Origin of the sequence: Microlunatus kandeliicorticis, assembly GCF_014137855.1 — a bacterium.
Taxonomy (GTDB): Bacteria; Actinomycetota; Actinomycetes; order Propionibacteriales; family Propionibacteriaceae; genus Microlunatus; species Microlunatus kandeliicorticis.
This window is the reverse complement of sequence record NZ_JACGWT010000008.1, coordinates 1-48,272: the sequence shown is the minus strand read 5'-3', so window position 1 is coordinate 48,272 and position 48,272 is coordinate 1. Positions and strand designations below refer to the sequence as shown.

At 73.8% G+C, this 48,272-nt stretch carries 43 protein-coding genes; 8 read left to right on the top strand and 35 right to left on the bottom strand.

The features are described from left to right. The 12 genes from FHX74_RS19645 to FHX74_RS19590 all read right to left on the bottom strand — a co-directional run. Nucleotides 1-996, bottom strand: a 996-nt coding sequence (locus FHX74_RS19645; RefSeq protein ID WP_328823944.1) for a signal recognition particle receptor subunit alpha, incomplete at its 3' end; no start/stop codon positions are given. Between the two features lie 68 nt (nucleotides 997-1,064). Beyond that, nucleotides 1,065-1,328, bottom strand: a complete 264-nt coding sequence (locus FHX74_RS19640; protein ID WP_182561317.1) for a hypothetical protein — start codon at nucleotides 1,326-1,328, stop codon at nucleotides 1,065-1,067. 169 nt (nucleotides 1,329-1,497) lie between these two features. Then, on the bottom strand, nucleotides 1,498-5,076 hold the full coding sequence (gene smc, locus FHX74_RS19635; RefSeq protein ID WP_182561929.1) for a chromosome segregation protein SMC: 3,579 nt from the start codon (nucleotides 5,074-5,076) through the stop codon (nucleotides 1,498-1,500). 99 nt (nucleotides 5,077-5,175) lie between these two features. Next, nucleotides 5,176-5,802, bottom strand: coding sequence for a GtrA family protein (locus FHX74_RS19630; protein ID WP_182561928.1), 627 nt, complete (start codon nucleotides 5,800-5,802; stop codon nucleotides 5,176-5,178). 105 nt (nucleotides 5,803-5,907) lie between these two features. Beyond that, nucleotides 5,908-6,768 (bottom strand): bifunctional DNA-formamidopyrimidine glycosylase/DNA-(apurinic or apyrimidinic site) lyase, encoded by an 861-nt coding sequence (gene mutM / locus FHX74_RS19625; RefSeq protein WP_182561927.1) that lies wholly within the window; start codon nucleotides 6,766-6,768, stop codon nucleotides 5,908-5,910. Between the two features lie 22 nt (nucleotides 6,769-6,790). Beyond that, nucleotides 6,791-7,870, bottom strand: a complete 1,080-nt coding sequence (gene rnc, locus FHX74_RS21330) for a ribonuclease III (RefSeq protein ID WP_182561926.1) — start codon at nucleotides 7,868-7,870, stop codon at nucleotides 6,791-6,793. 14 nt (nucleotides 7,871-7,884) lie between these two features. Beyond that, the gene (rpmF, locus tag FHX74_RS19615) at nucleotides 7,885-8,076 is read right to left on the bottom strand and encodes a 50S ribosomal protein L32 (RefSeq protein WP_182561925.1); all 192 of its coding nucleotides are present in this window, start codon (nucleotides 8,074-8,076) and stop codon (nucleotides 7,885-7,887) included. Between the two features lie 50 nt (nucleotides 8,077-8,126). Continuing rightward, entirely contained in the window at nucleotides 8,127-8,693 is a 567-nt protein-coding gene (locus FHX74_RS19610) for a YceD family protein (protein WP_182561924.1), read from the bottom strand. Between the two features lie 113 nt (nucleotides 8,694-8,806). Then, entirely contained in the window at nucleotides 8,807-9,340 is a 534-nt protein-coding gene (locus tag FHX74_RS19605; protein WP_182561923.1) for a hypothetical protein, read from the bottom strand. Nucleotides 9,341-9,450: 110 nt separating this feature from the next. Then, entirely contained in the window at nucleotides 9,451-9,960 is a 510-nt protein-coding gene (gene coaD / locus FHX74_RS19600; RefSeq protein ID WP_182561922.1) for a pantetheine-phosphate adenylyltransferase, read from the bottom strand. A gap of 284 nt (nucleotides 9,961-10,244) precedes the next feature. Beyond that, the gene (gene rsmD / locus FHX74_RS19595) at nucleotides 10,245-10,823 is read right to left on the bottom strand and encodes a 16S rRNA (guanine(966)-N(2))-methyltransferase RsmD (protein WP_182561921.1); all 579 of its coding nucleotides are present in this window, start codon (nucleotides 10,821-10,823) and stop codon (nucleotides 10,245-10,247) included. Between the two features lie 73 nt (nucleotides 10,824-10,896). Then, entirely contained in the window at nucleotides 10,897-13,203 is a 2,307-nt protein-coding gene (locus FHX74_RS19590) for an ATP-dependent DNA helicase RecG (RefSeq protein WP_328823943.1), read from the bottom strand. Between the two features lie 219 nt (nucleotides 13,204-13,422). On the opposite strand from FHX74_RS19590, the gene rpmB reads away from it, so the two are divergent. After that, nucleotides 13,423-13,608, top strand: a complete 186-nt coding sequence (rpmB, locus tag FHX74_RS19585) for a 50S ribosomal protein L28 (RefSeq protein WP_182561919.1) — start codon at nucleotides 13,423-13,425, stop codon at nucleotides 13,606-13,608. A 27-nt stretch (nucleotides 13,609-13,635) separates the two neighbouring features. On the opposite strand, the gene FHX74_RS19580 is transcribed toward rpmB, so the two are convergent. Further along, a complete protein-coding gene (locus FHX74_RS19580) occupies nucleotides 13,636-14,343 on the bottom strand; it encodes an ArsR/SmtB family transcription factor (RefSeq protein WP_182561918.1) in 708 nt (235 codons plus the stop codon). 106 nt (nucleotides 14,344-14,449) lie between these two features. Here FHX74_RS19580 and FHX74_RS19575 point away from each other — a divergent pair, with 106 nt between their 5' ends. Next, nucleotides 14,450-14,668, top strand: a complete 219-nt coding sequence (locus FHX74_RS19575; protein WP_182561917.1) for a hypothetical protein — start codon at nucleotides 14,450-14,452, stop codon at nucleotides 14,666-14,668. 59 nt (nucleotides 14,669-14,727) lie between these two features. On the opposite strand, the gene FHX74_RS19570 is transcribed toward FHX74_RS19575, so the two are convergent. Then, the gene (locus FHX74_RS19570) at nucleotides 14,728-16,413 is read right to left on the bottom strand and encodes a ribonuclease J (protein WP_182561916.1); all 1,686 of its coding nucleotides are present in this window, start codon (nucleotides 16,411-16,413) and stop codon (nucleotides 14,728-14,730) included. 206 nt (nucleotides 16,414-16,619) lie between these two features. Here FHX74_RS19570 and FHX74_RS19565 point away from each other — a divergent pair, with 206 nt between their 5' ends. Beyond that, on the top strand, nucleotides 16,620-17,171 hold the full coding sequence (locus FHX74_RS19565; protein ID WP_328823942.1) for a GNAT family N-acetyltransferase: 552 nt from the start codon (nucleotides 16,620-16,622) through the stop codon (nucleotides 17,169-17,171). Between the two features lie 40 nt (nucleotides 17,172-17,211). Here the strand turns inward: FHX74_RS19565 and FHX74_RS19560 are convergent, their stop codons facing one another. After that, nucleotides 17,212-18,120 carry an LmeA family phospholipid-binding protein gene (locus FHX74_RS19560; protein ID WP_182561915.1) on the bottom strand — a complete coding sequence of 303 codons (909 nt, stop codon included), beginning with the start codon at nucleotides 18,118-18,120 and terminating at the stop codon, nucleotides 17,212-17,214. A gap of 28 nt (nucleotides 18,121-18,148) precedes the next feature. Next, nucleotides 18,149-18,901, bottom strand: coding sequence for a 4-hydroxy-tetrahydrodipicolinate reductase (gene dapB / locus FHX74_RS19555; protein WP_182561914.1), 753 nt, complete (start codon nucleotides 18,899-18,901; stop codon nucleotides 18,149-18,151). A gap of 36 nt (nucleotides 18,902-18,937) precedes the next feature. Between dapB and FHX74_RS19550 the strand changes: the two genes are divergently transcribed. Continuing rightward, nucleotides 18,938-19,633, top strand: a complete 696-nt coding sequence (locus FHX74_RS19550) for a hypothetical protein (RefSeq protein WP_182561913.1) — start codon at nucleotides 18,938-18,940, stop codon at nucleotides 19,631-19,633. Nucleotides 19,634-19,739: 106 nt separating this feature from the next. On the opposite strand, the gene FHX74_RS19545 is transcribed toward FHX74_RS19550, so the two are convergent. From FHX74_RS19545 to rpsO, 3 genes are all read right to left on the bottom strand, one after another. Beyond that, entirely contained in the window at nucleotides 19,740-20,966 is a 1,227-nt protein-coding gene (locus tag FHX74_RS19545) for a M16 family metallopeptidase (RefSeq protein WP_182561912.1), read from the bottom strand. Between the two features lie 89 nt (nucleotides 20,967-21,055). Next, the gene (locus FHX74_RS19540; protein WP_182561911.1) at nucleotides 21,056-23,257 is read right to left on the bottom strand and encodes a polyribonucleotide nucleotidyltransferase; all 2,202 of its coding nucleotides are present in this window, start codon (nucleotides 23,255-23,257) and stop codon (nucleotides 21,056-21,058) included. 509 nt (nucleotides 23,258-23,766) lie between these two features. Continuing rightward, nucleotides 23,767-24,030 (bottom strand): 30S ribosomal protein S15, encoded by a 264-nt coding sequence (gene rpsO / locus FHX74_RS19535; protein WP_407941506.1) that lies wholly within the window; start codon nucleotides 24,028-24,030, stop codon nucleotides 23,767-23,769. Between the two features lie 207 nt (nucleotides 24,031-24,237). Here rpsO and FHX74_RS19530 point away from each other — a divergent pair, with 207 nt between their 5' ends. Both FHX74_RS19530 and FHX74_RS19525 read left to right on the top strand, forming a co-directional pair. After that, nucleotides 24,238-25,674, top strand: a complete 1,437-nt coding sequence (locus FHX74_RS19530) for an AMP-binding protein (protein ID WP_220484252.1) — start codon at nucleotides 24,238-24,240, stop codon at nucleotides 25,672-25,674. Nucleotides 25,675-25,759: 85 nt separating this feature from the next. After that, entirely contained in the window at nucleotides 25,760-26,704 is a 945-nt protein-coding gene (locus tag FHX74_RS19525) for a 1-phosphofructokinase family hexose kinase (RefSeq protein ID WP_182561909.1), read from the top strand. Nucleotides 26,705-27,083: 379 nt separating this feature from the next. On the opposite strand, the gene FHX74_RS19520 is transcribed toward FHX74_RS19525, so the two are convergent. From FHX74_RS19520 to FHX74_RS19495, 6 genes are all read right to left on the bottom strand, one after another. Further along, a complete protein-coding gene (locus tag FHX74_RS19520) occupies nucleotides 27,084-27,977 on the bottom strand; it encodes a bifunctional riboflavin kinase/FAD synthetase (protein WP_182561908.1) in 894 nt (297 codons plus the stop codon). Between the two features lie 34 nt (nucleotides 27,978-28,011). Next, nucleotides 28,012-28,899 carry a tRNA pseudouridine(55) synthase TruB gene (gene truB, locus FHX74_RS19515; RefSeq protein ID WP_328823941.1) on the bottom strand — a complete coding sequence of 296 codons (888 nt, stop codon included), beginning with the start codon at nucleotides 28,897-28,899 and terminating at the stop codon, nucleotides 28,012-28,014. A 25-nt stretch (nucleotides 28,900-28,924) separates the two neighbouring features. After that, nucleotides 28,925-29,419, bottom strand: a complete 495-nt coding sequence (gene rbfA, locus FHX74_RS19510; protein ID WP_182561907.1) for a 30S ribosome-binding factor RbfA — start codon at nucleotides 29,417-29,419, stop codon at nucleotides 28,925-28,927. Between the two features lie 99 nt (nucleotides 29,420-29,518). Then, complete coding sequence (gene infB, locus FHX74_RS19505; protein ID WP_182561906.1) at nucleotides 29,519-32,578, bottom strand: translation initiation factor IF-2; 3,060 nt, start codon at nucleotides 32,576-32,578, stop codon at nucleotides 29,519-29,521. Between the two features lie 221 nt (nucleotides 32,579-32,799). Beyond that, complete coding sequence (locus tag FHX74_RS20840; protein ID WP_328823940.1) at nucleotides 32,800-33,129, bottom strand: YlxR family protein; 330 nt, start codon at nucleotides 33,127-33,129, stop codon at nucleotides 32,800-32,802. A 59-nt stretch (nucleotides 33,130-33,188) separates the two neighbouring features. Then, nucleotides 33,189-34,892, bottom strand: a complete 1,704-nt coding sequence (locus FHX74_RS19495; protein ID WP_182561905.1) for a glycoside hydrolase family 13 protein — start codon at nucleotides 34,890-34,892, stop codon at nucleotides 33,189-33,191. 257 nt (nucleotides 34,893-35,149) lie between these two features. Here FHX74_RS19495 and FHX74_RS19490 point away from each other — a divergent pair, with 257 nt between their 5' ends. Continuing rightward, nucleotides 35,150-36,142 carry a LacI family DNA-binding transcriptional regulator gene (locus tag FHX74_RS19490; RefSeq protein ID WP_220484251.1) on the top strand — a complete coding sequence of 331 codons (993 nt, stop codon included), beginning with the start codon at nucleotides 35,150-35,152 and terminating at the stop codon, nucleotides 36,140-36,142. A 24-nt stretch (nucleotides 36,143-36,166) separates the two neighbouring features. Here the strand turns inward: FHX74_RS19490 and nusA are convergent, their stop codons facing one another. Both nusA and rimP read right to left on the bottom strand, forming a co-directional pair. Continuing rightward, on the bottom strand, nucleotides 36,167-37,138 hold the full coding sequence (gene nusA / locus FHX74_RS19485; protein WP_182561904.1) for a transcription termination factor NusA: 972 nt from the start codon (nucleotides 37,136-37,138) through the stop codon (nucleotides 36,167-36,169). Between the two features lie 12 nt (nucleotides 37,139-37,150). Next, nucleotides 37,151-37,627 carry a ribosome maturation factor RimP gene (gene rimP, locus FHX74_RS19480; RefSeq protein WP_182561903.1) on the bottom strand — a complete coding sequence of 159 codons (477 nt, stop codon included), beginning with the start codon at nucleotides 37,625-37,627 and terminating at the stop codon, nucleotides 37,151-37,153. Nucleotides 37,628-37,800: 173 nt separating this feature from the next. Between rimP and FHX74_RS19475 the strand changes: the two genes are divergently transcribed. Next, nucleotides 37,801-38,886 carry a DUF4439 domain-containing protein gene (locus tag FHX74_RS19475; RefSeq protein ID WP_182561902.1) on the top strand — a complete coding sequence of 362 codons (1,086 nt, stop codon included), beginning with the start codon at nucleotides 37,801-37,803 and terminating at the stop codon, nucleotides 38,884-38,886. Nucleotides 38,887-38,892: 6 nt separating this feature from the next. Here FHX74_RS19475 and FHX74_RS19470 read toward each other — a convergent pair whose 3' ends face one another. The 8 genes from FHX74_RS19470 to dxr all read right to left on the bottom strand — a co-directional run bounded on the left by FHX74_RS19470 (nucleotide 38,893) and on the right by dxr (nucleotide 48,093). Then, complete coding sequence (locus FHX74_RS19470) at nucleotides 38,893-40,647, bottom strand: proline--tRNA ligase (protein ID WP_182561931.1); 1,755 nt, start codon at nucleotides 40,645-40,647, stop codon at nucleotides 38,893-38,895. Between the two features lie 47 nt (nucleotides 40,648-40,694). Further along, entirely contained in the window at nucleotides 40,695-41,513 is an 819-nt protein-coding gene (locus FHX74_RS19465; protein WP_182561901.1) for a VOC family protein, read from the bottom strand. Further along, nucleotides 41,510-41,665: a ribbon-helix-helix protein, CopG family gene (locus FHX74_RS19460; RefSeq protein ID WP_182561900.1), complete on the bottom strand. Its 156-nt coding sequence runs from the start codon at nucleotides 41,663-41,665 to the stop codon at nucleotides 41,510-41,512. The genes FHX74_RS19465 and FHX74_RS19460 overlap by 4 nt, the downstream gene beginning before the upstream one ends. Nucleotides 41,666-41,744: 79 nt before the next feature. After that, nucleotides 41,745-42,599, bottom strand: coding sequence for a GNAT family N-acetyltransferase (locus FHX74_RS19455; protein ID WP_182561899.1), 855 nt, complete (start codon nucleotides 42,597-42,599; stop codon nucleotides 41,745-41,747). A 25-nt stretch (nucleotides 42,600-42,624) separates the two neighbouring features. After that, nucleotides 42,625-43,776 carry a flavodoxin-dependent (E)-4-hydroxy-3-methylbut-2-enyl-diphosphate synthase gene (ispG, locus tag FHX74_RS19450; protein WP_328823939.1) on the bottom strand — a complete coding sequence of 384 codons (1,152 nt, stop codon included), beginning with the start codon at nucleotides 43,774-43,776 and terminating at the stop codon, nucleotides 42,625-42,627. Between the two features lie 42 nt (nucleotides 43,777-43,818). Continuing rightward, nucleotides 43,819-45,294, bottom strand: coding sequence for an HNH endonuclease signature motif containing protein (locus FHX74_RS19445; protein ID WP_182561898.1), 1,476 nt, complete (start codon nucleotides 45,292-45,294; stop codon nucleotides 43,819-43,821). 126 nt (nucleotides 45,295-45,420) lie between these two features. Further along, nucleotides 45,421-46,737: a M50 family metallopeptidase gene (locus FHX74_RS19440; RefSeq protein WP_182561897.1), complete on the bottom strand. Its 1,317-nt coding sequence runs from the start codon at nucleotides 46,735-46,737 to the stop codon at nucleotides 45,421-45,423. Between the two features lie 96 nt (nucleotides 46,738-46,833). Next, nucleotides 46,834-48,093, bottom strand: a complete 1,260-nt coding sequence (dxr, locus tag FHX74_RS19435; protein ID WP_182561896.1) for a 1-deoxy-D-xylulose-5-phosphate reductoisomerase — start codon at nucleotides 48,091-48,093, stop codon at nucleotides 46,834-46,836. Nucleotides 48,094-48,272 lie beyond the last annotated feature (179 nt).

Sequence of the window (48,272 nt, the reverse complement as noted above, 5' to 3'; positions counted from 1 at the left end):
GATCCGGGCCTGGATCAGCCCGTTCTGGCCGGTCGTCGCGTCGAGCACCAGCAGCACCTCGGTCACCGGGGCCTGCCGTTCGACCACCCGCTTGACCTTGCCGAGCTCGTCCATCAATCCGGTCTTGGTGTGCAGCCGGCCGGCGGTGTCGATCAGCACCACGTCGACCTCGGCCTCGATCCCGGCGCGGACCGACTCGAAGGCCACGCTGGCCGGGTCGGCGCCCTCGTCGCCGCGGACCACCGGGACGCCGACCCGGCCGCCCCAGGTCTCGAGTTGGTCGGCGGCCGCGGCGCGGAAGGTGTCGGCGGCGCCGAGCAGCACGTCCTTGTCCTCGGCCACCAGCACCCGGGCCAGCTTGCCGACCGTGGTGGTCTTGCCGGTGCCGTTGACCCCGACGACCATCACCACCGCCGGCTGCTCGCCGCGCTCGACGGCCAGCGTGCGGTCCATGGTCGGGTCCACCAGCGCCAGCAGCTCCTCGCGGAGCACGGCGCGGGCCCGGGTGCCGTCGGCCACCCCCTCGACGCGCAGCCGGTCGCGGAGCCGCTCGACCAGTTCCATGGTCGGCTTGACTCCGAGGTCGGAGCTGAGCAGGACGTTCTCGAACTCCTCCCAGGTGTCCTCGTCGAGCCGGTCGCGCGACAGCAGCGTCAGCAGCCCGCGACCGAACGCGTTCTGCGAGCCCGCGAGCCGGCGACGGAGCCGGACCAGACGGCTCTCGGGGGTCTCCGGACGTTCGAGGGTGGCGGTCGGTTCGACCAGCTCGGCCTCGACGACCTCGTCCTCGGCCGGACGCTCCGGGGCCAGCGTGCCGGTCGGCCCGCCCGAGCCGTCGCCGGCCTCGGTGTCGGCACGACCACCCCGGTCGAGCTCGCGCTGCCGACGGCCGCGGCCGAGGGCGCCACGGCGGGTGCCGACCACCAGCCCGACGACCACGGCGGCCACCACGACGACCGCGCCGCCGATGATCAGGTACAGGGTTGTCAGGTCCACCGCGTCATCCTAGGGACGCACGCACGAACGCCCGGTCACGCGGTGACCGGGCGGACGACGGGTTCGGCTCAGACGCGCTCGCGGACCGGGACCTCGACCGGGCGCGCCTCGAGCGCCCCGGTGGTGCTGCGGGCGGAGGCCGGACCGCGGGTCTCGGCGGCCTCGCCGCTCAGGTGCGCGGCGGCCCGGGTGAGGAAGTGGGCGAGCTGCGGGTAGCGCTCGAGCTTGCGGCCCTCGATGCCGACGAGGACCATCCCGACGACGCCGGCGGCGACGGCGAGGACGACGAGCATCGCGATCAGGTAGACGATCACCTCGGTGACCTTTCGCACTGCAGTGAATCGGACGAAACGGGGAAGGACTGCGCTGCCATCCTGACAGCCGGATCTGAGAGGCCCGTGTGAATACGGCCCGCGGACACTGTGTGTCGCGGTCACAGTTGGGTCTCGTCCGCCCCCGCCCCGGTGGTCCGGTGAGGCCCCGTCGCCGAAGCGACCGGGCTCAGGCGACCGACTCGGCGTCGGTCATCCGCTGGCTGATCACCGCCGAGACGCCGTCGCCTCGCATGGTCACCCCGTAGAGCGCGTCGGCGATCTCCATCGTCCGCTTCTGGTGGGTGATCACCAGCAGCTGGCTGTTGGCCCGGAGCTCCTCGTAGATGCCGAGCAGCCGGCCCAGGTTGGTGTCGTCGAGCGCGGCCTCGACCTCGTCGAGGATGTAGAACGGGCTCGGCCGGGCGATGAACAGCGCGACCAGGAAGGCCACCGCGACCAGCGAGCGCTCGCCGCCCGAGAGCAGCGACAGCCGCTTGACCTTCTTGCCCGCCGGGCGGGCCTCGACGTCGACGCCGGTGGTGAGCCACGAGCCGGGCTCGGTCAGCACCAGCCGGCCCTCGCCACCGGGGAACAGCCGGCTGAACACCCGGTTGAACGCCTGCTCGACGTCGGCGTAGGCCTCGGCGAAGACCTGCTCGACCCGGGCGTCGACGTCGGTGATGATCTCCATCAGGTCGGCCCGGGTCCTGCGCAGGTCGTCGAGCTGCTCGGCCAGGAAGGCGTGCCGCTCCTCCATCGCCGCGAACTCCTCGAGCGCCAGCGGGTTGACCTTGCCCAGCACGCCGAGGTTGCGCTCGGCCCGACGGAGCCGCTTGAGCTGCTCGTCCCGGACGAACGGCACCGGCTCGGGGCGTTCGTCGTCCTCGCCGATCGCCGTGCCGTCCTCGCGGGTCAGCACCGGGATCGGCTGGTCGGGCCCGTAGTCGCGGGTCAGCGTCCCGGCGTCGAGCCCGAGGTCGTCCATCGCCTTGGCGGCCAGTGTCTCGATCCGCATCCGCTGCTCGGTGCGGGCCATCTCGTCGCGGTGCACGCTGTCGACCAGCTTCTCCAGCTCGCCGGCCAGCTCGCGGGCCGACCGGCGGGCCGCGGCCAGCGCCTGGTCGGCCTCCGACCGGGCCTGCTCGGCCTGCCGTCGCTCGGTCTCGGCGGCCGCGATCGAGGCCTCGGTCAGCCGGGCCAGGTGCTCGGCGCCGACCAGCACCGCACGGGCCACCTCGGCCTCGGCCAGCATCCGCAGCCGACGGGCCCGGGCCCGGGCCTGGGCCTGCCGCTCGTGCGCGGCGGCCTTGCGCAGCGAGTCGGCCCGGCCGGCCAGCGCGCGGACCCGTTCCTCGCCGGTGCGCAGCGCGAGCCGGGCGTCCATCTCGGCGGCCCGGGCCAGCCGGGCCTCCTCGGCGAGCCGGTCCCGCAGCGTCGGGTCGGGTTCCTCGGTGGTCTCGGTCGAGGCGGCGGCCAGCCGCTCCTCGAGCTCGGCGAGCCCGGCGATGTCGCGTTCGCGGGCCGCCTCGGCCTCCCCGATCGCCCGGGCCAGCCGGTCGGCCTCGTCGCGCGAGGCGCGGGCGCTGGTGTTGAGCTGGCCGAGCTGCTCGGCGACCGCGGCCATCCGCGCGTCGGACTCGTGCAGCCGCTCGAGGGTGTGCTCGACCCGCTCGGCGGCCCCGGTGCGCTCGGTGACCAGCTCGGCCTCGGCGAACCGGAACCGTTCGCAGGCGGCCGACGCCTCGGCCAGCCGGGCCTCGGCGTCGTCGACGGCAGCCTGCACCTCGATCAGGCTGGGCTGGGCGGTCGAGCCGCCGGCGGCCAGGTGGGCGGAGAGCAGGTCGGCGTCCCGGGTGACCGCGGTCAGCTCGGGACGCTGCTCGACCAGGGCGCGGGCCGCGTCGAGGTCCTCGACCAGCACCACCCCGTCGAGCAGCCGGTCGAGCGCCGGACGCAGCCGGTCCGGCCCCTGGACCAGGTCGACGGCCCAGTGCGCCCCGCCGGGCAGCGCGTCCCGGGCGACCGGGGCGACCGGGTCCGGGGCGCCCGCGAGCAGCAAACCGGCCCGGCCGAGGTCGTCACGCTTGAGCACGCCGAACGCCTCGACGGCGGTGGCGGCCGAGTCGGCGACCAGCGCGTCGGCGGCCGAGCCGAGCGCGGCCGACACGGCGGCCTCCCAGCCGGCCCCGATGGTCAGCAGGCCGGCCACGGCCCCGTCCAGCCCGGCGACGGCGTCGGACCCGGTGCGGGCGAGCAGCGCGGCAGCGGCGTCCTTGCGCTGCAGGCCCAGCTGGAGCGCCTCGACCCGGGCGGACAGCGCGGCCCGCTCCTGCTGGGCGCGCTGGGCGTCGGCGCGGAGGGCGGTCAGCCGCTCCTCGACGTCCCGGAGCCGCTCCTCGGCGTGCTCGTGCTCGTCGTCGAGCCCGGACTCCCCGGCGTCCAGGCCCGCGACGGTGGTCTCGAGAGCGGTGAACTCACGGGCGGCGGTCTCGGCGCGCTGCTCGGCGAGCTCGCGGGCGGCGCTCAGCCGGCCGATCTCGTCGTCGGCGGCCTCGGCCCGGCTGCGCAGCGAGTTGACCTGGCCGGTGAGCCGGGCGAGCCCCTCGCGCCGGTCGGCGGCGGCCCGGACCAGCGAGGCCAGCCGCTTCTCCTCGGCGCCGTGCGCGGCCTCGCGGTCCTCGCGGTGCGCGGTGGCGGCCCGGAGCGTCTCGGCCCTCGCGTCGACCTCGGTGCGCAGCGCGGCCTCCTCGCGACCGATCACCTCGGCCTCGGCCTCGAGCTGGTCGGGATCGCGGCCGCTGCGCTCCTCGTCGGGGGCGTCGCGGGCGTTGCGGACGCGCTCCCGGGCGATCGAGGCGGTCGACCCGATCCGCTCGCGGAGCGCCGCGAGTGAGTACCAGACGTCCTGGGCCCGGTTGAGCCGCGGCACCTGGGCCCGGACGGTCTCCTCGGCCTCGGCCTCGGCGGCCCGGGCCTCGGCCAGTCGCTGCTCGACCGACTCGCGGCGCGCCTTGAGCGCGGCCTCGTCGGCCAGATCGCTCTCCAGCGCCAGGGTGGCCTGGACCAGGTCGTCGGCGAGCAGCCGGGCCCGGGCGTCGCGCACCTCGGCCTGGATCACCGCGGCCTTGCGGGCCACCTCGGCCTGCCGGCCGAGCGGCTTGAGCTGGCGGCGAATCTCGCTGACCAGGTCGGCCAGCCGGTTGACGTTGGTCTCGGTGGCCTCCAGCTTGCGGAGCGCCTTCTCCTTGCGCTTGCGGTGCTTGAGGACGCCGGCGGCCTCCTCGATGAACCCGCGCCGGATCTCCGGGGTGGCCTGCAGGATGGTGTCGAGCTGGCCCTGGCCGACGATGACGTGCATCTCGCGCCCGATCCCGGAGTCGCTGAGCAGCTCCTGGACGTCGAGCAGCCGGGCCTTGTGCCCGTTGATCTCGTACTCGGAGCCGCCGTTGCGGAACATGGTCCGGCTGATGGTGACCTCGGCGTACTCGATCGGCAGCGCGCCGTCGGTGTTGTCGATGGTCAGCACCACCTCGGCGCGGCCCAGCGGCGCCCGCCCGGAGGTGCCGGCGAAGATGACGTCCTCCATCTTGCCGCCGCGCAGGCTCTTGGCCCCCTGCTCGCCCATCACCCAGCTGAGCGCGTCGACCACGTTCGACTTGCCCGAGCCGTTCGGTCCGACGACGCAGGTGATGCCGGGTTCGAAGTCGAGCGTGGTCGCGGAGGCGAAGGACTTGAAGCCCCGCAGGGTCAGGCTCTTGAGGTGCAACGGGCGTCCTCTGGCTGAACGGTCACGGGAGCCGGCACGGCGGCACCCGGCGGGAAGGCCCGCTCAGCGTAACCGAGCGGTCGGAGGCGTCCCGGGAGGTCAGCCGGCGCGTGTCCCCGGCCGGGCCGGGGCCGCCGGGGCCTTCGCCGGGGTGGCCTCGAGCCGCTCGGCGATCTCCTCCTCGGTCAGCGTCGGGTGCTTCCCGCCGCGCACCGAGGAGAAGGTCCACAGCTTGTTGAACACGAACGAGACCGGGACGGTGACGATGATCATGATCAGCTCGGCCCAGTAGAACTTGGTCCGCAGCCCGGTGGAGTTGTCGAACACGGTCGACGGCAGCCCGATCGGCGACCCGGGGTGCATCAGCAGGGTCAGTACGCCCTGCCCGACCACCAGGGTGCCCAGCCCGACGACCAGGAACGGGCCGTACTCGCGGAACCAGCCGCTGTGCCGGGCGCTGCGGAAGGTCCAGCGCCGGTTGAGCTGGAAGTTCCAGAGGTTCGCCACCAGGAACGCGATGGTCGCGTAGAGGTGGTAGTACCGGACGTTAAACGAGGTCAGCGGCAGGTCGATGAAGACGTCGTCGAAGTGCGGCCCGGTCTTCTTGAGCAGGATCGTCACCAGCAGGTTGACGAGCACGCCCGAGCCGCCGACCAGCCCGAACCGGAACAACAGCTTCCAGTTGTGGCGTTGCCGGACGAACAGGAAATGACCGAGACGCTTCACGATTGGCCCGAGCGTACCGGCGTTGGCCCCCGACGCCGCACCGCTGCACCGTGTCGCCAGTCCGATCTCAGCGAAGCCGTCCCACGGCGGTGAGGGGTCCGGTGGTCACCAGCGCACGTGCCCGGCGCGCGGCGTCCGCTGGCAGAACGGGCAGCGGTAGGACGAGCGGTTCATGAACGCCTCGCGCCGGATCGGCCGGCCGCAGCGCGGGCACGGCTCGTCCGCACGGCCGTAGACGTCGAGCGTGCGGTCGAAGTAGCCGGACTCGCCGTTGACGTTGACGTAGAGCGCGTCGAAGGAGGTGCCGCCCTGGAGCAGCGCGTCGGCCATCACCGCGCGGGCCTCGACCAGCACCCGTTCGGCCGCGCTCTGCGGGAGCGTGTCGGTGGCCCGGGCGTAGTGCAGCCGGGCCCGCCAGAGCGCCTCGTCGGCGTAGATGTTGCCGATCCCCGAGACGAGGGTCTGGTCGAGCAGCGCCCGCTTGAGCCCGGTGCGCCGACGGCGCACGGCCCGGGCCACCGCGCGCTGGTCGAAGGCCGGGTCGAACGGGTCACGGCCGATGTGTGCGACCTCGTCGGGCAGCTCCGCGCCGCCCGGACTGAGCGAGAGCCCGCCGAACATCCGCTGGTCGACGAACCGCAGCTCGGGCCCGCCGTCGCGGAACCGGAACCGGACCCGGGTGTTCGGCGCGTCGGGGTGGTCGGCGTCCTCGACCCGGAACTGCCCGCTCATGCCCAGATGGGCGAGCACGGCATCGCCGTCGGTCAGCGGCAGCCACAGGTACTTGCCGCGGCGGGCCGGGACGGCGAAGGTGCGACCGCTCAGGGCGGCGGCGAAGTCGTCGGGGCCGGCGAGGTGGCGACGCACCGGCCGCGGGTGGAGCACCTCGACCCCGGAGACGGTGCGGCCGGCGACCGCGGCCTCGAGACCGCGGCGGACGGTCTCCACCTCGGGCAGTTCGGGCACGAAGCTCTGGGCCTGCGGCGGGTCAGCCGTGGGTGGCGGCGCGACCGCCCGGAGCCAGGTCGTCGGCGCCGGGATCGGTCCCGACGGAGTCAGCGGCCTCGTCGACGGCCGGGGCGTCAGCGGCCGGGGCGTCGGCGGCCGGGGCGTCGGCGGCCGGGGCGTCGGCGGCGGGCCTCGTCGCGAGCGGTGCCGGGACGGGTGTCGGGTACGCCGCGGCCGGCCGGAAGTCGAAGGCGCGACCCTCGGCCTTGAGCGACTGGAAGGCGATCGCGGCGGCGTTCTGCTCGGCTTCCTTCTTGTTGCGGCCGGTGCCGGGGCCGTAGCGGCCCGAGTCGAGCACGACGGTGGCGCGGAAGGTCTTGGCGTGGTCGGGGCCGGATTCGGTGACGTCGTAGCCGGGGGCACCGAGGCCCGCGGTCGAGCAGATCTCCTGCAGGCTCGTCTTCCAGTCCAGACCGGCACCGAGGGTGGCCACCCGGGCCATCACCGGGTCGAACAGGTGGTGGACGAACCGCCGGGCCAGCTCGATCCCGTGCTCGACGAAGACGGCGCCGATCAGCGCCTCCATGGTGTCGGCGAGGATCGAGGACTTGTCCCGGCCGCCGGTGGTCTCCTCACCGCGACCCAACCGGATCAGGTCGCCGAGCGCGAGGGTGCGGGCCACGTCGGCCAGCGCACGGCTGTTGACCACCGCGGCGCGCAGCTTGGCCAGCTGTCCCTCGGACAGGTCCGGATAGGACGTGAACAGGTGCTCGGTCACCACCAGCCCGAGCACCGAGTCCCCGAGGAACTCGAGCCGCTCGTTGGTGGGCAGCCCGCCCTGCTCGTAGGCGTACGAACGGTGCGTCAAAGCGCGTTCGAGCAGCTCCGGGTGCACCGGCGTCCCCAGCTGGTCGAGCACCTCGGTGGCGCCGACCAGCACCTCGGCCGGCACGACCGACGGGTGCGACTCCGGGGCGCGCGTCTCCGGGGCGTGGGCATGCTCGTGCCGACCGTCGTCGCCCTCGGCGTCGACGGTCCCGGTGCGACCGGAGTCCTGGGTCGAGCCGAGCTCGACCGGCTCGACCGGGACGCTGTCGACGGGCACGCTCTCGACCGGCATGCCGACCGGCTCGGTCAGCTCGCCAGGACCTGCCGGCGGCCGCCGCGCGGGCCGTACTGACCGCAGGCCGGGCAGGCCGTGTGCGGCAGGTGCTTCTCGCGGCAGGCCGGGTTCGCGCAGGTGACCAGGGTCGGCACGCTGGCCTTCCACTGGGACCGACGGTGCCGGGTGTTGCTGCGCGACATCCGCCGCTTCGGGACAGCCATGCTCACTCCTCGCTCGTGACCCCGCGGAGGGGTCCTGGTGGTTCGGACGCTCAGTTGCGCCGGACCGTCTCCTCGTCGGGCGCGTCCCAGCTGCTCAGGGCCGCCCACCGCGGGTCGGGTCGTTCCTCGTGGTCGTGCTCGGGATCGTCGTTCAGGTTGGCCCCGCAGGTGGGGCACAACCCGGCGCAGTCCTCCGTGCAGAGCGGCTGGAACGGGAGGTCGACCACCACCGCGTCGCGGATCACCGGTTCGAGGTCGATCAGCTCGCCCTCCAGCCGGTGCGCCTCGTCGTCGGTGGCGTCGCTGTTGGGATAGACGTACAGCTCCTGGACGTCGATCTGCGTCGCATCGCGGATCTCGTCCAGGCACCGTGCGCACTGCCCCACCAGCACGACGTCAGCCGTACCCGTGACCAGCACTCCCTCCACCACCGATTCCAGCCGGAGATCCAGCTCGATCGGTGACTTCGGCGGCACACCGATCATCTCGGTGCCGAGGTCGTCGGGCGCTTCGGCGGTGGTGCGGACCTCCTGCATCGCACCGGCGGTCCGGACCAGATCATGGGTGTCGAGCACCAGGCCCGACCGAGGATCCAGCGGACGACGTCGCGAGTTCATCGCACAACCCCTCCACGCACGGCAACACGACACCGTCGTGACCGACGGACAAGCTTAATCTCCAACCTCACCCCAGTCCAAACGCCGGGGCCTCCCGGGTATGCCCGAGCCGCTCAGTCGAGTTCGGGCAGCTCGACCACGTGCTCGTGCTCGGTGTGGTCGGCCTCGCGCTCGGCCAGCCGCCGACGGGCGATCCGCACCTGGCTGCTGGTCTTGGCCAGCACCGACTCGAACCCGGCCATCCGCGAGTCGATGTAGCTCTCCACCTCGCGGCGCAGCTCGGCGGCCCCCTGCTCGGCCTCGGCCACGATCGCCTCCGCGCGCTCGCGGGCCAGTCGCACCTGCTCGCTCTCGCCGGCCAGCTGCTCCGCCCGCTCGCGGGCGTCGGCGACGATCCGGTCGGCCTGCTGCTCCCCCTCGCTGACCTTGCTCCGCGCGTCGTCGATCACCTCCTGGGCGGCGGCGATCTCGCGGGGCAGGTGCTCGGCCAGCTCGTCGATCAGGGTCAGCACCTCGGTCCGGTTGACCACGCAGGACGCCGACATCGGCATCGACCGGGCGCTGGTGATCACGTCGCGCAGCCGTTCGAGCCGTTCCTGCGCCGTCTGTTCCGCGGCCATCCCGCTGGTGCCTCCCCTGCTGCCCATGTGCTGATCGAGTGCTGATCGAGTGCTGCCGGTGTGCTGCCGGTGTGCTGCTGGTGTGCTGCTGGTGCCCTGCTGCCGGTCCGTGATGTGCGGACCGGACCCGGGCGAACCTACCCGCCGCCCGGGGTGTCCCGGTCGCCGTGCCGGTCGGCCAGCCGGTCGGCCAGCGCGGCGGCGACCGCGGGCGTCAGGTACGGCGTGACGTCCCCGCCGAGGGCGGCCACCTCGCGGACCAGGCTGGACGAGACGAACGACCACTCCGGGGCGGCCGGCAGGAAGAGCGTCTCGACCCCGGTCAGCCGCGCGTTCATCCGGGCCATCGGCAGCTCGTAGTCGTAGTCGGCCGCACTGCGCACGCCCTTGACCACGCAGCTCGCGTCGCGGGCCGCGCAGAACTCGGCCAGCAGGCCGTCGAAGGCCTCGACCCGGACGGTGGGCCAGTCCGCGCAGGCCTCGGCGACCATCGCCACCCGTTCGTCGATGTCGAACAGGCCGCGCTTGCCGGCGTTGCGCCCGACGGCGACCAGCACCTCGTCGAACTGCCGGGCGGCACGGCCGATGACGTCCAGGTGCCCCCGGGTGATCGGGTCGAACGAACCGGGGCAGACCGCACGTGCCATGCCCGCAGTCTCCCAGACGGATCCGTTCCCGCGGGAGCGCGCTGAGCTCGTCGATCCGCACGGTTAACTGCCCTTCGACAGGCTCAGGGCACCGTGGCGACGTTCTCGCGGGAGCGCGCGCTGAGCTCGTCGATGCGCTCGGCCATCTGCCCTTCGACGAGCTCAGGGCACCGTCGTGACGTTCCCGCGGGACCGCGCGCTGAGCTTGTCGAAGCGCGTCGCCATCTGCCCTTCGACAGGCTCAGGGCACCGTGGTGGGGCTCAGGGCACCGTGACCGGGGCGCTCAGCGCTGCCAGAAGTGCAGGACGGTCTCGCCGTAGTCGCGGGACCAGGCATCGACCGGGTCGTCGGGCCAGCGGGGGGCGTCGGTGCGGACCGAGCGCTCGAGCACGACCAGGCCGTCGCCGGCGACCCACTCGTTGGCCACCAGGTCGGCGACCAGCTGGTCGAGATCGACCGACGGGTACTCGTACGGCGGGTCCGCGAAGACCACGTCGAACGTGCTGGTGGCGCGGGTCCGCGCCAGCTCCTCGGCGCGCTGCTGGCGCACCTGGACCCCGAGCCCGAGCTCGCGGACGTTCTCCCCGGCGATCCGGCCGGCCCGCCGGTCGGACTCGACCAGCCAGACCAGCGGGGCGCCCCGACTGGCCGCCTCGAGCCCGATCGCCCCGGAGCCCGCGAAGAGGTCGAGCACGGCCAGCCCGGCCAGCGCCTCCTCGGCCGGCCCGCCCGACGTCCCCGCCCAGGCCGAGACCGCCGAGAACAGCGCCTCGCGCACCCGGTCGCTGGTCGGCCGGGTCCGCTGCCCCGGCGGCGTCTGCAGCCGACGCCCGCCGTGCGATCCCGCGATGATCCGGCTCACCGGTCGCCGTCCCCCGTCCTGGTCGTCCTGCTGCTGGTCGTCCTGCTGCGGTCCTGCCCGAGGAGCCGTGCCCTCACGACCGCTCCAGCCACTCGGCTGCGGCCCGCTGCTCGATCCCGGCGACCACGTCGGCCAGCCCGGGGTCCTCGAGCTGCGGATCGGCCCGGACGCAGGCGTCGGCGATCCCGCGGGCCTGCTCGATAAGGTCGCCGTCGCGGAGCACCCGGAGCATCCGCAGGCTGGTCCGCCGGCCCGACTGGCTCGCGCCGAGGACGTCACCCTCGCGGCGCTGCTCGAGGTCGACCTCGGCCAGCACGAACCCGTCGCGGGTGCTCGCGACCGCGTCGAGCCGCTCGCGGGCCAGGCTGTCGGGCTCGGCGGCGGTGAGCAACAGGCAGGTGCCGGCGTGGCCGCCCCGGCCGATCCGGCCGCGGAGCTGGTGCAGCTGGGAGATGCCGAACCGGTCCGCGTCGCAGATCACCATCACCGACGCGTTCGGGACGTCGACGCCGACCTCGATCACCGTGGTGGAGACCAGCACGTCGAGCTCGCCGGCGGCGAAGGCGGCCATCCGCTCCTCCTTCTGCTCGGCGGGCAGCTGCCCGTGCAGCATCCCGACCCGGAGCTCGGCCAGCGGGCCGGCGGTCAGCTCGGCCCAGGTCTGCTCGACGGTGGCGGCCGGCGGCACCGGGACGCCGTCGTCGGGCGGGGCGTCCTCGGCGTCGAGCGGCCGGCTCTCCTCGCTCCGGTCGGTCTCGGAGATCCGCGGGCAGACCACGTAGGCCTGCCGGCCGGCGGCGACCTGCTCGGCGATCAGCGCCCAGGCCCGGTCCACCCAGGCGGGATGGCTGCGGCTGTCGACCACGACGGTGCGGACCTCCGCCCGTCCGCCCGGGCTCTGCCGCAGCGTCGAGGTCTCCAGGTCACCGAAGACCGTCATCGCCACCGACCGAGGGATCGGGGTCGCGGTCATCACCAGCACGTGCGGCCGCGCCGCCCCGGCGGCCTCGGCCCGCGCCCCGAGCAGCGCCCGCTGCTCGACCCCGAACCGGTGCTGCTCGTCGACCACCACCAGCCCGAGGTCGGCGAACTGCACCCGGTCACCGAGCAGCGCGTGGGTGCCGATGACGATCCCCGCCTCGCCGGACGTTGCCGCGAGCAGCGCCTCGCGGCGGCGGGCCGCGGGCAGCGACCCGGTCAGCAGGGTGAGCCGGGTGGCGTGCTCGGCCGCCGACAGCGTGCCGGCCTCGGCCAGCTCGCCGAGCATCCGGGTCAGGGTGTGGAAGTGCTGGGTGGCCAGCACCTCGGTCGGGGCCAGCAGCGCGGCCTGCCCGCCGCCGTCGACCACGGTGAGCATGGCCCGGAGCGCGACCACGGTCTTGCCCGAGCCGACCTCGCCCTGCAGCAGCCGCTGCATCGGGTGCGACTGCGCAAGGTCGGCGAAGATCTCCGCGGAGACCTGCTGCTGGCCCTCGGTCAGCTCGAAGGGCAGCCGGGCGTCGAAGGCGTCGAGCAGCCGGCCGGGCACCCGCGGCCGCGGGGTCGCGCCGTGCGCCACCGCGTCGGCGCGGCGGACGGCCATGGTCAGCCCGATCGCGAAGGCCTCGTCGAACCGGAGCCGGGCGCGGGCCGGGTCGATCTCGGCCCGGGTCTGCGGGAGGTGGACACCGCGGTAGGCCTCGACCAGCCCGACCACGCCGGCGTGGTCACGGACCGCGGCGGGCAGCGGGTCGTCGACCTCGCCGAGGTGCTCGAGGGCCAGCGCCACGCACTCGGCGATGGCCCAGGTCGGCAGCTTGCGGGTGGCCGGGTAGATCCCGATCAGCGGTACCCGGGTGACCCGGGTGAGCACCTCGTTCCGGCGCGCGCCGCCGACCACGGCGCCGTTCGCGTCGAGCATGACGAAGTCGGGGTGGGCGAGCTGGAACTGGTCGCGGAACACCCCCACCTTGCCAGCGAAGATCCCGCGGCTGCCCGGGGTGAGCTGGTCGTGCCAGTAGGCGATCATGTGCGCCTTGCCGAAGAAGGCCAGGGTCAGCGAGCCCTTGTGGTCGGTGATCACCGCCTCCAGTCGCGGCTTGCCGCGGACCGCGCCGCTGCCCCGTCCGGGCACGTTGTGGGCGGTCACCCGCTGCACCTCGGCGAGCACCGCGACCTCCTCGCCCTCCTCGAGCGCGGACAGGTCGCTGAGCTCGGTGCCGGAGAAGTAGCGGCGCGGCAGGTGGGCCAGCAGGTCGCCGACGGTCTGCAGCCCGAGCTTGCCGAACTCGGCCGCGGTCTTGTCGCCGAGCACCGACCCGAGCCGGGTGTGCAGCCGGGCGAAGGCCTCGGTGCGCCAGTCGCTGCCGACGACCGTCCCTCCACCCCGCGCCGCGACCACGGCGGTAACACTAGTCAGCGGGACCGACAGCCGCCGTGCCTCACTCGCGCGCCGACCACCGCGCCGACCACGCGCCGGCCGCGGGGAGGGTCGCGGGCTCGATTCGCGCCGCGCCGCCGGCCTCGGGTACGCTTGATCGGTTCCCAATCGGGACATCGATCCGAATACGAACGTGAGCCACCGCGGTGACGCGGGGGCCGAGCAGTGGGAGTGAGTCCAGTGGCAGCCGTATGCGACGTGTGCGCCAAGGGGCCGGGCTTCGGTCACAACGTGCCCTGGTCGAAGAAGAAGACCAACCGTCGGTGGAACCCGAACATCCAGCGCGTCCGCGCCTTGGTGAACGGCACCACGAAGCGGGTCAACGTGTGCACCTCCTGCCTCAAGGCCGGCAAGGTCAGCCGCTGAGCTGAACCGCGCGACGAGCCCACCGCCTCAGGCGGTGGGCTCTTTGTCGTGCCCGGACGCCGGTTCCTCCGGCCCAGCCGGCCTCTCGGCCCTCTCCGGCGGGCGCTCCCCCGCGACCGGGAGCAGCGAGAAGAACCAGCGGGTGCGGATCTTGCCCGGTCCGGGCCGGTTCTCCACCCCGCTCTCCATCAGCTCGAGCTCGGCCCGTTCGAGCGCGAGCAGGAACCGGGCCGCCTCCTCCTCGGTCAGCCAGAACTCGGCCTGACCGGTCCCGACGAACCCGTGACGCCGCTCCGCCGGCCAGCTGCGGTACCAGTCGTACCGCTCCCGGTACTGGTCGACGGCCAGCTCGAACAGCGCCGACTGCGCCGCCCGGGCGCTGGGGTCGGCGCCGCCGCGGACCTCGAGCCGGGTCCCGGCCGCCCGCCAGGGCCGGTTGCGGGCGTCGCCGGTGGACTCGGCCCGCTCCACCACGCCCCAGCGTTCGAGCGCCCGCAGGTGGTAGCTCATCGCGCTCGGGGTCAGCTCGGTCAGCTCGGCCAGCTCGGTGGCGGTGAACGCGCGCCCCGAGTCGGTGAACAGCACGTCGATCACCCGTTGCCGCGCCTCGTGCGCGATGGCCCGGATCGCCTGGGCGTCGGTGATGTGCACGGTCCGGTCAGGGCGGCCGGAGAGCAGCTCCCACCGGGCCGCGAGCCCCGCCGCCTCGCGCTGGTCGTCGGTGTCCTCGGCCACGACCGGATCCTAGCAAGACGTGAAACAAGTCCTTGACATCGGCATTGCGAAGCGTATGCTTCACATATCTGAAACGAACGTTTCAGATATGTCGTCGGGAGGCACGATGTTCGCCATCGATCACGGTCAGCCGGGCAGCCTCACGCTGCCCAGCCATCTCCAACACGGCACCGACCCGGGCTGCCGGGGTTACGCCCGCTGGGCCGAGCGGACCCGGCTGGTGGCCGACGCCGAGGAGAACCGCCGCGAGCGCCGCGCGCTGCGGCGACTGCGTCGGCAGGCCGAGGCCCTCCGGCGCGCGCCGAGCACGCGGAGGCCCGGGTGAGCCGGCTCGAGGCGGTCGTCCGGGCGCACTGACGCCGACGGGACCGACCCCGACCGGACTCAGGTGACGATGACCACCGGGATGATCATCGGCCGGCGCCGGTAGGTGTCGCTGACCCACTTGCCCATCTGGCGACGGGTCACCTGCTGGAGCCGGCGGGTGTCGTCGACGCCGTCGCGCATGGCCGAGGTGAGCGCCTCGGCGATCTGGCTGCGGATCCCGTCGAACGCCGAGTCGTCCTCGGCGAAGCCCCGGGCGTGCACGTCGGGGCCGCTGACGATCGCGCCGGTGTGCAGGTCGACCACGGTGACCACCGAGACGAACCCCTCCTCGCCGAGGATCCGCCGGTCGGTCAGCATCGCCTCGCTGACGTCGCCGACCCCGGAGCCGTCGACGAAGATGTAGGCGCTGTCGACCTGTCCGACCACCTTGGCCCGGCCCTTGGCCAGGTCGACGACGGCGCCGTCCTCGACGATCACCGTGCGGTCCCGCGGGACGCCGGAGGCCACCGCGAGGTCACCGTTGGCGATCAGGTGGCGGACCTCGCCGTGCACCGGCATCGCGTTCCGCGGCTGGACGATGTTGTAGCAGTAGAGCAGCTCCCCCGCGCTGGCGTGCCCGGAGACGTGCACCAGCGCGTTGCCCTTGTGCACCACCCGGGCGCCGAGCCGGCTGAGGCCGTTGATCACCCGGTAGACGCTGGTCTCGTTGCCGGGGATCAGCGAGCTGGCGAGCACCACGGTGTCCTCGGGCTTGAGGCTGACCACCGGGTGCTCCTTGGCCGCGATCCGCGACAGCGCCGAGAGCGGCTCGCCCTGCGACCCGGTGGAGATGATCACCACGTCCTCGGGGCGGTGGTTGTCGAGGTCGCGCATCTCGATCAGCGTGTTGTCCGGCACGCGCAGGTAGCCGAGGTCGCGGGCCACGCCCATGTTGCGGACCATCGAGCGGCCGACGTAGACGACCTTGCGCCCGTTGGCCACCGCGACGTCGAGCACCTGCTGGACCCGGTGCACGTGCGAGGCGAAGCAGGCGACGATGATCCGCTGCCGGCTGGTCGCGAACACCCGCTGCAGCGCGGGCAGGATGTCCCGCTCGGGGGTGGTGAAACCGGGCACCTCGGCGTTGGTCGAGTCGACCATGAAGAGGTCGACGCCCTCGGTGCCGATCCGGGCGAACGCCCGCAGGTCGGTGATCCGGCCGTCCAGCGGCAGCTGGTCCATCTTGAAGTCGCCGGTGTGCAGCACCGTCCCGGCCACGGTCCGGATGCAGACCGCGAGCGCGTCGGGGATCGAGTGGTTGACCGCGACGAACTCGAGGTCGAACGGCCCGACGGTGAGGCGCTGGCCGTCGGTGACCGGGTGCGGCCGGACGCCGTGGATCCGGTGCTCGCGGGTCTTCTCGGCCAGCAGGGCCAGGGTGAGCCGGGAGCCGTAGAGCGGGATGTCGGCCCGCTGCCGGAGCAGGTAGGGCACCGCGCCGATGTGGTCCTCGTGACCGTGGGTGAGCACCAGCCCGACCACGTCGTCGAGACGGTCGGCGATCACGTCGAACCCCGGCAGGATCAGGTCGACGCCCGGGTGGTCGTCCTCGGGGAACAGCACGCCGCAGTCGACCAGCAGCAGCTTGCCGTCGATCTCGAAGACCGCCATGTTGCGGCCGACGTCCCCCAGACCGCCGAGCGGGATGATCCGCAGCGTGCCGGGGGCGAGTTTCGGAGGGGTCCGGAGCTGACGGGGTGCCACGGCGGTCAGGGTACACAGCGCCGACGCCGTCGCCCGACCTGCGCGGACCGGCGGGACCGTCCGGAGACGTGAAGAAGTCCGTGGTCGCCTGCTCGGGGGTTCAGGTAACCACGGACTTCGCGACAATCATGACCTGCCGGAGGGGTTGAGGTAAGCCCTCTCAGGGTGATCTGTGTCACATCTTGGTTCTTCGTAAGGTGTCGGACGTGACCGAGCCCGCGCAGACCGCCGATTCGGCCCGGTTGGCGATGGTCGGCGAGGCCCCGGTGCTGGCCGAGATCCAGCGACGTGCCTGGCCCGACCGGCTGCCGGCCGACGCGGTCGCCCGGCTGAGCGACGAGCTCGGGCTCGAGGCGATGGCGCAGGCCTGGGAGCGGGCCATCGCCCGCCCTCCCGAGGCGCGGTGCCGGGTGCTGGTCGCGGTCAGCGGGACCGGGCGGCTGGCCGGCTTCGCGGTCACCAGCCCGAGCGACGACCCCGACGCCGACCCGGCGCGGACCGGCACCGTCGAGGAGTTCGTGATCGACCCCGCCGCCCGCGGCCGGGGCCACGGGTCGCGGCTGCTCAACGCCTGCGCGGACACCCTGCGCGCCGACGGCTTCACCCGGGCCACCTGGTGGCTGCCGGCCGGCGACGACGCCACCCGGGCGTTCCTGGCCGGCGCCGGCTGGGAGCCCGACGGTGCGCACCGGGAGATCGGCACCGAGGACGGCACCGTGCGGATCAAGCAGGTGCGGCTGCACACCGATCTGGGCTGACGGCCGGCGGTCGGGCAGGCGCCGCCGTCGTGGACGCCGGTCAGCGCGTGGGGACGGTGAGGTCGGTCCCGCTCAGACCGGCCACCAGACCGTCGGGGTCGACGTCGAGGCCGGCCAGCCGGATCCCGAGCGGCAGGTCGTCGAGCCGGACGGGCTCGAGGATGCCGTCGACCAGCCGCTGCGCCAGACCACCGGGGATGGCCAGGCCGCTGACGGTGATCTGGGTGTCCGACATGGTCACGGCCTGCGACGCGGCCGAGAAGCCGAGCCGCCCGCTGACGGTGGCCCGGATCGTCTCGCTGAAGATCGTGGTGGTCAGGTCGAAGGCGATCCGGCCGTGCCCCGACTGGTCCCGCCCGGCGTAGCGGACGGTCTGACCGAGCTTCGCGCCGAGCGCGCCGTACCCGAGGTGGGCGGTGCCGGTCAGTCGGCCGACCCGTGCGGTGCTCAGGTCGCGGGACGGTCGGACGTCGTCGAGGGTCAGGTCGAGCGAGTCGAGCGGCAGCTGGGTCGCGGTCCCGGGCACGGCTCCGGTCCGCACCCGGATCTCGCGGACGTCGCCGGCCGCCAGCTGGCTGAGGAACGGCGTCCGGACGATCTGCACACTCGGCGGTTCGGCCGTCTGCAGCCGGGTCTGGAGCGCGGCGGCGAAGCGGTCCTCGGCGATCCGGGCGCCGAGCCGGTCCGCGCCCACCAGCAGCCCGGCCAGCACCAGCACCACGACGACGAGCACCACCGGCGTCCGGCTGCGCCGCCGCTCCCGGGTCACCGGGACCCAGCGGGCCGGCTCGCGTGGCGGTTCGGGTTCGGTCGGGGTGGCGAAGCTGGCGGTGGCCCGGCTCGCGGTCGGCCGGCTCGCCGGGTCACCCGTGGCGCCCTCCCCCGGGCGGGCGAACCCGGGTCGGCCCGGATCGGCCGACGGTCGCCCGAAGCCGTCGGGCTGGCTCATCGTCGCGGGGGCCCGCTGGCCGGCACCCTCAGCCGCCGATCCCGAGCACGCCCTCGATGCCCACCGTGAGGCCGGGGCGGTCGACCACCGCCCGCACCCCGGCCAGCACGCCGGGCATGAACGAGGCCCGATCGAGCGAGTCGTGCCGCAGCGTCAGCGTCTCGCCCTCCGCGCCGAACAGCACCTCCTGGTGGGCCACCAGCCCGCGGAGCCGCACCCCGTGCACGTGGATGCCGTCGATCTCTGCGCCGCGGGCTCCGTCGACCTCCTGGGCGGTGGCGTCGGGCACCGGGCCGAGTCCGGCGGCCCCGCGGGCGGCGGCGATCCGCTGCGCGGTGGTGGTCGCCGTCCCCGAGGGGGCGTCGGCCTTGTTCGGGTGGTGCAGCTCGATCACCTCGACGCTCTCGTAGAACGCCGCCGCCTGCTCGGCGAAGTGCATCATCAGCACCGCCCCGATCGAGAAGTTCGCGGCCACCAGCACCCCCGTCGCGGTGCCCTCCAGGCGCGAGCGCAGGTGATCCAGCCGTTCGGCGGTGAACCCGGTGGTCCCGACCACCGCGTGCACGCCGTGGTCGATGCACCAGTCCAGGTTGTCCATCACGGCGTCCGGGTGGGTGAAGTCCACCACCACGCGAGCCCGCTCGGCCGGAGCCCGGTCGTCGCCGGCGTCGAGCGCGGCCACCAGCTCGAGGTCGTCGGCCGCCTCGACCGCCCGGCAGACCTCCGCGCCCATCCGGCCGCGCGCCCCGAACACTCCGACCGGGATCCGTGTCGTGCTCACGTCCCGATCCTTCCACAGCGGCTAGGTTCGGGCCGCGTGAGCGAGCCGCAGCACGATGCCGACCCGACCGGAGCCGGTGCCCGCTACACCGTGAGCGTCCACGGGTCGCGGCGCGCCGGATCGACCGACGTCGTCGACGGCTGGAGCGATCTCGACCTGCACCTGCAGCTCGACGCCGACCTGCCGCTGCACGCGGTGCGCGAGGTGGACGCCGCGGTGTGGGCGCGCGAGGTCGCCGAGGACGTCGGGGCCGGGGACGCCGGGAGCCAGGTGGTCCGGCTGGTGCTGGTGGACGGCCGCCGGATCGACCTGGTGGTGAGCGGCGGGCGGCTGCTGCTGCCCAGGCCCGACGACCCCGCGGCCGACGAGGTCCGGTTCCTGCTGGCTCTGGCCGCCGCCAAGCTCGGCCGCGGCGACCGGCTGATCGGGACGCACCTGCTGCTCGAGGTGCTGCGGCGCTGCCTGGTCGAGGCGATGCTGCTCCGCGACCGGGACGAAGGGACCACCGTCCACCGACACGGCACCGGCCGCGACGCCCTGGCCGACGAGGTCACCGCGCTGGCCGGGCTGCCGGTCGCGCTGACCCCTCGGCCCAACGTGCTCGACCGGGCCGCGGACCTGTTCGACCGCTGGCACGCCGAGCGCGTGCCCGACTACGTCGCCGACCGGCGGGGGCTGGACGGGCTGCTGGCGCGGGGCCTCGAGGATGACCCGCGCGGTGAATGCGGCTGACCGGTGGCCGGACAGCCCGCCCGACGACACCAGCCACCGCTGACCGGTCCGGCCGACGAGCGCAGGGCCGGCACCGCGGGCGCGTCGACCGGTTGTGGTGACCCGCTCAGGCGTGGATCAGCCGGCGGAGCGGGCGGCTGTCGCTGCGCGGCCCGACCACGCAGAGCACCGGGTCGCTGCTGAGCAGCCGCTCGGCGCACCCGGCGACGTCGGGGACGGTGACCGCGTCGTAGCCGGACAGCAGGTCGGGGATGCTCCGGTCGTCGGCGGCCAGCGTGGAGCTGCCCCAGCGGCTCATCCGGCTCTGCGGGCTCTCGTAGGAGAGCAGGGTCTGCCCGCGCATCTGGCCCTGCGCGCGGCGGAGCTCCTCGGCGGTGACCCCGTGCTCGACGACCTCGGCCAGGCACTGCTGGACCAGGCCGAGGATCTCGGCCACCTTGCCCGGCGCGCACTGCCAGTCGACGCTCCAGAAGCCGGCGTCGCTGTAGCTGCTCTCCCCCGCCTCGATGCCGTAGGCCAGCCCGCGCCGCTCGCGGACCTCGACGAACAGCCGCGAGGACATGCCGCCGCCGAGCACCACCGACAGCAGGCCGGTGGCGAAGCGGTCCTCGTCGAACAGACCCGGGCCGGGATAGGCCAGCGACACCGTGCTCTGCTCGAACCGGCGGGGGTGGGTGATCAACCGCGGCCCCTCAGGGACGCCGGCGGGCCAGCTGCGCGGTTGCGGCGCCCGGCCGCGCGCCTCGAGCAGCCCCGGGAAGCCGGCCAGCTGCTCGACCAGCCGGTCGTGGTCGACCGCGCCGACGGCGGCCACCACGAGGTTGTCGGGCCGGTAGTGCCGCCGCCAGAAGTCGTGCAGCTGGCGGCGGCTGAGCACCGCGATGCTGTCCGGGCTGCCGATCACCGGCGCCCCGAGACCCGGGCTGGGCAGCAGCGCCGCGCAGACCAGGTCGCCGGCCAGGTCGGCCGGGTCGTCGGCGTGCATCGAGATCTCGTCGATGATCACGTTGCGCTCGGACTCGACGTCACCGCTGCGCAGCGTCGACTCGGTGATCATGTCGGCCAGCACGTCGGTGGCCAGCGCCGCGTCCTCGGCCAGCACCCGCGCGTAGAAGCAGGTGTACTCCTTGGTGGTGTAGGCGTTGATGTCGCCACCCACCTCCTCGACCGCGGCCGAGATCTGCTCCGCGGACCGGCGCCGAGTGCCCTTGAACAGCGCGTGCTCGAGGAAGTGCGAGGCGCCGTGCAGGGCCGGGGTCTCGTGCCGCGAGCCGACCCCGGCGAAGAAGCCGAGGCTGTAGCTGCGGCTGCCGCGGACGCGCTCGGTCACCACGCGCAGACCGCCCGGCAGCACGGAGTGGCGGACCTCGCCACCCACGGGCCGCCGGGCGGTCACACCCGGACGTCGGTGTTCGCGTGAGCTCACGCGGAGGCTGCGGCCTCCTCCTCGACCACCGGCACCAGCGACAGCTTGCCGCGGTCGTCGATGTCGCTGATCTCCACCTGGAGCTTCTGGCCGACGCTGACCACGTCCTCCACGTTCTCCACCCGCGCGCCACCGGCGAGCGAGCGCAGCTTGGAGATGTGCAGCAGGCCGTCCTTGCCGGGCAGCAGCGAGACGAACGCACCGAAGGCGGTGATCTTGACCACGGTGCCGAGGTAGCGCTCGCCCTTCTCCGGCATCGTCGGGTTGGCGATCGCGTTGATCATGCCCCGGGCGGCTTCGGCGGCCTCGCCGTTGTCCGCACCGACGTAGATCGTGCCGTCGTCCTCGATCGAGATCTGGGCGCCGGTGTCGTCCTGGATCTGGTTGATCACCTTGCCCTTGGGGCCGATGACCTCGCCGATCTTGTCGACCGGGATCTTGATGGTGATGATCCGCGGCGCGTACAGGCTCATCTCGTCGGGGCCGTCGATGGCCTCGTTCATCACCTCGAGCAGGATGGTGCGGGCGTCCTTGGCCTGGGTCAGCGCCCCGGCCAGGACGTGCGCGGGCACCCCGTCGAGCTTGGTGTCGAGCTGCAGCGCGGTGATGTACTCGCTGGTCCCGGCGACCTTGAAGTCCATGTCACCGAGGGCGTCCTCGGCGCCGAGGATGTCGGTCAGCGCGACGTAGGACGTCTCGCCGTCGACGGTCTCGGAGATCAGGCCCATGGCGATGCCGGCCACCGGCGCGCGCAGCGGCACACCGGCGTTGAGCAGGGCCAGGGTCGAGGCGCAGACCGACCCCATCGAGGTCGAGCCGTTCGAGCCGAGCGCCTCGGAGACCTGCCGGATCGCGTAGGGGAACTCCTCGCGCGTCGGCAGCACCGGCACCAGGGCCCGCTCGGCCAGCGCGCCGTGGCCGATCTCGCGCCGCTTCGGCGACCCCACCCGGCCGGTCTCACCGGTCGAGTAGGGCGGGAAGTTGTAGTTGTGCATGTAGCGCTTGGTCTTCTCCGGCGCGAGCGTGTCGAGCTTCTGCTCGAGGCCGAGCATGTTCAGCGTGGTGATGCCCAGGATCTGGGTCTCGCCGCGCTGGAACAGCGCCGAGCCGTGCACCCGCGGGACCACGTCGACCTCGGCGGACAGCGACCGGATGTCCCGGACGCCGCGGCCGTCGATCCGCACCTGGTCGCGCAGCACGCGCTGCCGGACGATCTTCTTGGTCAGCGCCTTGAACGCGCCGCTGACCTCGTTCGACCGCTCGGGGAACTGCTCGGCCAGGTCGGCCTTGAGCTTCTCCTTGAGGGCGTCGGAGGCCGACTCGCGCTCCTGCTTGTCGGCGATCTGCATGACCCGGGCCAGCTCGTCGCTGCCCGCGGCCTCGACCGCGGCGTACACGTCGTCGGCGTAGTCGAGGAAGATCGGGAACTCGGCGGTCGGCTTCGGGAACTTCGCCGCCAGCTCGGCCTGCGCGTCGCAGAGCACCTTGATGAACGGCTTGGCGGCCTCGAGGCCCTGGGCCACGACCTCCTCGGTCGGGGCGGTCTTGCCGGCCCGGACCAGATCCCAGGTCTGCTCGGTGGCCTCCGCCTCGACCATCGCGATGGCCACGTCACCGGACGCGGTCACCCGGCCGGCCACGACCATGTCGAAGGTCGCGTCCTCGAGCTGGTGGACGTCGGGGAAGGCGACCCACTGGCCGTCGATCAGCGCCACCCGGACGCCACCGATCGGGCCGGTGAACGGCAGCCCGGCGAGCTGGGTGGACAGCGAGGCGGCGTTGATGGCCACCACGTCGTAGAGCTTGTCGGGGTTGAGGGCCATCACCGTGACGACGACCTGGACCTCGTTGCGCAGACCCTTGACGAAGCACGGGCGCAGCGGACGGTCGATCAGACGGCAGGTGAGGATCGCGCCCTCCGACGGGCGGCCCTCGCGGCGGAAGAACGAGCCGGGGATCCGGCCCGCGGCGTACATCCGCTCCTCCACGTCGACGGTGAGCGGGAAGAAGTCGATGCTGTCGCGCGGCTTGGACTGCGCGGTGGTGGCGGACAGCAGCATGGTGTCGTCGTCGAGGTAGACGGTCGCCGAACCGGCGGCCTGTCGGGCCAGCAGCCCGGTCTCGAAGCGGACGACGTGCTTGCCGTGCGGGCCGTTGTCGATGACGGCCTCGGTGTACTGGAGCTCAGGACCCTCCACGGGGCATCCTCTCTGGGCGCGGTCCCGGCAGGGACCTCTCGTGCGCCCGGTTCGGATTGCAACCCACCCACCGGAGCCGCGCTGCGTCCGGCAGCAGGGCCCGGGAGCCGGCGTCCGCGTCGGAGGACGCGGCAGGCTGCGGCTCGGTGCTCGCGACACGTGCTCGGAGAGGCTGGGACGGGCGTCCGTCCGGGGCCCGGCGACCAGCGGCCGCCTCCCCCGGCGACGCGGCCGGTCTTCGATCGAGGTCCGCGGCCGGCTCCGTCGAGGAGCCTCCGAAGACCACTACCGAGGACCGAGGCGTCGGGCTGGCGTCCAGCGCGGACGTTCGAGCAGGCGTGGATTGCAATCGCGATGATCGATGGCTGTTCAGTTGTGGTGTGTGGATTCGATTGTGGGATCCGGTTGTCGCATTCGGTTGTGTTTCGTTCGGTTGTGTCTCGCATTCTGCACCGAAGCGCGCAGAAGCCGAAGAGCGACCCTCCCGAGGGGAGGGTCGCTCCGTGGTCTCAGCGGCGCAGACCGAGCCGCTCGATCAGCGAGCGGTACCGCTCGATGTCGGTCTTGGCCGTGTAGTTGAGCAGCCGGCGGCGCTGGCCGACCAGCAGCATCAGGCCACGACGGCTGTGGTGGTCGTGCTTGTGCTCCTTCAAGTGCTCGGTGAGGTGCGCGATCCGGGCGCTGAGCAGCGCGACCTGCACCTCGGGCGAGCCCGTGTCACCAGGCGTGGTGGCGTACTCGTCGATGATCTTCTTCTTCTCGGCAGCGTCGATCGACACGTGCTCTCCCTCCGATGTCCGTTGCGCGGCGCTCCCCGTCCGCCACGCTCACCGGCCCCGGACGGGAGCCAGGAGATCGTGTGGCGGTCGTTCATCTCTGGTGAGCGGGAGCTCTTGGTGGTCCGCGGCCGTCCTGACGGCGTCTGTCAGCTTATCAGCGGGCCCCGAGGGCGGCGAAATCCCGACGGCTAGCGTGCGGGGGTGCCTGCTGCAGACCCCCGACCGCGACCATCGTCCGTCCCGGACATCGTGCCCGAGGTGCTGCCGGACGTCGAGGTGGCCGGCGAACGGCTGACCGGGGAGGAGTTGGCCGGAGCGGCGGAGCGGGTCGCCGCCGCGGTGGCCGGGGCGCCCGTGGTGGCGATCGAGGCGCGGCCGTCGACGGTGACCGTGGCGGCGGTGCTCGGCTGCCTGCGGGCCGGGGTGCCGTTCGTCCCGCTGCCGCCGGACGCCGGGCGCCGCGAGCGCGCCCACCTGATCGCCGACGCCGGCGCGCGGCTGCTGGTCGGCACGGACGGGACGGTCGCCCCGCTCCCCGCCCCCGTCGACACCACAGATCCCCACCGACTCCACACCGACGGGGCCGCACCGCTCGACCCGGACGTCGCGCTGCTGCTCTACACCTCGGGTACCACCGGCCTGCCCAAGGGCGTCCCGGTCACCCGGGCGGCCGTGGTGGCCTGCCTCGACGGGCTGGCCGAGGCCTGGGCCTGGGGCCCGGCCGACACGCTGGTGCACGGGCTGCCGCTGTTCCACGTCCACGGCCTGGTGCTCGGGGTGCTCGGAGCGCTGCGGACGGGCAGCCGGCTGGTGCACACCGGGCGCCCCACCCCCGCCGGGTACGCCGCCGCCGCGGAGGCCGGGGGCACGCTGTTCTTCGGCGTGCCCACCGTCTGGGGCCGGGTCGCCGCCGACGCGGCCGCGGCGGCCGCGCTGTCCCGGGCCCGGCTGCTGGTCTCGGGCAGCGCCGGACTCCCCCGTCCGGTCGCCGAGGCGCTCGCCGCGACCACCGGGCGTGCCCCGGTCGAGCGGTACGGCATGACCGAGACCCTGATCACCGTCGCCACCCGGCACGACGACGCCTCCGGCCCCGGCTGGGTCGGGCACCCGATCGCCGGGGTGGAGACCCGGGTGGTGGAGACCGACGGCCGGCCTGTCCCGGCCGGCGAGATCGGGCGGCTCGAGGTCCGCGGGACGACGGTCTTCCGCGGCTACCACGGCCGGCCCGACACCGGCGACGTCTTCACCGCCGACGGCTGGTTCCGCACCGGGGACGCGGCCGCGGTCGACGCCACCGGGCGGCACCGGATCCTCGGGCGGGCCGAGCAGGACCTGATCAGCTCGGGCGGCTACCGGATCGGCGCGGGCGAGATCGAGGCGGCGCTGCTGGCCCATCCCGCGGTGGCCGAGACGGCGGTAGTGGGCGAACCCGACGCCGACCTCGGACAACGGGTGGTCGCCTACGTCGTCCGGGACGGGTCCACGGCCGCCGACGAACCGGACCGGGTCCTGGCCGAACGGCTGATCGGCTGGGTCGTCGAGGAGCTCTCCGTGCACAAGCGGCCGCGCGAGGTGCGGTTCGTGGCCGCGCTGCCGCGCAACGCCATGGGCAAGCTGCAGAAGTCGCTGCTCGGCTGACCCCTGCTCGGCTGACCCCTGCGCGGCTGACCCCTGCGCGGCGGACCGACCGCCCGGGTCGCCGGCCGCCTGAGAGGCTGGGCCCGTGCTCACCGTCGCAGGGCTGACGCCGTCACTGGACATCACCTACCGGGTCGCCGCGCTGACCCCCGGTGCCATCCACCGCCCGCTCGAGGTGGTGCGCTGCGCGGGCGGCAAGGCGCTCAACCTGGCCCGCGCCGCGGCGAACCTCGGCGCCGCTCCCGCCGTCGTCGCCGTGCTGGGAGGGGCCACCGGCGACGGGCTGGCCGCCGAGCTCGAGGCGGCCGGGATCGCGGTCAGCGTGGTGCCGACGCCGGTCGAGACCCGGGTCTGCGTCTCGGTGGCCGCCGACGACGCCCCCGGACTGACCGAGTTCTACGCCTGGGCCGACCCGGTGCCCGAGGACGTCTGGGGCGCCTTCGGGTCGACGCTGGCCGGCGTGCTCGGCGACCGGCCCGGCTGGCTGGCCGTCCCCGGTGGAGCGCCGCGCGGGCTGCCCGGACCGGCGCTCGCCGAGCTGGTCGCGGCCGGCGTCGCGGCGGGGCGGAGCGTGGCGGTGGACACCCACGGGGCGGCGCTCGAGGCGGTGCTGACCGCCGGTCCCGCGCTGGTGAAGGTCAACCGCGACGAGGCGGCCGAGCTGCTCGGTGACGCGGCCGGCAGCGGATCGTCGTCGCTGGCGGCGATGGCCGCCCGGGTCCGCGAGCGGGCCGGCGGGGCGACGGTCGTGCTCACCGACGGCGAGCACGGCTGTGTCGGGCTCGACGACGACGGCTCCTGGCGGGCGCCGGTGCCCGAGGGTCGGCGCGGGCGCTACCCGGTGGGCAGCGGCGACAGCTTCCTGGCGGGGCTGCTGGTCGCCCTCGACGGCGGCGACCCGCTTCCCGCCGCTCTCGCGCTGGCCACCGCGGCGGGCGCGGCGAACGCGGCGGTGCCGGGTCCGGGCCGGTTCGACGGGGCGGAGGCGCGGGCGTCGGCGGCCGGCGTCCGGGTGCAGCCGGAGAGCTGACCAGATCAGCGGGACGGCGGGATCAGGGAAAGGGAATTCACGCGGAATTCGGCACCCGGTGCAACTCCCACTGGGGCGGCCGGTCGCGGAGCAGGCCCGGCGGCCCCAGCGGGAGCTGGCAGATCGACGGGCCGAGCCTGGACGCCATCGCGGCGGGCTCGGCGGAAAACGCCACCAGGGTGGCGATTCGACGTGGTCACCGAGCCTACGGAGATGTCACACGCGGTGCCGGCCCGGACACGAATGTCCCCCAAGGCTATTCGTGCGAGAAACCGGCAATGGCAATGTCCCGGGATCGCGGTCACACTAGTTTGACCCTGAAATTGCGTCAATAGCCCGACTGAATTCTTTCAGTCGGCCACCGGCGACCCGGGCGTGGTCAGGGCAGAAGGGTCGCGCGCGCCTGGTCGACGTCGCGGTGCATCTGCTCGATCAGCGCCTCCGGCCCGGTGTAGCGGATCTGGCCGCGGAGCCGGTGGACGAAGTCGACGGCGATCTCGAGGTCGTAGAGGTCGAGATCGGTCCGGTCGAGGACGTAGGACTCGACGGTGCGGAACCGGCCGTCGAAGGTCGGGTTGGTGCCGACCGAGATCGCGGCCGGCCACCGCGGCTGACCCGGCGGGTCGAGCCGGGTCACCCAGCCGGCGTAGACACCGTCCGGTGGGACGGCCCGGTCGGCGGAGACGATCAGGTTGGCGGTCGGGAAGCCGAGCTCGCGGCCCCGGCGCTCGCCGTGCACCACCACCCCGGTGAACCGGTAGGCCCGGCCCAGCAGCTCGCCGGCCAGGTCGAGGTCGCCGGCGGCGATCGCCTCGCGGACCCGGGTCGAGGAGTCGGGACCGGCGTGCGCGTCGACCAGCGGCAACCCGGTCACCGTCGCGGTTCCGGCGAGCAGCCCGGCGAGCGTCTCGACGTCGCCGGAGGCCCGGAACCCGAAGCGGAAGTTGGCTCCCACCACCACCCGGACCGGGTCGAGCGGCCGGAGCACCCGGTCGACGAACTCGGCCGGGCTCCACTGCGCGACCTCGGAGGTGAACGGCACCACCTCGACCCGTTGGACGCCGGCGGCGGCGAGCAGCCGACGGCGCTCGTCGAGGCTGCTGAGCAGGGCCGGCGCGTGGTCGGGCCGGATCACCGACATCGGGTGCGGCCAGAAGGTCACCGCGACCAGCTGGGCGTCGAGTTCCGCCTCACGGGCCGCCCGGATGAGGGCGGTGTGACCGCGGTGGACGCCGTCGAAGTTGCCGATCACCACCACGCTGCGCTGGCTCATCGCGGCACAGTCAACCACGTCGGACTCCCCTCGCTCACGCCGGAGCGACGAAGACGCTCAGCGGGACGGCGTCGGGGCCGTCGGGACGGTAGAGGGCGAGCAGCTCGCCGTCCGGACCGAGCAGCGCCGTCGGGTCGTCGGCGAGCCGCAGGCCCGGCAGCCGACGGCCGAACAGCACCTGCCGGGACGTCTCCGGGTCCAGCCGGACGGTCGGGAAGACCCGGCCGGCCGCCTCCCTGAGCCCGAGCAGCGGTGGCGGCTCCGGGTCGGGGTCGTCGCGACCCGGGAGGACCACCGCCTCGTCGAGCCCGAACCGGCCGACCCGGGTGCGCCGGAGCGCGGTCAGGTGGCCGCCGGTGCCGAGGAGTGCTCCGAGGTCGCGGGCCAGGGCGCGGACGTAGGTGCCCGCGCTGCACTCCACCCGGACGTCGCAGTCGAGCACCGCGACCCCGTCAACCTCGGTGGGCCGGGTCCGCTCGAGCACGAAGGCGCTCACGGTGACCGGCCGGGCGGCGAGCTCCACCTCCTCGCCGGACCGGACCCGCGCGTAGGACCGGACGCCGTCGACCTTGATCGCCGAGACCGCGCTCGGGCGCTGGAGGATCGGGCCGGTGAAGCCGGGCAGGGCGGCGACGACCCGCTCGGGGTCGACCCCGGCCGCGCCGCGGATCGCGGTCGGCTCACCCTCGGCGTCGTCGGTCACGGTGTCGATGCCGAGCCGGACGGTCGCCGTGTAGGCCTTGTCGCCGGCGGCCAGGTGGCCGAGCAGCCGGGTCGCCCGGCCCACGCCGACCACCAGCACGCCGGTGGCCATCGGGTCGAGGGTGCCGGCGTGCCCGACCTTGCGGGTGCCGAGCAGCCGACGCACCCGGCCGACGACCTGGTGCGAGGTCCAGCCGCCCGGCTTGTCGACGACCAGCACCCCGGTCGGGCCGTCGGCCCGGCGGTCAGCGCCGATCGTCGACCCCGTCGGCGTCGGTCTCGTCGGCGTCGCCCTCGTCGTCGGCGTCGGTCTCGTCGTCGGTCTCGTCGTCGTGGCGGTAGGGGTCCGCCTCGCCCGCGTAGGTGGCCCCGGCCGAGCGCGCGGCGATCTCGGCGTCGCCCGCCTTGGCCCGGGCCAGCGCGTCCTCGATGTGCCGGGCCGACTCGGGCACCGCGTCGGGGACGAAGCTGAGCATCGGGGTGAACCGCAGCCCGAGCTGCTTGCCGACCTGGGCGCGGATGATCCCGGTGGCCGACTTGAGCGCGGCGGCGGTGGAGGCCTGCTCGGCGTCGTCACCGAACACCGTGTAGAAGACCGTCGCCTCCCGGGTGTCGCCGGTGAGCCGGACGTCGGTCACGGTGACGAAGCCGAGCCGGGGGTCCTTGACCCGCCGCTCGAGCATCTCGGCGGTGATGACCTTGATCTGGTCGGCCAGCTTGAGCACGCGCGGTGACGGCATGACGGACTCCTGTCGATCTGGGTGGTGAGGTTCGGGGCAGGCCCCGAGAGACGTGATCCCGGTGGCCGCGGACGGCCACCGGGATCAGGTCGGTACGGATCAGCTCCGCGGCTTCTCGCGCATCTCGAAGGTCTCGACGATGTCGCCGATCTTGAGGTCGGAGTAGTTGGCGATCGTCAGACCGCACTCGTACCCCTCGCGCACCTCGGTGGCGTCGTCCTTCTCCCGTCGCAGCGAGGCGATGGTCGACTCGGTCACCACCACGCCGTCCCGGATCAGACGCGCCTTGGCGTTGCGGCGCATGATGCCGCCGGTGACCATACAGCCGGCGATCGTGCCGATCCTCGAGCTCCGGAAGATCTCGCGGATCTCCGCGGTGCCCAGCTGGGCCTCCTCGTAGATCGGCTTGAGCATCCCCTTGAGCGCCGCCTCGATCTCGTCGATCGCGGCGTAGATCACCGAGTAGTAGCGGATGTCCACGTTCTCGCGGTCCGCCATCTCGGTCGCCTTGCCCTGGGCCCGGACGTTGAAGCCGACGATCACCGCGTTCGAGGCCGCCGCCAGGCTGACGTTGGTCTCGGTGATCGCGCCGACCCCGCGGTCGATGACCCGCAGGCTGACCTCGTCGCCGACGTCGATCTTGCTCAGCGCGTCCTCGAGCGCCTCGACCGAACCGGCGCCGTCCCCCTTCAGGATGAGGCGCAGCTCCTGCTCCTCGCCCTTCTCGAGCTGGTCGAACAGCTGGTCCAGCGTCTTGCGGCGGGTCCCGGCGGCCTGGGCGGCCATCCGGAGCCGCGACGCCCGGCGCTCGGCGATCTGCCGGGCCATCCGGTCGTCCTCGACGACGATGAAGCTGTCGCCCGCACCCGGCACGGCGGTCAGACCGAGCACCTGGACCGGGAACGACGGCGGCGCCTCGTCCACGTTCTCGCCGTGGTCGTCGAGCAGCGCCCGGACCCGGCCGTAACCGGTGCCGGCCACGATCGAGTCGCCGACGTGCAGCGTGCCGCGCTGGACCAGGACGGTCGCGACCGGGCCGCGGCCCTTGTCCAGGTGCGCCTCGATGGCCACACCCTGACCGTCCATCTCCGGGTTGGCGCGCAGGTCGAGCGCCGCGTCCGCGGTCAGGATGACCGCCTCGAGCAGCGAGTCGATGCCCACCCCCGAGATGGCGGAGACGTCGACGAACATCGTGTCGCCGCCGTACTCCTCGGGCACCAGGCCGTACTCGGTGAGCTGGCCGCGCACCTTGGTCGGGTCGGCGCCCTCGCGGTCGATCTTGTTGACCGCGACCACGATCGGGACGTCGGCCGCCTGGGCGTGGTTCAGCGCCTCGATCGTCTGCGGCATCACCCCGTCGTCGGCGGCCACCACCAGCACGGCGATGTCGGTCGACTTCGCACCGCGGGCCCGCATGGCGGTGAACGCCTCGTGACCCGGGGTGTCGATGAAGGTGATCTTGCGCTCGTCGCCGTCGACCTCGGTCGACACCTGGTAGGCACCGATCGCCTGGGTGATGCCGCCGGCTTCGCCGGCCACCACGTTGGTCTTCCGGATGGCGTCGAGCAGCTTGGTCTTGCCGTGGTCGACGTGACCCATCACGGTGACGACCGGCGGACGGACCTCGAGGTCCTCCTCGCCGCCCTCGTCCTCGCCGAACTCGATGTCGAAGCTCTCGAGCAGCTCGCGGTCCTCGTCCTCGGGCGAGACGACCTGGATGTCGTAGTTCAGCTCCTTGCTGAGGACCCGCAGGGTCTCCTCGCTGACCGACTGGGTCGCCGTCACCATCTCGCCGAGGTTGAACAGCACCTGCACCAGCTGCGCCGGGTCGATGTTGATCTTCTCGGCGAAGTCGGTGAGCGAGGCGCCCCGGGCCAGCCGGACGGTCTGGCCGTCACCCTGACGGACGCGCACGCCACCGATCGACGGCGCCTCCATCTGGTCGAACTCCTGCCGGCGCTGCCGCTTCGACTTGCGACCGCGACGCGGAGCACCGCCCGGACGACCGAACGCACCCTGGGTGCCACCACGGCCACCGCGGCCGCCGCGACCCGCGGGCGGACCGCCGGCACCGGGACCACCGCGACCGACGCCGGGGCCGCCGCGACCGCGACCGGCACCGGGGCCACCACGGCCGCGGGCCGGCGCGCCGAGTTCGGCGGACGGGCGCTTGGGCATCATCCCCGGGTTGGGGCGCGGCATGCCGGGCACGCCACCGGGGCGCGGACCGGCCGGAGCACCGGGACCACCGCGACCGGCCGGCGGGCGCGGCCCACCGGGACGCGCGGCGTCGGGCGCCGGGCGCGACGGACGGGCGGTGCCCATCCCCTGCGACGGGGCGAACGGGTTGTTGCCGGGACGCGGCGCACCACCGGTGCGACGCGGACCAGGGGTGGCGCCGGGCAGCCCTCCGGTCGACCCGGGCCGCGGACGCGGCGCGGGTGCACCGGGACGACCCTCGGGGGCCCGCGGGGCGGGCGCACCGGGACGACCGCCCCGGGCGTCCGGACGGGCGTCAGGACGCCCGCCGAACTCGCTCGGACGCTGCGGACGCTCACTGGGGCGCTCGTCGGCGCGCGCGGCCGGAGCCTGCGGGCGCTGCGGAGTGCGCTGCGGAGTGCCCGGACGCTGACCCGGGGCTCCGGGCTGGCCGGGACGCGGACCCGGGCGCTGGTCCGGACGCGCGGCGCCGGCCGACGGGGCCGCCGGACGCGACTCCGGAGCGGTCGCGGTCGGACCGGTCTCGGTCCGGGTCGGCTGCACCGGCTGGGCAGCACCCGGCGTGGCGGCCGGACGGCTGGGCTGGGTGGGCGTCGCGCTCGGCGCGGTGCCCGACGGGGTGCCGGTCGGCGCGCTGGACGGGGCCGGCTGCGACTCGCGCGCGGCGGGCCGTGCGGGGGTCGCGGTGGCACCGTTCGCGGTGCCGTTCGACCCGTGGGCGGCCGTGGCGGGCGTGGCCGCGGCGGCGGCCGGCCGACGGGCGGGCTCCTTGGCCCCTCCGTTGCCGGCGAACTTCTCCTTGAGCCGGCGCTCGACGGGCGGCTCGACGGTGGAGGAGGCCGAACGGACGAACTCCCCCATGTCCTTCAGCGTGCTGAGGACGACCTTGCTTTCGACTCCGAGCTCTTTCGCGAGCTCGTAGACCCGGACCTTTGCCACTACTCTCCTTCGCGGTCCGAGCCTGGCGCAGCCCGGACCAGATCAGTTGTCGTGCATGATCATCGAGACGTACTCATCGAGTGGTCATGAGCGTGAGCCCACTTTCTGGTTCTGACCGGTCCAGAGCGGAACGGTCGCTGCTCGGTGGGGTCCGTGCACGGGGTGCGGACCCAGCGTGTCACTCTATCGCGGACCGCACGAAACGGCGAACGGGTCGCGGGTCAGGCACCGGGCGCCGGTCCGGTCAACGCCTCGACCAGGTCCCCCGGATCGGGCTGCGGCACCCGCAGCGCGCGGCCGAACGCCCGTCGCTGGACCGCGGTCGCGGCGCACCGGGCGTCGGCGTGCAGGTAGGCCCCGCGGCCCGGCAGCCGGCGGCGCCGGTCGAGCACCAGCCGGCCGTCCACCGCGACCACCCGCACCAGCTCGGCCTGCGCGGCCCGGCGCCGGCAGCCGACACAGGTGCGGACCGGTCCCGTCGCTCCCCGGTCGCCCTGCTCCCTCGGGTCCGCCGGCTCCCTTTGGTCCGCCGGCTCCGACACCGTCTCCACGGGGCCCGAGCCTAGGGCCGTGGTCCCGGCGCTGTCGGAGGAGTCGGCGTCCCGTCCGGTCAGGCCTGCGGCCCCTCGGTGAGCCAGACCGTGGTCTCGCCGGGCAGGCCGCCGTCGACCAGCGGCCGGGTGGCCAGCCGGACGACGCCCGCGGGCAGCGGGTACGGCTCGGCATCGACGTCCCCGAAGTGGGTGAGCGCGTGCCAGCCGTTCGGGCGGGCGAGGTGCAGGACGTCGGCGCGGCCGGTCTCGACCCAGCTCAGCCGTTCCTCGGTGAGCAGCTCCCGGCGCAGCCGGAGCGCGGCCCGGTAGACCTCGAGCGGCGAGCCCTCGACGCCGTCCTGCGCGGTCGCCGCGGCAGCGGCGAACTCGGCCGGCTGCGGCAGCCAGCCCGGGCCGGCGCCGAACCCGAGCGACGCGCCCTCCGCGGTCCAGGGCAGCGGCACCCGGCAGCCGTCCCGACCCTTCTTGGTGTGCCCGGTGCGCAGCCAGATCGGGTCCTCGAGCCGGTCGACCGGGAGGTCGGCGACCTCGGGCAGACCCAGCTCCTCGCCCTGGTAGAGGTAGGCCGAGCCGGGTAGCGCGAGCATCAGGGTGGTGGCGGCCAGCGCCCGCCGCAGCCCGCGGGCCCGGTCCGGAGCGGGCGTGGTGCCGTCGGTCATCAGCCAGGCGTCGAGGTCGGTCCCGGCCGGCAGCGCGTACCGGGTGGCGTGCCGGAGCACGTCGTGGTTCGACAGCACCCAGGTCGACGACGAGCCGGTGGCCGCCACCTCGTCGAGGCAGAAGGTGATCACCCGCCGGAAGGCCTCGGCGTCGAAGTCGGCCTCGAGCAGGTCGAAGTTGAAGGCCTGCCCCAGGCTGGTGGGCAGCGCCACCCGGTAGCGGCGCTCCGGTCGGGCACAGAACTCGGCGACCGCGGCCCGCGGCGGGTCGTAGCTGTTGAACAGCCGGCGCCACTCGCCGTAGATCTCGACCAGCTCGTCGCGGTCGAACAGTGGGTCGCTGCCGTCGAGCGGGACGTTGAGCCCGCTGACGTCGGTCTTGCTCCGCAGCGGCTCGCTGAGGTCCTTGGCCAGCGCGTGTGCGACGTCGACCCGGAAGCCGTCGACCCCGCGGTCGGCCCAGAACCGGAGCGTGGTGAGGAAGTCGTCGCGGACCTCACGGTTGCTCCAGTCGAGGTCGGGCTGCTCGGGCGCGAAGAGGTGGCAGTACCACTGGCCGTCGGGCACCCGGGTCCAGGCCGGACCGCCGAAGTGGCTGACCCAGTCCGACGGCGGCTGTGACCCGTCGGGGCCGGTGCCGTCGCGGAAGATGTAGCGGGCCCGCTCGGGCGAGCCCGGCCCGGCGGCCAGCGCTGCCTGGAACCAGGGGTGCAGGTCCGAGGTGTGGTTGGGCACGATGTCGACGATCACCCGGATCCGCGCCGCGTGCGCGGCCGCGACCAGGTCGTCGAAGTCGTCGAGGGTGCCGAGCTGCGGGTGGACGTCGCGGTAGTCGGCCACGTCGTAGCCGCCGTCGGCCAGCGCCGACGGATAGAACGGGCTCAGCCAGATCGCGTCGATCCCCAGTCCGGCCAGGTGGCCGATCCGCGCGGTCAGCCCGGGCAGGTCGCCGAGACCGTCGCCGTCGCTGTCGGCGAAGCTGCGCGGGTAGACCTGGTAGACCGCGGCCTGGCGCCACCAGTCGGCGTCGAGCGCCCAGCGGTCGGCGGCGTCGGCGGCGGGGTCGGCCCCGGGGTCGCGGGTGAGGACGAGGTCGGTCACGGCGGGTCCTTCGGCGGTGCGGATCGGTCGGGATGGGTGCGGCGGGGGCGGGGGCTCGGTCGGTGCGGGCGCCGACTCGGCGAGATCGGTGCGGCTGCTAGTGATGACAGCGCTTGCAGAGCACCAACGATAGGGCCGCGCCCGGCGACTCCGCAAAGGTCGGCACTCCAGCCCGGCCGTTATCCTCGTCACACCGTGCACGCGCTTGCAGTCGCGGGGAGCCGAGGAGGTGGGCAGTGCCGGCGAGCATGCAGGACGTGGCCGATCGGGCGGGCGTCTCGGTGTCCACGGTGTCGCGCGCGCTGCGCGACTCGCCCCTGGTCACCCCCGAGACGCGGGACCGGGTCCGCGCGGCCGCCGAGGCGCTGTCGTTCACCGTCTCGCGGGCGGCCTCGAGCCTGGCCACCGGCCGGCTCGGCCGGGTGGCCGTGGTGGTGGGCGGCCGGCTCGGCAGCTGGTTCAACGGCGCGGTGCTCGACGCGATGTACGAGCAGGTCCGCGACGCCGGCGTCGAGCTGCTGATCTACCGGATCCTCGACGCCGACGACCGGCGGCGGTTCTTCGCCACCCTCCCGGCCCGCCGCAACGCCGACGCGCTGGTGGTGGCCTCGTTCGGGTTGACCGCGGCGGAACGCGACCGGCTGGCCGGGCTCGGGATGCCGGTGGTCTACCTCAACCAGCAGGTCGAGGGCACCCCGTCGGTGGCCATCGACGACGTCGCGGCGGGCGCGCTCGCCACCCGGCACCTGGTCAGCCTGGGTCACCCGGCGCCCGCCTTCGTCCGCGGCGACGGGCTGGGCGGGTTCGACTACAGCGCGATGCACCGGGTGCGGGGCTTCCGCGCCGAGCTGCACGCCGCCGGTCTCGACCCGGACGGCCGGGTGGTCACCGCGCCGCGCAACGAGGACGGGCCCGGAATCGTCGCCGCCCTGCTCGCGCTCGACCCACCGCCGAGCGCGGTGGTGGCCGAGTCCGATGACCTCGCGGTCACCGTGCTCACCCGGCTCCGGGAGACCGGCCACGCGGTGCCCGGGGAGGTGTCGGTGATCGGGATCGACGACAACGCGGTCGCGGCGCGGTTCGGGCTGACCACGGTGGCGCAGCCGGTCGCGGCGCTCGGCGCCGAGGCGGCCCGGATGGCGCTGACGCTGGCCGACCCGGGCTCCGGAGCCTCCGCCGCGGCCGACAGCCGGGTGCTCCCGGTCAGCCTGGTGCTCCGCTCCACCACCCGCCCGCACCGGACTCGGTGACGAGCGCGGCGGCCGGCCCGAGGGTCAGGTGCCCTCGGTGTCGGACCGGATGTCGATCCGCCAGCCGGTCAGCCGGGCGGCCAGCCGGGCGTTCTGCCCCTCGCGACCGATGGCCAGGCTGAGCTGGTAGTCCGGGACCACCACCCGGGCGGCGCGGGCGTGCTCGTCGACCACGGTGACCGAGCTGACCTTGGCCGGGCTGAGCGCGAAGCCGACGAACCGGGCCGGGTCCGGCGACCAGTCGATGATGTCGATCTTCTCCTCGTTGAGCTCGTGCATCACCGCCCGCACCCGCTGCCCCATCGGCCCGATGCAGGCACCCTTGGCGCTGACGTCGGAGTTGTTGCTCCAGACCGCGATCTTGCTGCGGTGGCCGGCCTCGCGGGCGACCGCCTTGATCTCCACCACGCCGTCGGCGATCTCGGGGACCTCGAGCTTGAACAGTTTCTCGACCAGGCCGGGGTGGGTCCGGCTGACCACGACCTGCGGGCCGCGGAGCTCGCGGCGGACCGCCACGACGTAGACCCGGATCCGCGCGCCGTGTCGGTAGCGCTCGCCGGGCACCTGCTCGGCCAGCGGCATGATCGCCTCGATCTTGCCGAGGTCGACCAGCACGGTCCGGCTGTCCGGGCCCTGCTGGATCACCCCGGAGACGATGTCGCCCTCGACCCCGGAGAAGTGGCCGTACTTCTGCTCGTCCTCAGCGTCGCGGAGCCGCTGCAGGATGACCTGCCGGGCGGTGGAGGCGGCGACCCGGCCGAACCCCTCGGGGGTGGCGTCGTACTCGCCAAGCCGGTTGCCCTCCTCGTCGGTCTCGGGGACCATCACCGCGACGTGCCCGCTCTTGCGGTCGAGCTCGACCCGGGCGCCGGCCACCGCGCCGTCGGTCTTCTCGTAGGCGGTGAGCAGGGCCTCCTCGATCGCGTCGACCAGCACGTCGAAGGGCAGGTCCTTCTCGCGCTCCATCAGCCGCAGAACGGAGATGTCAATGTCCATGGCTGTCGTCCATCACTCGTCGTCGTCGGTCTTGCGGTTGAGCTCGATCTGCACCAGCGCCCGGTCCACCTCGGCGTAGCCGAGCCGCCGGCTGGTGCCGTCGACGTCCAGGTCGACGCCGTCGTCGTCGGCGCTGCGGATCCGGCCGGTCACCGTGTCGCCCTCGGTACGGCGCACCTCGACCAGCCGGCCCTCGTTGCGGCGCCAGTGCCGCGGCAGGGTGAGCGGACGGCTGACGCCACGCGAGCTGACCTCGAGGGTGTACGCGCCGGCCCCCATCAGGTCGGTGTCGTCGAGCGCGGTGGAGATGGCCTTGGTGGCCTCGGCGATGTCGTCGAGCAGCGGCCCGCGGCCGTCCGGGCCCTCGCCGTCGACGACCACCCGCACCAGCCGGCGCTTCCCGGCCGGGACCACGTCGACCTCCTCGAGCTCGAGGGCGAACTGACCGGCCACCGGGGCCAGCAACTCGACCAGGGCGTCCGATCTCACGTGGGGGTCCTCGATCCGGTTGTGTACGGCTGGTTGTGTACGGCTGCGTGTGTCGGGTGCTGCGTCTGCCGCCGCGTCGTCTGCTGGTGGAGGTGGGCGACGCCGCCGGGACAGGAAACCCCAACCGTAGCGGGCTCAGAGGCATTGTCCCACCCGTGAGGTAGCTTCCCCCCGTGCCCCGGCCCGTCCACCCCCGCCGCGCGGTGCTCGCGGCAGGGCTCGGCATGGGCCTCGCCGGTCTGTTGGCCGCCGCGGGCTGTGGCTCGGACCCGACCACCCGGCCCACCCCGACCAGCGGCCCGTCCGGCCTGCCGCTCCCCGGCGGCAGCCCGGCCGGCTCCCCCGAGCCCAGCGACCCGCCGGTCGCCGGGGCGACCGAGGCCGCGGCCCTGGAAGCCGCGCTGGCCGCGCGCGCCACCGCCCTGCTCGCCCGGACCGGGTCGAAGGCACCGGACGGGCGGCTGCGCCGGATCCTCGGTCAGGTCCGGGACGCCCACCTGGCCCACGTCGCTGCGCTGACCTCCCCCGACCCGACCGACCCTGCCGCCACCCCAGGCGGTCTGTCGGCGAGCCCGTCGGTCACCCCGTCGCCGAGCGCCTCGGGCCGTGCCTCCGGCAGCCCCGAGGGAGGAAGTACCGACGCCGCGATCGCCTCCCTGATCGGCGCCGAGCGCGCGGCCGCCCGCGCGCACCGGGCCCGGATCACCGGGCCGGCGAGCGAGCTCGTCCTGCTGTGGACCTCGCTCAGCGCCGCCGCGCAGTCCTACGCCACCGCACTCGACGCCTCGGCGTCCCGCGGCGCGACCGTCGGCGGTCGGACCCGGCTGCCGCTCGCCCCGCTCACCGAGGTGCAGGCGCGCCAGCAGCTGCTGGCCCAGACCTACGCGGCGATCTACGGCTACCAGGCCGCGGTGCCGTTCCTGTCCGGCGGCGACCAGGACGACGCGTTCGCCCGGATCACCGGCTACCTGCGGCTGCGGGACAGCCTGCGGGCCGGGCTGGTGGCCGACGGCGCGCAGCCACCGGCCGCCGACCCGGCCTACCAGGTCTCGCCGCGGCCGACCGACGACGACTCGGCGACCGCGCTGCTGGCGGGGATCGAGACCCGGATCCAGCCCTTCCTCGGCCAGTGGGTCCGCACCGCGACCGGCGCCGACCGCAGCGCGGCGCTGAGCCGGCTGCTGTCCACGGTCACCCTGGCCCTCGGCCTGGGGGCGCCGCTCGACCGCTGGCCGGGCTGGCCGTCCGCCGCGGCCTGACCCGGCTCAGCCCCGGACGATCGCGGTGATCCGCGCGGCGGCGTCGGCGGTGGGCAGCTGCTCGGCCGCGCCGGTCCGCCGGTCGCGGACCTCGATGGTGCCGTCGGCCAGCCCGCGCCCGACCACCACGGTGGTCGGCATCCCCATCAGCTCGGCGTCGGCGAACTTGACCCCGGGGCTCGCCTTGCGGTCGTCGAGCAGCACCCGGATCCCGGCCTGGTCGAGAGCGGCGGAGAGGTCACCGGCGTAGGCGGTGATGTCGTCGCCCTTGCCGGCCACCACGATCTGCACGTCGAACGGCGCCAGCTCGCGCGGCCAGCACAGCCCCTTCTCGTCGCTGGTCCCCTCGGCGACCGCGGCCACCGCGCGGGAGACACCGATGCCGTAGGAGCCCATGGTCACCGTCACCAGCTTGCCGTTGGCGTCGAGCACCTTGAGTCCGAGCGCCTCGGCGTACTTGCGGCCGAGCTGGAAGATGTGGCCCATCTCGATGCCCCGGGCCAGTCGCAGCGGCCCGGACCCGTCCGGCGCCTCGTCGCCCTCGCGGACCTCGGCCGCCTCGATCGTCCCGTCGGGGGTGAAGTCACGCCCGGTGACCAGGTCGAAGACGTGCCGCCCCGGCTCGTTCGCCCCGGTGACCCAACGGGTCCCGGTGACCACCCGGGGGTCGACCAGGTAGCGGATCCCGGTGGCCGACTCGGCACCGAGGGCGCCCGGACCGATGTACCCGCGGACCAGCCCGGGGTGGGCGGCGAAGTCGTCCTCGGTGAAGTCCTCGACCTCGGCCGGCTCGAGCTGCGCCCCGAGCCGCTTGAGGTCGACCTGCCGGTCCCCGGGGACGCCGATGACCAGCGGCTCGCGGGTGCCGTCGGGGTGCCGGACCATGACCACGACGTTCTTGAGCGTGTCCGAGGCCTGCCAGGGGCGGTCGGTCCGCGGGACCTTCGCGTTGGCCACGGCGACCAGGGTGTCGATGGTCGGGGTGTCCGGGGTGTCCTCGACGTGCGCGGCGGGCAGCGCGGCGATCTGCTCGTCGGTCAACGCCTCGGGGATCGCGGTGCGGACGGCCTCGACGTTGGCCGCGTAGCCCCCGGGCGACCGGACGAAGGTGTCCTCGCCGTTGGGCGAGACGGCCAGGAACTCCTCGCTGGCCGAGCCGCCCATCGCGCCCGACATCGCCGAGACGATCGCGTACTCGAAACCGAGCCGGTCGAAGATCCGGACGTAGGCGTCGCGGTGCAGCTGGTAGCTCTTGGCGAACCCCTCGTCGTCCACGTCGAAGGAGTAGGAGTCCTTCATCACGAACTCGCGGCCGCGCAGGATGCCGGCCCGCGGACGCTGCTCGTCGCGGTACTTGGTCTGGATCTGGTACAGCGACAGCGGCAGGTCCTTGTACGAGGAGTACAGGTCCTTCACCAGCAGGGTGAAGATCTCCTCGTGGGTCGGCCCGAGCAGGTACCCGCCGCCCTTGCGGTCGGTCAGCGTGAAGATGTTGTCGCCGTAGTCGGCGTACCGGCCGGTGGCCTCGTAGGGCTCCTTGGGCAGCAGCGCCGGGAGGTGCACCTCCTGCGCGCCGATCGCGTCCATCTCCTCGCGGACGATCCGCTCGACGTTGCGGAGCACCCGGAACCCGAGCGGCAGCCAGGAGTAGATGCCCGGCGCGGTCCGGCGGATGTAGCCGGCGCGGACCAGCCAGCGGTGGCTCGGGACCTCGGCGTCGACCGGATCCTCACGCAGGGTGCGGACGAAGAGCTCCGACATGCGGGTGATCACGAGGGATCACCCTAGTCGCCCGGCGCGCCCGGACCTCACCCGTTTTGCCCGCGCACCTCGGGCGCCGGGTGGACCTCGATCCGCTCACCGTCGGGATCGGTGACCGCGAGGATGGCGGTCGGCGGCACCGTCCCGGCGGTGCACTCCTTCACCGGGTGGCCCGCCGCCCGCAGCCGCGCGGCCAGCCGGTCGAGCGGCTCGGCGGTCTCGAACGACAGCGCAGCGGTCAGGTAGCCGTTGCTGTCGAGCCCGTCGCGCTCGGCGGCGTGCAGCCCGATCGTCCCGCGGCCGGGACCACCGCGGAGCGGCCGCCAGCCGTCCGCCTCGCCCACCCCGGGCGCGAAGCCCAGCCGGCCGAAGAACCCGGTGAGGGCGTCGAAGTCGGTGGTGAACACCACGGAGACCACGTCGACCGGGCCCGCCGCGTCGTCGCCGGTGCCGGGCGGCCGGTCGTCGAAGGTCTGGTAGCCGTGGAAGTCGTCCATCTCGGCGTTGACGCCGACCAGCCCGGTAGGGCCGGCGAGCTGGGCCTGGCGGCCCCAGGACTCGTCCCACCAGGTGCCCTCGACGCCGTCACGGCCCAGCGCGTCCACCAGCGCCACCACGTCCGGGACGTCGAGGTTGAGCGAGGTCTGGCGGCGGCCGACCTCGGAGGTCATCACCGGGTGCACCGCCACCGCCCCGCTGCGTCCGGCCAGCACGGCGTACCCGCCGCGCCGGATCGTGGTCCGGAGCCCGAGCTGCTCGAGAAAGCTGATCATCGCCTCGGGCCGGTCGGTGAAGCGGTACGGCACCACCACCGCCGCCGTCTGAGCTGACGTCTGAGCCGCCGTCTGATCGGTCTGCTCGCTCATCGCTTGCCGTCCTTCCGGTTCAGGTAGTCGGTCAGCGCGGCCTCGACCAGCGCCGACAGCGACCGTTCCTCGTCGACGGCCCGGTGCTTGACCCGCCGCACCAGGTCGGGCGGCAGGTAGACGTTGAACTGCGTCTTGGGCTCTCCGGGCACACCTAGGATGCTAGCAATCTAGGTGTGCGGCGGCAAGGGCTTTCGCCTCCGACCGGCGCGACTGGACCGGGGTGAGCGATCAGTAGAGGATGGTGGCGAACTCGCCGACCGTGCGGAACCCCACCCGCTCGTAGGTGGCCCGGGCGGGCGCGTTGTAGTCGTTGACGTAGAGCGACACGGTCGGTGCCACCGCGCGGGCCAGCTGGACCACGGCGGCCATCGCCGGCGGCGCCATCCCGCGACCGCGCAGCGACGGGTCGAGCCAGACCCCCTGCACCTGGGTGACGCTGGCCGAGACCGACCCGAGATCGGCCTTGAACACCACCCGGTCCTGGTCGAAAACCGCGAACGCGCGACCCGAGGTGATCAGCTGCCGGACGTAGTAGCGGTAACCGGCCGGGTTGCCCTGCAACGGGGAGACCCCGACCTCCTCCGTGTACATCTGGACGGCGGCCTGGTAGTAGGCGTCCCAGTGGTCGAGGGTGACCCGCCGGACCCGCGGGTCGGGCGCGATCGACGGCTCGGTGTCGATGGCCATCACCGGCTGGTGCGGCCGCACCTCGCGGACGCTCGACCAGGACGAGCCCCAGCGCTCCCCCAGCCGCTGCCACAGGTCGAGGGCGACCGGCGACGGGCCGATGATCGAGGAGCAGCTGCGGTGCGCTCCGGCGTAGTCGACGAACGCCGCCACCGCCACGCTGTCGGCGTTGACCGGGATCAGGTTGGAGCCGGCGTGGCAGAGGGCACGGAGGACGCCGTCCTCCTCGTAGCCCCACAGCGGACAGCCGAGCTGCCGGGGCTCGACACCGGAGGAGCGGATCCGCGAGGCGACGAAGACGTTGGTCACCGGGTCGAGGGTGACCAGCCGCACGGCGGCGGCGAGGTCGGAACGGCCGAGCACCCGGACACCCGAGCGGACGACGGTCTCGCTCATCGGTTCGGGCCCCGGCCGGCGGTCATCAGCCGACGCTCACCTGGGGGCTGCCGGCCTCCGCCGTCTCGCCCATCTCGTCGGCGATCCGCATCGCCTCCTCGATCAGGGTCTCGACGATGTCGGACTCGCGGACGGTCTTGATCACCTCGCCCCGGACGAAGATCTGGCCCTTGCCGTTGCCGGAGGCCACGCCGAGGTCTGCCTCGCGCGCCTCGCCCGGGCCGTTCACCACGCACCCCATCACAGCCACCCGCAGCGGCACCGTCAAGCCTTCGAGGCCCGCGGTCACCTCGTCGGCCAGCTTGTAGACGTCGACCTGGGCCCGCCCGCAGGACGGGCAGGAGACGATCTCGAGCTTGCGCGGCCGGAGGTTGAGCGACTCGAGGATCTTGACCCCGACCTTGACCTCCTCGACCGGCGGCGCGGACAGCGACACCCGGATGGTGTCGCCGATGCCCTTGCTCAGCAGCGCGCCGAAGGCGACCGAGGACTTGATCGTGCCCTGGAACGCCGGCCCGGCCTCGGTCACCCCGAGGTGCAGCGGGTAGTCGCAGGCCTCGCTGAGCAGCTCGTAGGCGCGCACCATGACCACCGGGTCGTTGTGCTTGACGCTGATCTTGAAGTCGTGGAAGTCGTGCTCCTCGAACAGGCTCGCCTCCCACAGCGCCGACTCGACCAGCGCCTCAGGGGTGGCCTTGCCGTGCTTGGCGAGCAGCCGCTTGTCGAGCGAGCCGGCGTTGACGCCGATCCGGAGGCTGACCCCGGCCTCCTTGGCTGCCTGGGCGATCTCCCCGACGCGGTCGTCGAACGCCTTGATGTTGCCGGGGTTGACCCGGACGGCGGCGCAGCCGGCCTCGATCGCCGCGAACACGTATTTCGGCTGGAAGTGGATGTCGGCGATCACCGGGATCTGGCTCTTGTGCGCGATCGCCGGGAGCGCGTCGGCGTCGTCCTGGCTGGGTACGGCGACCCGGACGATGTCGCAGCCGGTCGCGGTCAGCTCGGCGATCTGCTGGAGGGTCGCGTTGATGTCGGAGGTCAGCGTGGTGGTCATCGACTGGACGCTGATCGGCGCGTCACCGCCCACCAGCACCTTGCCCACCTTGATCTGGCGGGTCTTCCGGCGCTCGGCCAGGACGGGCGGGGGCAGGGCAGGCATTCCCAGGGCGACGCTCACGATGCTCCAGCCTAGCCCGCTCCGGCGCACCGCCGAACCGCCTCAGGCCGCGGTCGCGTACCGCATCCCGAACAGGGCGTCGACGCAGGCCGCCCGGTCGAACCGCTCGCCCGCCCAACCGGGCCGGATCCGTCGCGCGGGTGGGTCGTCGAACCGGCCGGCGGCGGCCAGCGTCCGACCGTCGCGCTCGCGGCGTTCGGCGATCGGCGCGGCCAGGTGGCTGTCGAGGGCGTCGGCTCCCTCCCACGGCCTGAGCGGGGTGCCGTCGGGCCAGCAGAACGACCAGCCATAGCCGGCGTCCTCCGCCCGGGTCAGTCGCAGGCGACCTTCGTGCACGGTGGTGTGGTGCCAGGAGCACAGCAGCACCAGGTTGTCGAGGTCGGTGCGACCGCCCGCGGCCCACGGCACCACGTGGTGCGCCGCGAGGTGTCGGGTCCGGTGGCAACCCGGGAAGCGACACATCCGGTCCCGGATCATCAGCGCGCGGCGCTGGCTCCGGCTGACCAGACGCCGGGTGCGGCCGAGCGCGAGCACGTCGCCGTGTCTGTCGACCACGGCGCCGACCAGGTCGGCGTCGCAGGCCAGCCGGGCCGCGGTCGCCGGCTCGACCGGACCGATCCCCGCGACCTGACAGACCTCTTGAAGCTCCGCAGACTCGGGCGGCTGGGTCGAATGGGTCCGCCGAGGCGTTCCCGCGGGAACGTCCTCGCTGGTCCCGCCGGGCAGGTCCACATCGGGACGGTCCACGTCGGGCCCGTCCGGCACCAGCTGCTCCGCGGCGACGTGGACGACCACCAGCGTCCGGTCCTCGCCGGAACGGTCCTCGGGGACCGAGGCCAGGAAGGCACGCGCCAGGTCGAGTACGGCGTCGGCGGTGCCGTAGGCGGGCGTGGTGTCGCGGTGCTCCGGCGGTGGCGACGACCCCTCGGGCTGCTCGGCGGGCTCCGCGGCGACGGGGCGAACCGCGCCGAAGCGATCGCGGGCGGCGTCGAGCGCGGCGACCAGCAACGCGGCCTCCTCGGCGGGCAGCCGGAGGCGGAAGTCGACCATGCCGTCATCGCGGTGCAGCCAGCGTCCCTGCCGCTTGGCCTGTTGGGGCAACCGGCTGCCGTCGGCGGCGCGGAAGGCGGCCAGCATCCGGTTGAGCTGCGAGGCGGTGGCGGTGAGCGCGAGCTCCAGCAGTCGCGCCTCGTCGACGACGTCGACCACCCGGGTGACCTCGCGGACCTTCGAGTAGGACAGCCGGCCCTCGGCGAACGCCCGCTGCACGGCGGGCATCCGGCGGAGCGCCCGCGCGACCCGGACGTGCTCGCGCGCGGTCCCCGCGGACATCGAGCAGGCCCAGCCCAGCCAGTGCGCCAACGACCGCACCCCGTCCCACCAGCGGACGGCGTCGAGGGCGTCGAACTCGCCGATCAGCTCGAGCAGCTGCGCCTCGGACTGCGCCGACAACGACGCCGCGACGCAGATCCGGCCGGCCAGCTCGTCCGCCCGGTCCCGCTCGGCGGCGTCACTCACGACCCGCATCACCGTCCCCCGTTCCGACCGGCCCCACCGGTCGTCGAGGACGCTAGTCGCGACCACCGACAGTGCCCGGAACCGGCGAGCCTCCCGGCATCGCAGGGCACGTCGGGACAGCCGGGCTCAGAGCAGGCGGATCGGGTCGATCACGTCGGCGAGGATGAGGATCACGCCGGAGACGGCGATCACCGCGCCGACCAGGTAGGCCACCGGGAGCATCCGGGCGGTGTCCGCGTGCCCGGGGTCGGGGCGCCCGAAGAGCCGGGCCAGCCGCCGCTTGAGGGCCTCGTAGAGCGCCCCGGCGATGTGACCGCCGTCGAGCGGCATCAGCGGGACGAAGTTGAACAGGGCCACGAACAGGTTGACCTGACCGAGCAGGTAGAAGGTCTGCGCCGCCTTGGCGCCGTCGGTCAGCTGGTCGGTGGTGGCCACCTCGCCGGCGACCCGGCTGGCCCCGACGATGCTCATCGGGCCGTACGGGTCGCGGGGCTTGCCGGTAACCAGGTTGGCGGCGGTGTGGAAGACCTTCACCGGGAAGTGCACGATGGCGTACGCGCTCTGCTCGGTCATCTGCCACATGTCGCCGAGCACGGTGAGCGGGCCGCCCTGCTCGACCCGGACGATCGGGCTGACCCCGAGGAAGCCGGCCTCGACCAGCTTGGAGGGGTCCCAGGTGTCGGGTACGCCGGTGACCACGGTGTCGACCTGCTTCAGGGTGACGTCGCGGCCGCCCCGCTGGACGACGAGGGTGAGCGGCCGGTCGAGGTTGCCGCGGATCAGCCCGCTCAGCTGGGTCCAGTCGTGCACGACGGTCCCGTTGAAGCGGACGATCCGGTCGCCCGCCTTCACCCCGGCCAGGTAGGCGGGGGTCTTGGCGTCCGCGTCGGTACAGCGCTGGTCGGCGCGGGTGGCCGGGATCACGCACTCGCTCACCTGCGCGACGGTGAGCGTCTCGCGCGGCAGGCCGTAGAAGCCGGTAACGCACAGCATGATCACGAAGGCCAGCAGCAGGTTCATGAACGGGCCGCCGAACATGATGATCAGCTTCTGCCAGGTCTTCTTCTGGTAGAAGAGCCGGCCGTCGTCCTCGGGGCGGATGTCCTCCCACTCGGCGGCGCGGGCCTGGTCGGCGAGGCTCTGGAAGATGCCGGTGCGGGCGGCGCGGACCCGGCCGCTGCCGTCGAAGGCGTCGGCACCCTTCTCGGGCGGGTACATGCCGACGAACCGGCAGTAGCCGCCGAGCGGGATCAGCTTGACGCCGTACTCGGTCTCGCCCTTGCGCCGCGACCACAGCGTCTTGCCGAACCCGACGAAGTACTGGGTGGTCTTGACGTCGAACAGCTTGCCGGGGATCAGGTGGCCGAGCTCGTGCAGCGCGATCGAGGTCATGATCAACGCGAAGAACACGACCGCGGCGACGACGTAGATCACCGGCTCCACCGGCGAGCTCCCTTCTCCTCGGTCGAGGCCCTGCGCCGGGCCGGTCCTGCCGGGGCCACCTCAGCACCCGGCGGGGTCAGGCGACCGTTCGACCGCTCAGCGGCAGAGGGACGCCGCCCGTTCGCGCGCCCACCGGTCGGCCGCCAGGACGGTGGCCAGGTCGAGCTCCGCATCCGGGACCAACGCCGATCCTACGTCGGCGGTTCCGGCCGCCCCCGGGCTCGACTCAGCGCTCTCTGGGGCGGCGCCCGCGTTGGCCTCGTGCTCGTCGAGCACCGCGCCGATCACCTCACAGATCCGCAGGAAGCCGATCCGGCGCTCGTGGAAGGCGTCGACGCAGACCTCGTTGGCCGCGTTGAGCACGGCGGGGGCGGTGCCGCCGAGCCGGCCGGCCCGCCGGGCCAGCCCGACCGCGGGGAACGCCTCGTCGTCGAGCGGCTCGAAGTTCCAGCTGGAGGCCGTGGTCCAGTCGCAGGGCCGGGCCGCGCCGGGCGTCCGGTCGGGCCAGCTGAGCCCGAGGGCGATCGGCAGCCGCATGTCCGGCGGTGAGCACTGCGCGAGCGTCGACCCGTCGACGAACTGCACCATCGAGTGCACCACCGACTGCGGGTGCACGACCACGTCGATCCGGTCGAGGTCGACGCCGTAGAGCAGGTGGGCCTCGAGCAGCTCGAGGCCCTTGTTGACCAGGGTGGCCGAGTTGGTGGTGATCACCCGGCCCATGTCCCAGGTCGGGTGGGCCAGCGCCTGCTCGGGCGTGACGTCGGCCATCTCGGCCCGGCTGCGGCCGCGGAACGGCCCCCCGCTGGCGGTCAGCACCAGCCGGTCGACCTCGGAGGCCCGGCCGGCCCGCAGGCACTGGGCGATCGCCGAGTGCTCGGAGTCGACCGCGACCAGCTGGCCCTCGGCCGCCGCGGCCAGCACCAGCGGGCCGCCGACGACCAGCGACTCCTTGTTGGCCAGCGCCAGCGTGGTCCCGGCGGCCAGCGTGGCCAGGGTGGCCTCGAGCCCGACCGAGCCGGTAATCGCGTTGAGCACCACGTCGCAGGCGAGTCCGGCGAGCTGGGTGGGGGCGTCCGGGCCGGCGACGATCCGCGGCAGCCTGACCTCGCCGGAGGACCAGCCGCGGTCGCGGGCCTCGGCGTACAGCGCGAGCTGGAGGTCCTGGACGGCGGTGGCGCGGCTGACCCCGACCACCGCGGGGCCGACGTCGAGGATCTGCCGGGCCAGCAGCGGGATCGAGCCGCCGCCGGCGCCGAGCGCGACCACCCGGAAGTCGCCGGGCCGGGCGGCGATCACCTCCAGGGCCTGGGTGCCGATCGAACCGGTGCTGCCCAGGATCACGACGTCGCGCACGCGGGTCAGTGTGCCAAAGGGCTCCGACGGCCGGCTCCGGGGCAGAATCTCCCGGTGACCCGGCGGAGCGTGCAGATCGAGTCGCTGGCCGAGTTCGACGCCCGGATCGCCCGCGCCGGCTCGCTCGACGGCTGGCTGCTCCAGTCGCTCGACCTGACCGACCGGGGCGCGGCGCTCGA

Bases quoted from the DNA above. Each gene is read 5' to 3' on its own strand.
- rnc (WP_182561926.1), bottom strand. From the start codon at position 7,870: ATGCCGGTCGAGAGCGTGCCCGTCGACAGCGTCCCGGTCGAGCCGGTC.
- rpmF (WP_182561925.1), bottom strand. From the start codon at position 8,076: ATGGCTGTCCCGAAGCGGCGGATGTCGCGCAGCAACACCCGGCACCGT.
- FHX74_RS19610 (WP_182561924.1), bottom strand. From the start codon at position 8,693: ATGAACTCGCGACGTCGTCCGCTGGATCCTCGGTCGGGCCTGGTGCTC.
- FHX74_RS19605 (WP_182561923.1), bottom strand. From the start codon at position 9,340: ATGGGCAGCAGGGGAGGCACCAGCGGGATGGCCGCGGAACAGACGGCG.
- coaD (WP_182561922.1), bottom strand. From the start codon at position 9,960: ATGGCACGTGCGGTCTGCCCCGGTTCGTTCGACCCGATCACCCGGGGG.
- FHX74_RS19575 (WP_182561917.1), top strand. From the start codon at position 14,450: ATGTTCGCCATCGATCACGGTCAGCCGGGCAGCCTCACGCTGCCCAGC.
- FHX74_RS19560 (WP_182561915.1), bottom strand. From the start codon at position 18,120: ATGAGCCAGCCCGACGGCTTCGGGCGACCGTCGGCCGATCCGGGCCGA.
- FHX74_RS19520 (WP_182561908.1), bottom strand. From the start codon at position 27,977: ATGAGCCAGCGCAGCGTGGTGGTGATCGGCAACTTCGACGGCGTCCAC.
- rbfA (WP_182561907.1), bottom strand. From the start codon at position 29,419: ATGCCGTCACCGCGCGTGCTCAAGCTGGCCGACCAGATCAAGGTCATC.
- nusA (WP_182561904.1), bottom strand. From the start codon at position 37,138: ATGGACATTGACATCTCCGTTCTGCGGCTGATGGAGCGCGAGAAGGAC.
- FHX74_RS19470 (WP_182561931.1), bottom strand. From the start codon at position 40,647: ATGTCGGAGCTCTTCGTCCGCACCCTGCGTGAGGATCCGGTCGACGCC.
- FHX74_RS19465 (WP_182561901.1), bottom strand. From the start codon at position 41,513: ATGAGCGAGCAGACCGATCAGACGGCGGCTCAGACGTCAGCTCAGACG.
- FHX74_RS19455 (WP_182561899.1), bottom strand. From the start codon at position 42,599: ATGAGCGAGACCGTCGTCCGCTCGGGTGTCCGGGTGCTCGGCCGTTCC.